33 protein-coding genes (1 of these 33 cut by a window edge) are annotated in these 57,426 nt (G+C 52.3%); 12 read left to right on the forward strand and 21 right to left on the reverse strand.

What is annotated here, in order from left to right:
* Positions 1-353: the 5' portion of a hypothetical protein gene (locus tag KK083_RS20045; protein ID WP_254166889.1), read on the reverse strand. It extends 25 nt beyond the left edge of the window; only the first 353 of its 378 coding nucleotides appear in the window; its start codon is at positions 351-353; its stop codon lies off the left edge, out of view.
* Between the two features lie 117 nt (positions 354-470).
* Here KK083_RS20045 and KK083_RS20050 point away from each other — a divergent pair, with 117 nt between their 5' ends.
* Entirely contained in the window at positions 471-1,916 is a 1,446-nt protein-coding gene (locus KK083_RS20050; RefSeq protein ID WP_254166898.1) for an APC family permease, read from the forward strand.
* Positions 1,917-2,094: 178 nt separating this feature from the next.
* On the opposite strand, the gene KK083_RS20055 is transcribed toward KK083_RS20050, so the two are convergent.
* Positions 2,095-2,892 carry an endonuclease/exonuclease/phosphatase family protein gene (locus KK083_RS20055; RefSeq protein ID WP_254166902.1) on the reverse strand — a complete coding sequence of 266 codons (798 nt, stop codon included), beginning with the start codon at positions 2,890-2,892 and terminating at the stop codon, positions 2,095-2,097.
* Positions 2,893-3,248: 356 nt separating this feature from the next.
* On the opposite strand from KK083_RS20055, the gene KK083_RS20060 reads away from it, so the two are divergent.
* Entirely contained in the window at positions 3,249-3,434 is a 186-nt protein-coding gene (locus KK083_RS20060) for a hypothetical protein (RefSeq protein ID WP_254166904.1), read from the forward strand.
* Positions 3,435-3,575: 141 nt separating this feature from the next.
* On the opposite strand, the gene KK083_RS20065 is transcribed toward KK083_RS20060, so the two are convergent.
* Together KK083_RS20065 and KK083_RS20070 are read right to left on the reverse strand one after the other, a co-directional pair.
* A complete protein-coding gene (locus tag KK083_RS20065) occupies positions 3,576-4,898 on the reverse strand; it encodes a sensor histidine kinase (RefSeq protein WP_254166906.1) in 1,323 nt (440 codons plus the stop codon).
* On the reverse strand, positions 4,888-6,261 hold the full coding sequence (locus tag KK083_RS20070) for a sigma-54-dependent transcriptional regulator (RefSeq protein WP_254166908.1): 1,374 nt from the start codon (positions 6,259-6,261) through the stop codon (positions 4,888-4,890). Before KK083_RS20070 ends, KK083_RS20065 begins: the two co-directional genes overlap by 11 nt.
* Before the next feature lie 337 nt (positions 6,262-6,598).
* Here KK083_RS20070 and KK083_RS20075 point away from each other — a divergent pair, with 337 nt between their 5' ends.
* From KK083_RS20075 to KK083_RS20105, 7 genes are all read left to right on the forward strand, one after another.
* Positions 6,599-8,959 carry an ABC transporter permease gene (locus KK083_RS20075; RefSeq protein ID WP_254166916.1) on the forward strand — a complete coding sequence of 787 codons (2,361 nt, stop codon included), beginning with the start codon at positions 6,599-6,601 and terminating at the stop codon, positions 8,957-8,959.
* A 277-nt stretch (positions 8,960-9,236) separates the two neighbouring features.
* Positions 9,237-11,606 (forward strand): ABC transporter permease, encoded by a 2,370-nt coding sequence (locus tag KK083_RS20080; protein WP_254166926.1) that lies wholly within the window; start codon positions 9,237-9,239, stop codon positions 11,604-11,606.
* A 254-nt stretch (positions 11,607-11,860) separates the two neighbouring features.
* Positions 11,861-14,227 carry an ABC transporter permease gene (locus KK083_RS20085; RefSeq protein ID WP_254166936.1) on the forward strand — a complete coding sequence of 789 codons (2,367 nt, stop codon included), beginning with the start codon at positions 11,861-11,863 and terminating at the stop codon, positions 14,225-14,227.
* A 208-nt stretch (positions 14,228-14,435) separates the two neighbouring features.
* Positions 14,436-16,802, forward strand: coding sequence for an ABC transporter permease (locus KK083_RS20090; RefSeq protein WP_254166944.1), 2,367 nt, complete (start codon positions 14,436-14,438; stop codon positions 16,800-16,802).
* A gap of 115 nt (positions 16,803-16,917) precedes the next feature.
* Entirely contained in the window at positions 16,918-19,284 is a 2,367-nt protein-coding gene (locus KK083_RS20095) for an ABC transporter permease (protein ID WP_254166949.1), read from the forward strand.
* A 239-nt stretch (positions 19,285-19,523) separates the two neighbouring features.
* Complete coding sequence (locus KK083_RS20100) at positions 19,524-20,087, forward strand: RDD family protein (RefSeq protein WP_254166951.1); 564 nt, start codon at positions 19,524-19,526, stop codon at positions 20,085-20,087.
* A 171-nt stretch (positions 20,088-20,258) separates the two neighbouring features.
* A complete protein-coding gene (locus KK083_RS20105; RefSeq protein ID WP_254166953.1) occupies positions 20,259-21,146 on the forward strand; it encodes a hypothetical protein in 888 nt (295 codons plus the stop codon).
* Here the strand turns inward: KK083_RS20105 and KK083_RS20110 are convergent.
* The 6 genes from KK083_RS20110 to KK083_RS20135 form a co-directional block, all read right to left on the reverse strand.
* Entirely contained in the window at positions 21,094-22,779 is a 1,686-nt protein-coding gene (locus KK083_RS20110; protein WP_254166955.1) for a tetratricopeptide repeat protein, read from the reverse strand. The two genes, KK083_RS20105 and KK083_RS20110, sit on opposite strands and share 53 nt — an antisense overlap.
* Positions 22,780-22,796: 17 nt before the next feature.
* Positions 22,797-25,271, reverse strand: a complete 2,475-nt coding sequence (locus tag KK083_RS20115; protein WP_254166957.1) for an Hsp70 family protein — start codon at positions 25,269-25,271, stop codon at positions 22,797-22,799.
* Between the two features lie 25 nt (positions 25,272-25,296).
* The gene (locus KK083_RS20120; RefSeq protein WP_254166959.1) at positions 25,297-25,617 is read right to left on the reverse strand and encodes a hypothetical protein; all 321 of its coding nucleotides are present in this window, start codon (positions 25,615-25,617) and stop codon (positions 25,297-25,299) included.
* 448 nt (positions 25,618-26,065) lie between these two features.
* Positions 26,066-26,998, reverse strand: a complete 933-nt coding sequence (locus tag KK083_RS20125; protein WP_254166961.1) for a T9SS type B sorting domain-containing protein — start codon at positions 26,996-26,998, stop codon at positions 26,066-26,068.
* A gap of 18 nt (positions 26,999-27,016) precedes the next feature.
* The gene (locus tag KK083_RS20130; protein WP_254166963.1) at positions 27,017-33,961 is read right to left on the reverse strand and encodes a leucine-rich repeat domain-containing protein; all 6,945 of its coding nucleotides are present in this window, start codon (positions 33,959-33,961) and stop codon (positions 27,017-27,019) included.
* A 53-nt stretch (positions 33,962-34,014) separates the two neighbouring features.
* The gene (locus KK083_RS20135) at positions 34,015-34,914 is read right to left on the reverse strand and encodes a PorP/SprF family type IX secretion system membrane protein (RefSeq protein ID WP_254166965.1); all 900 of its coding nucleotides are present in this window, start codon (positions 34,912-34,914) and stop codon (positions 34,015-34,017) included.
* Between the two features lie 171 nt (positions 34,915-35,085).
* Between KK083_RS20135 and KK083_RS20140 the strand changes: the two genes are divergently transcribed.
* On the forward strand, positions 35,086-35,658 hold the full coding sequence (locus KK083_RS20140; protein ID WP_254166967.1) for an RNA polymerase sigma factor: 573 nt from the start codon (positions 35,086-35,088) through the stop codon (positions 35,656-35,658).
* Positions 35,655-36,758, forward strand: a complete 1,104-nt coding sequence (locus tag KK083_RS20145) for a T9SS type B sorting domain-containing protein (protein WP_254166969.1) — start codon at positions 35,655-35,657, stop codon at positions 36,756-36,758. Before KK083_RS20140 ends, KK083_RS20145 begins: the two co-directional genes overlap by 4 nt.
* A 204-nt stretch (positions 36,759-36,962) precedes the next feature.
* On the opposite strand, the gene KK083_RS20150 is transcribed toward KK083_RS20145, so the two are convergent.
* The 11 genes from KK083_RS20150 to KK083_RS20200 form a co-directional block, all read right to left on the reverse strand.
* The gene (locus KK083_RS20150; RefSeq protein ID WP_254166971.1) at positions 36,963-37,790 is read right to left on the reverse strand and encodes an MBL fold metallo-hydrolase; all 828 of its coding nucleotides are present in this window, start codon (positions 37,788-37,790) and stop codon (positions 36,963-36,965) included.
* 316 nt (positions 37,791-38,106) lie between these two features.
* Positions 38,107-39,195, reverse strand: a complete 1,089-nt coding sequence (locus KK083_RS20155) for a glycoside hydrolase family 88/105 protein (RefSeq protein WP_254166973.1) — start codon at positions 39,193-39,195, stop codon at positions 38,107-38,109.
* Between the two features lie 37 nt (positions 39,196-39,232).
* Positions 39,233-41,257: a polysaccharide lyase family 8 super-sandwich domain-containing protein gene (locus KK083_RS20160; protein WP_254166981.1), complete on the reverse strand. Its 2,025-nt coding sequence runs from the start codon at positions 41,255-41,257 to the stop codon at positions 39,233-39,235.
* Between the two features lie 174 nt (positions 41,258-41,431).
* Entirely contained in the window at positions 41,432-43,033 is a 1,602-nt protein-coding gene (locus KK083_RS20165) for a glycoside hydrolase (protein ID WP_254166983.1), read from the reverse strand.
* A 133-nt stretch (positions 43,034-43,166) separates the two neighbouring features.
* Entirely contained in the window at positions 43,167-45,164 is a 1,998-nt protein-coding gene (locus KK083_RS20170) for a glycoside hydrolase family 2 protein (RefSeq protein ID WP_254166985.1), read from the reverse strand.
* Positions 45,164-45,871, reverse strand: coding sequence for an SGNH/GDSL hydrolase family protein (locus KK083_RS20175; protein ID WP_254166987.1), 708 nt, complete (start codon positions 45,869-45,871; stop codon positions 45,164-45,166). The genes KK083_RS20170 and KK083_RS20175 overlap by 1 nt, the downstream gene beginning before the upstream one ends.
* Positions 45,872-46,040: 169 nt before the next feature.
* Complete coding sequence (locus tag KK083_RS20180) at positions 46,041-47,690, reverse strand: glycoside hydrolase (RefSeq protein ID WP_254166989.1); 1,650 nt, start codon at positions 47,688-47,690, stop codon at positions 46,041-46,043.
* 71 nt (positions 47,691-47,761) lie between these two features.
* The gene (locus KK083_RS20185; protein WP_254166991.1) at positions 47,762-49,339 is read right to left on the reverse strand and encodes a RagB/SusD family nutrient uptake outer membrane protein; all 1,578 of its coding nucleotides are present in this window, start codon (positions 49,337-49,339) and stop codon (positions 47,762-47,764) included.
* 35 nt (positions 49,340-49,374) lie between these two features.
* Positions 49,375-52,488 carry a SusC/RagA family TonB-linked outer membrane protein gene (locus KK083_RS20190; RefSeq protein WP_254166993.1) on the reverse strand — a complete coding sequence of 1,038 codons (3,114 nt, stop codon included), beginning with the start codon at positions 52,486-52,488 and terminating at the stop codon, positions 49,375-49,377.
* Positions 52,489-52,545: 57 nt separating this feature from the next.
* Entirely contained in the window at positions 52,546-53,874 is a 1,329-nt protein-coding gene (locus KK083_RS20195; protein WP_254166995.1) for a sugar porter family MFS transporter, read from the reverse strand.
* A gap of 113 nt (positions 53,875-53,987) precedes the next feature.
* The gene (locus KK083_RS20200; RefSeq protein ID WP_254166997.1) at positions 53,988-54,866 is read right to left on the reverse strand and encodes an AraC family transcriptional regulator; all 879 of its coding nucleotides are present in this window, start codon (positions 54,864-54,866) and stop codon (positions 53,988-53,990) included.
* Positions 54,867-54,981: 115 nt separating this feature from the next.
* Between KK083_RS20200 and KK083_RS20205 the strand changes: the two genes are divergently transcribed.
* Positions 54,982-57,426, forward strand: a 2,445-nt coding sequence (locus tag KK083_RS20205; protein ID WP_254166999.1) for a DUF5107 domain-containing protein, incomplete at its 3' end; no start/stop codon positions are given.

Consider the following 57,426-nt stretch of genomic DNA (forward strand, 5'->3'; position numbering starts at 1 on the left):
TGTGCTATGGCGATGTAGAGCCAGCAAACCAGGAAGACAATCTCTGGGAAACCATCCGCGAGGTAGATATCGGAGATCACGTCGGTAAGGGCGTAGTAAAAATCGATGCAAATGAAGGCAGCTGCGGTGCCACTGCCAAGTAAGAACGCCGGTCTTCGGTCGGTGCGGATATACAGATACATGACAAGGGTCAGCGCCACCGGGATCAGCAACGCCCCGACGGTCTTCACCAGCCAGATGTCCGTTTTGTAACCCGTCACAGCCATGAAGCTCCTGATATCGACAATGGGCCACAACGCCGTGAGGAAAATGTAAGCGGCCTGGACGATCAGGAGATATTTCAACAATTTCATAGCACTTGTCCTTTTACGAGCAATACTGCTATTCCTGTACCAGTCCATTATCCTGATAAACGGTTTTTTAAACCATGGTAAAAAGTATATTTTTACCTTTTACAACTTAACCTATTAATGTCTCAGCAACCTAAATCTCAGGGAAAACTCATTCAGACTCTAGGATTGTTTTCTGCTTTCACCCTTACCGTAAGCTCCGTGATCGGATCGGGCGTTTATAAAAAGGTAGCGCCCATGTCTGCCGAACTGCTGTCTCCCGACCTGGTGCTCATTGCCTGGGTGGTGGCCGGGCTTATCACTTTATGTGGTACGCTCAGCAACGCAGAGGTAGCCGGTCTGCTGGCCGACTCGGGTGGTGAGTTTGTTTACTTCCGAAAGATCTACAACAAGTTCTTTGCTTTTCTCTTCGGATGGACCACCTTCACCGTGATCCGCTCTGCGGCCGTGGCCTCCATCGCCTATATTTTCGCACAGTCGTTCAACGCCCTTATACCGGTGCCTACCTTGTCTGAATCGTGGGCCCAGGTCACCTTGCTGGGGGTCTTCACACCCTTCGACAACTTTGGCGTAAAGTGCCTCACCGTGCTGCTGATCCTGGTGCTCTCCTACAATAATTACATCGGCATCAAGTTCGGCGAAGGCCTGAGCAAGGGCGTGCTCATCATCGTGGTAGCCAGCATCTTCCTCATCATCGTGCTCGGCCTCACTATCGGCGGCGGCAGCCTGGAAAATTTCAGTACCTCGAGCACCCACTATGTGTCACGCTCGATCACCGATCCTTCGTTCATCACCAGCTTCTTCGCAGCGCTGCTCGCAGCCTTCTGGGCCTACGAAGGATGGAGCGCCACAGGTTACATCGGCGGGGAGATCAAAAATCCGAAGCGCAACCTTCCGCTGGCCCTGGTACTGGGTGTTTCGTTTGTGATGGTGGTATATGTGCTCATCAACTTCACGTACCTGTATGTGCTGCCCATCGATGAGATCGTCAACTCTCAAAAATCGCAGAACACCATCGCCGCCATTACGGTGATCAGGCATTTCCTCGGCTCTGGCGGAGCGCTGTTCATCTCCATCCTCATCCTGCTTACCACCTTCGGCTGCACCAACACCACACTGCTCGGTCCGCCGCGCCTATACTACGCCATGGCCAAAGAAGGTATGTTCTTCAAGTCAGCATCATACATCCATCCCAAATACAATACGCCCTCCAATGCCATTGTGATCCAGGCGGTGTGGTCATCGCTGCTTGTATTTTCGGGAAGCTTCGATCAGCTCACAGACATGCTGATCTTCGCGGCCTTCATCTTCTACGGAGCCACCACCCTGGGCGTGTTCATCCTTCGCAAGAAGATGCCGGATGCCCACCGTCCCTACAAAGCGTGGGGCTACCCCGTTGTTCCCGTGATCTTTATTCTCTTCTGCCTGGCGCTGATCACTATTACGCTGATCGGCAAACCCCGTGAAGCGCTGATCGGCCTGGCGCTGATGGCCAGTGGGCTGCCGTTTTATTTTTATTGGAATAGAAATAGTCTACGGTCCACGGTCGACAGTCCACGGCAGTAGCGTGTCTGCAACCCTTTGAGCGTTTTTCGTGAGGCAGAATCTCTGCTTAAGATGTACCACGTGAATAGCGCTCAAGGGGTTGATCGTGCCTCGTGAAAGGCACGAGGTGCGATTTTACAAAGTACGACTAGCTGACATAACACTACACGTCTGTGGTCTGTGGACCGTCGACTGTGGACTATTCAAGTATCAGCTCCGCATATACCGGCAAATGATCGGAGGCGTAACGCTCGGGGATGACCTCGTGCTTTTTTACGTTGAATTTTTTCTGCGGATAGAAGGCGATGAAGTCGATCGCTTTTTGCGGGTTCTCTACCGGGATGGTGAAGTCGCAGGGATCGCAGGTACGTTTGAAATGGGTGTCCAGCACATCGATGACACCGGTTCCGGGGTGGGCATTGAAATCGCCCGCGATGATCAAAGGAAGTTTTGAGCTTTTAAGCGCTTCGGCGATGGCGTGGATCTGCAGCTCGCGGTTCACCGGATCACGTTGTGCGTCCAGGTGTGTGCAGGCGAAGACCATTTCTCTTTTGCCGGGTAGCGTGATAGTAGCGGTTCCCAACACACGGGGCTCGCCGCCAGTTCCCTCCTTGGTCGGCAACGCGTAACGTTTTTGATTGGTCATCGGGTAGCGCGATAATATGGCCACACCGTATTCACCTCCGCCGTAATCGATGGCTTTGATGAAATAAGGCGTGAGGCCAGTTTTGCGGCCTAGCTCTTCCGCCTGGTTGAAAGGTCCCGAGCGCCCGGTGTGCACATCTACTTCCTGCAGGGCAACGAGGTCAGGCTGACGTGAATTGATCACGCGGGCAATGGCATCCAGGTCGATGCTGTCTTTCTTTGACGGCGGCGCTGCGTGGTGAATGTTATAACAAAGGATTTTCAGTGTCAGTTTTTTGCTTTGCGCGATCAGGGGATATGCTGAAGCGAGAATAAGAACAAGCGCCACTAGCAGGCGAAGAAATAGTTTCATGATGAAGTTTTGTGTTTTTGAATTGCGGACGGAAGGTAGAAAAAAATAGTTGCCGGTTGGGTCATAGTGTTTATGAAGATAGATTTTGTGTGGTGAAAAAAGACCCGGTGCCGCTCCGAGGCCGCGGCGAGGGCCTCGTCATACGTCATTCGGACTCAACCCAACCCGCGCATTCCCTTGCCAGGCCAAAGGTTGGCTTATGTCCTCATGGCGTATGACTGAAAGAGCTCCGATCAGAATTAGGTGCTGACATTGGACTGCCGCAAATCAAAAAATGCCGGTTGTCAGAGGAATAATTTTTGCCCGATAAACAGAAGGAAATAGTTAGAGATAAGCAGCATTTAAAGATGAAAGTTATGAGCACAGATAGCAGCAGGCCAGAGAAGGAAGCGGGGGAACCGGGCAAGGGTAAAAAGACACCGGATCCGCAGCTTAACCGGGATATTAATAAACAGGTGCAGGAGGAGCGATTCCCGGAAGCGACTCTGAGCAAGAATCCGAGGAAGGATACCGAGTTTCAGGAAACGAAGACTCGGGAATAGTTGCCGGTTACCGGATAGCCGGTTTCGGGAGGTGTTGAAAATCACGTCCGATTTCTGTTCACTAGATCCACACACGAATAGGGATGGCCGAAGCCGCACCCGAACTGGCAACCGGCAACTGGCAACTGAACTCGAACGTTTTTATAGTATAATAACAAACTCCGTCCCCTTTCCTCTTTCGGTGTGAAACTGAATATCCGCGTGGTGCAGCTGAAGGATCTGTTTGGTGATGGCTAAGCCAATGCCGGAGCCGCTTTTGCGGGTGGTGAAAAACGGGATGAAGATCTTTTCGGCGGTGCGCTCGTCCATGCCCTCACCATTGTCGGCGATGTGAATACAAACATTTCCCTTGGCATGCCGGGAGGTGCGGACGAGGATGGCGGGATCCGGTTTGCCGGCGAGCGCGTCGATGGCATTCAAAACCAGGTTGATCAGCACATGCTCCATCAGCTCAGGGTCCGCCTCGATGGTGACTTCCACGTCCGACACACGAAAATGAATGGCCTCCGTTTCGAGCCTGTGCTGCATCAGCGTGTGCACCCTCCCTACAAGGTCCTTTACGCTCACCTGCTTCAACGACAGTTCCGGAATACCAGAGAGCTTGCGATATGATTGCGTAAAATTGTAAAGCCCTTCACTCCTGATCTTGATGGCGTCCAGTCCCTGGTGCAAGGCATCGTACTGCGGCGCATCGCGCATATTCTGATTAACCAGCCCATGCAACGTACCACTGAGCGAAATGATGGGCGCCACGGAGTTCATGATCTCGTGGCTGAGCACACGGATGAGCTTCTGCCAGGCTTCGATCTCGCGGGCATCGAGCTCGCTGCGGATGTTCTGCATGGAGATGAGCTTAAAATAACGCTCTCCCAGCTTGAACTCCGAAGCATGAAGGGAAACCTGGAGCAGCTCGTTGTTCACCCGCAGCTTCACCAGTTGTGTTTCACCGGTGCGGATCTCATGCAGGGTCCTGACAAACGATTCGTCGAACGATTCGAGCGACCGCAGGCTGAGGATCACATCTTTCTGCAGCAGGTCTTTCAGCGCCTGGTTGGCCAGGTGCACCCTGCCATCGGCGTCGATGCTGAGAATACCCACACGCAAATGTTCTACCAGCATCTCCAGGTACCGGTGCTGCACTTCCTTTTCGGCGCTGATGGCCTTGAAGGCGCCGGAAATATTATTGAGGGCTTCATACAGCTCGTTGAAGCTCCTGCCCTTGCCCGAAGCCTGGTAGTGTGTGGTGAAATCGCGCTGCAGTAAGCTGACCATAAACGTGCGGAAGTCGCGGTTGAACCGGTCGATGAACCAGATGAGCTCCGCCAGCAGGATGAGAACGCCGGCAGCGAGGTACACGCTTCTCAGGTACAACGCATGCACCAGGCACCACGCCAGCAATGACACGGCCAGCGTAAGGATCATCACCCGGACGATCACCAGGAACCGGAAGTTCTTAAATGCCATAGGTCTCCATTCTGCGGTACAACGCGCCCCGCGACAAGCCCAGCTCTTCGGCGGCGTGGCTGATGTTGCCGCTATGTTTGGCGATGGCCTTGCGGATAGCCCACGCTTCGAGCTTTTCAAGGTTGAGGTGATCGAACATGAAGTCGCCCGCCATCTGTTTCTGAAACGATCCGAAATCTTCGGCGGTAAGCTGCTCCCCTTCACACATGATCACGGCCCGCTCGAGTGCGTGCTGCAGCTCCCTGATGTTGCCGGGCCACCGGTATTGCTGCAGGTAAGTGATCACAGGCGCAGCAAGCTTCAGGTAAGGCTTCTGGTACTTCTGGCTGAACCGTGTAAGAAAATGAGCGGCGATCAGTGGTATATCCTCCGGCCTGTCGTACAACGGCGGCACGGTGATCTCCACCGTATTGATGCGGTACAAGAGGTCTTCCCTGAACTTTCCTTCCTTTACCATAGCCTGGAGGTTGCAGTTGGTGGCGCAGATAATGCGTACGTCGAGGTCTATGGGCTCATTGGTACCCAGGCGTATCACTTTTTTATGCTGCAACACCGTAAGCAATTTGGCCTGCAGCGGGAGCGAGAGATTGCCGATCTCATCGAGCAGCAGCGTACCTCCTGCCGCGGCTTCGAACCTGCCAACACGGTCTTCCTTAGCATCCGTGAATGCCCCCTTGCGATGGCCGAACAGCTCGCTTTCAAAAATGCTTTCACTGAGAGCGCCGACATCCACAGCCATAAAGATCCCTTCCGATCGTGTGGAGTGCCGGTGGATCTCGCGTGCGATCACCTCTTTGCCTGTGCCGTTCTGCCCGAGGATGAGTACAACGGCTTCCGTAGGCGCCACTTTCTCGATCGTTTTGCGGATGGCCGAGATCGCTTCTGACTTGCCGATCAACGGCTCATAACGCTGATCGAGGGCAGACACCAGTGACTTCTGCTGTGACTTCAGCTGTCGTACTTTCTGCTTCTCCTGGCTCACAAGATTTGCCGTCTTCACCGTAGCGAGCAGCTTCTCGTTCTGCCATGGCTTTACAATAAAATCCAGCGCGCCTTCCTTGATGGATTCAACCGCTACCTGGATATCGGCATAGGCGGTGATGAGCACGATCTGGGTATCGGGACTGAGGCTCAGGATCTTTTTGAGCCAGAAGAGGCCCTGGTTGCCCGTGGTATCGCCTTGCCGGAAGTTCATGTCCAGCACCACCACATCAAACTGATCCCGATCGAACAATGCCGGGATCCGCTCGGGGTTGTTAGTGGTTTTCACGGAGGCAAAATGCGGTTCCAGCAGCAGCTTGATCGACAGCAGCACAAACTCATCATCATCTACCAATAGAATGCGGCCTGAACTCTTGCTCATATCAATATTAAGCCCCTTCGGCTTTGGTGCTGGTAAAAATATTGAGAGGGCTATAAAAAACCATAAAAAGTGCCCAATATTGGACAGTTACTTTTCTGTCGGTGGGCAGTTGGGAATCGGTTTGCTTCAGAGGATGCGATTTTGAGATAGAATCGAGGTTTTCTGTTGTGGCATGGTAATGAAAAGGAACCAGGAGGGTTTTCAATTACAGGAGATTCAGGGCATTGGGAATTGGGCACTGGGGACCACCCGATCTGCATTGCTGATGCCCTAATTTCCTAACACCCAAAGCTTGATAGTCGTGAATAAAAGATAGACAAGAAATAAAAACAACACTATGTTCAGACACAACCTTATCCTTATCTATAGAAATTTCATGCGGTTCAGGTCGGCGTTCCTGATCAACCTGGTGGGACTTTCCACCGGACTCACTTGTACGCTGCTGATCTTTCTGTGGGTGGATGACGAGCTTCAGATGGACCAGTTCCATGCTAAAGGAAACCGGATCGTTCACCTGATGGAGCACCGGAAAAAAGCGGATGGCATCTGGACCTCCGAGACCACGGCAGGTCCACTGGCGGAAACCATCATCAAGGACATACCCGAGATCGAATATGCTCTGCCCTCATCATGGACCAACAACAGCACCTTCTCGGTGGGCGATCATAACGTGAAGGCCTCGGGCAAATCTGTGGGGCCGGATTTTTTCAAGATCTTTTCGTACGACCTCGTGCAGGGAAACAAAAACAGCGTGCTGGTGAACAAGAGCGCCATGGTGATCTCTGAGTCGCTGGCCGTGAAATTGTTCGGCACTACTGAAAATGTGGTTGGCAAAGCGGTGGAAGTCGACCACAAAAAACAGCATATCGTTACCGGCGTGTTCAGGGATGTCTCCAAACATTCGTCAGAACAATTCGAATATCTGCTCACCTTTGAGAGCTACGTGGAAGACAAGGAGTGGCTTCGTTACTGGGGGAACACCGCCGTCCGCACCATCGTGTTACTGAAACCAGGCGCAGACCTCAACCAGTTCAACGCCAAAATCGCGGATTATGTGAAAGTAAAGACCAATGGCGAGGTCACCTACCGCACCATGTTCGCCAAACCGATCCCTGAAAAATATCTCTATGGCCAGTACGAGAACGGTGTGCTGGTGGGTGGCAGGATCACTTATGTAAAGTTGTTCTCCGTGATCGCTGTCTTTATTCTGGTCATCGCCTGCATCAACTTCATGAACCTCTCCACGGCGAAAGCTTCACGAAGAATAAAAGAGGTCGGCATCAAAAAAGCCGTGGGTGCGGGACGCAGAATGCTCATCTTCCACTACCTGGGCGAAAGCTTGCTGCTCAGCTTCCTGTCACTGCTGATAGCCATTCTCATCACAGACCTTTTGCTTCCGCAGTTCAACGACATCACGGGCAAACAGCTTGCGCTGGATCTCAGCAGCAAACTTCTGTTCACCGGTATTGGCATCGCCACCCTCACGGGCATTCTGGCGGGAAGCTATCCTGCTTTATACCTCTCCGGCTTCAACCCTGCTGTAGTGCTGAAAGGCAAGCTCAACACTTCCCTGGGAGAGCTCTGGGCGCGCAAAGGCCTGGTGGTGTTCCAGTTTGTATTGTCTGTCATCTTTATCGTTTCAGTCTTCGTGGTATACAAGCAGATCGAATATGTGCAATCCAAATCGCTGGGATACGTCAAGGACAATATCATCTACTTTGAGCGCGAGGGAAAGCTCTGGAACAAAGATGGTCTTGAGTCTTTCTTACCGGCGCTTCGCAATATTCCCGGCGTGGTCAATGCTTCCGCCACCACCCACGATATGACCGGCCACAACAGCGGCACCTGGGGTGTTGAATGGCCAGGGCGAGATCCTAATGACAGAACAGAATTTGAAAACTTCGCCGTAGATTATGGCATGATCGAAACGCTCGGCATAAAAATGGCTGCCGGACGTTCCTTCTCTCCACAGTTCACCGACACTGCACGCATCATCTTTAACGAGGCGGCTATCGCTTTTATGGGCATGACCGATCCTATCGGGAAAACAGTAAAGTTATGGGGCAAAAACGTGGAGATCATCGGCGTTGTAAAAGACTTCCATTATGAATCGCTGCACGAAAACTACAAGCCCGTGTTCTTCCGGTTTGCGCCCAGCTATGCCTACCTTATCATGGCAAAGCTCGAGGCGGGAAAAGAAACAGAAACGCTGGACAGGATCCGCGAGTTTTATGAAAAGTACAACGAGGGTTTTATTTTCGATTACCGATTCCTGGACGAAGACTACCAATCGCAATACATCGCCGAGCAACGTGTTGCCACGCTTTCAAAATATTTTGCAGGACTCGCCGTGCTGATCTCATGCCTGGGATTGTTCGGGCTGGCCGCTTTCACTGCTGAACGGCGCCTCAAAGAGATCGGCATCAGAAAAGTGCTGGGCTCCAGCGCCTTCGGCATCGTCACCCTGCTCTCCGCAGACTTCACCAAAGTAGTGCTTGTATCGATCGTGATTGCGCTGCCGGTAAGTTACTGGCTCGCCACCACCTGGCTGGGCAACTTTGCCTTCAGGATCACGCTTGAATGGTGGTACTTCGCTGCTGCCGGCGCCATTGCCATGCTCATTGCCTGGATCACGGTGGGGACGCAGGCAGTGAAGGCGGCGGGGGTTAATCCGACGAAATGTTTGAAAGATGAATAAAAAGAAGTCAGAAGTCAGGAGCCAGGAGTCAGAAGGAGGAGTAACCCACCTTCGCTGTCCTGCGCTGATGCCATCGCAAGCTATGGAGGGTGAAAGAAGTAAGTAGTAAGGAGTAAGGAGCGGTATAGTCTGAGATCCGTCATTCGGAACGAGGGAGGTGTGGTGGCATGAGGGAGTGAAGAATCCCGTAGTAACGAAGTGCACAAGTCGTGCAGCTCACTAACCGGCCCCGAATACAGAGAAAAAAAAACAAATTGGGAATTAAAAAAGTAACAGCATGATCAAGCATAATCTCCTTCTTCTGTACAGAAATTTTAGGCGTTTCAGGGGAACGTTCTTCATTAACCTGATCGGGTTGTCGACGGGGTTAACGTGTGCGCTGCTGATCTGGCTGTGGGTGAGTGATGAGCTGGGTGTGGATAAATTCCATGAGAACGACAGCCAGCTCTTCCAGGTGATGATCAACCAGAACAGGCCCGATGGCATCGTTACCACGGGTGAAGGTCCGGCGTTGCTGGCGGAAGCATTGCAGCAGGAAATGCCGGAGATCGAATATGCGGTGGGCGCCTCTCCTATTGACAACTATTTTACCCTTTCGGGCGATCCTGAAAAACACATCACTGCCCTCGGGCAGTTCGCCGATAAAGACTTCTTCACCATCTTCTCCTATCCCCTGCTTCAGGGCGATAAGAAAAAAGCGCTTACGGATAAACATGCCATTGTCATCTCCGAAACAACCGCGATGGCATTGTTCGGCACTACGCAAAACATCATCGGCCGATCCGTGGAATGGCAGGCGCCTCACGTCAAAAGACAGGTAACCGTCACGGGGATCTTCAAGGACCTTCCTGTCAATTCCTCCAACCAGTTCGACTTCATGCTGGCTTACGAATCGTACAAGGAGCTTCTCGGAGGCGGCCTGCACTGGGGCAACCTCAACGCCATCACGTACGTTCAGCTCCAGCCCGGCACCGACCTGGCGCAATTCAACAACAAGATCGAAGGGCTGGTCAAGCGCAAAGCGAAAGATTCGAACCTCACCATCTTTCTGAAGCCTTATTCCGAGAATTACCTGTATGGCAACTACGACAACGGTAAAGTGGCTGGAGGCAGGATCGCCTACGTGAGACTCTTTTCCCTGATCGCCATCTTCATCGTGATCATTGCCTGCATTAACTTCATGAACCTTGCCACGGCCAAAGCATCACGCAGGATCAGGGAAGTAGGCATCAAAAAAGCCATCGGCGCCGCACGACAGACGCTCATCCTGCAATACCTCGCCGAGTCCATGTTAATGACCTTCGTATCGCTGGCGCTCGCCATCTTCATGGTAGACCTCCTGCTGCCACAATTCAATGCCATCACCGGAAAACAGCTCACCTTCAGTCCCAACATCAGCCTGGTGCTGTCACTGGTGGGCATCACACTGTTCACAGGCCTCCTGGCGGGCAGCTACCCGGCCCTGTATCTTTCGCGCTTCAGCCCGGCCGTTGTGCTGAAAGGAAAACTTCACAACCAGGTGGGTGAGCAATGGGCGCGCAAAGGACTGGTGGTATTCCAGTTTGCCCTGTCGGTCATATTCATCGTATCCGTACTGGTGATCAACCGGCAGATCTCCTATGTGCAAACCAAAAACCTCGGATACAACAAAGACAACATTCTTTATTTCAACACAGAGGGCCGGGTTACCGAACAGCTCGAAACGTTTTTGACGGAAGTGAGAAACGTACCCGGTGTTGTCAATGCTTCGAGCATGTGGGGAAACCTGAGCGGCCTCACCGGCTTCACCACAGGATCATTCGATTGGGAAGGCCGGAACGACGATGAGATCGTACAGTTCGAGCACCTCGGCGTAAACTATGATATACTCGAAATGCTGGGAATAGAGATGGTGGAAGGAAGAACCTTTTCCAGGAATCATGCCAACGAAACTAAAAAGGTTATTCTGAACGAAGCCGCCATCGAAGTGATGGGATTGAAAGATCCCGTAGGCAAGATCTTCAACCTTTGGGGAAACGACCTCGAGATCATCGGCATCGCCAGGAACTTCCATTTCAAATCGCTTCATGAAAATGTAAAACCCTTCTTCGTGCGCCTGACGCCGAACGAGTTCAGCCGGGTGCTTGTCAAAATAGAAGGCGGCAAGGAAAAAGAAACCATCGCCAGGCTTCAAAAACTTTACAAGGCCTTTAATCCCGGTTTCGCTTTCGATCATGGATTCCTGGACGACGAATACCAGGCACAATACATCACTGAAAAAAGAGTGGCATCGCTCTCTGAATATTTCGCAGCGCTGGCCATCCTGATCTCGTGCCTGGGACTATTCGGGCTGGCCGCCTTTACCGCAGAACGCCGCCTGAAAGAGATCGGCATCCGCAAAGTGCTCGGCGCCAGCACCACGGGCATCGTGCTGCTCCTGTCCAGGGACTTCACAAAAATTGTTGTCACTGCCATTGTCATCGCATTGCCTGTCAGCTACTTCATCACCACCCAATGGCTGAACGACTTTGCTTTCAGGATCACGCTGGCGTGGTGGTACTTCGCTGGCGCCGGTGCCATTGCCATGGTCATTGCGTGGATTACGGTGGGGACGCAGTCTTTGAAAGCTGCGAGGGTGAATCCGACGCAGTGTTTGAAGGATGAGTAAAAAGAAGTCAGAAGTCAGGAGCCAGGAGTCAGAAGGAGGAGTAACCCACCTTCGCTGTCCTGCGCTGATGCCATCGCAAGCTATGGAGGGTGAAAGAAGTAAGTAGTAAGGAGGCACGTACGCTGAGACCGTCATTCTGAACGGAGGATGTGTGGGGCATGAGGGAGTGAAGAATCCCGTAGTGACGAAGTGCGCAAGTCGTGCAGCTCACTAACCGGACCAGAAAAAAAATAGAGAATTAAAAAAGTAATCCCATGATAAAACATAATCTCCTTCTTCTCTACAGGAACTTCCGACGTTTCAAGGGGACCTTCTTTATCAACCTCGTTGGGTTATCGATGGGATTGACTTGTGCGCTGCTGATCTGGTTGTGGGTGAGTGATGAGTTGGGCGTCGATAAATTTCATGAGAAGGACGAAAGGCTTTTCCAGGTGATGGAGAATTTCTATCATGATACGGGGATCGAAACAGGTGCGGGTACACCAGGGCCGCTGGCCAGGGCGCTGATGGAAGAAATGCCGGAGATTGAATATGCGGTTGCCGTTGTACCCGCTGGAATGGGCCAGCAACAGGGTGTGATCTCCGTTGCGGACAAACGGATCAAGATCAGCGCGCAGTATGCCGGCAGGGATTTTTTCAACGTGTTCTCTTACCGCCTCCTCGAAGGAGATCACAACAAGGTGCTGGCCGATCAAAAAGGTGTGGCCATCTCCACAGCGCTGGCGTTGAAGTTATTCAATACCACATACGATGTGGCCGGCAAAACAATCGGCTGGAACCAGGGAGAAAAAACAGCGCTGTTCTATGTCTCCGGGCTTTTCGAAACTCCTCCCGCCAATTCCTCCAATCAGTTCGATATTGTTTTCAACTACGACCTGTTCCTCCAGGACAAGCCCTGGCTCGAAACATGGACGAGCACCGATCCGAGAACTTATGTGGTGTTGAGAGAAGGCGCCTCCGCCAGCCAGCTCAATACCAAGATCAGAGGCTTTTTAAAATCGAAGGACAAAAACATCAGGGAAACGCTCTTCGTACAACGCTATTCAGACCGGTACCTGTACGGAAAATACGAGAACGGTGCTCCCGCCGGCGGCAGAATAGCATACGTGAAGCTCTTCTCCATCATTGCCGTCTTCATCCTGCTCATCGCCTGCATCAACTTCATGAACCTGTCTACTGCTAAAGCATCACGACGGATCAAAGAAGTGGGCATCAAAAAGGCCGTGGGCGCCGGGCGTAAAACACTGATCATCCAGTACCTGAGCGAATCCATGACCATGGCTTTCCTCTCCCTGGCCATCGCTGTACTTGCTACCGATCTGCTGCTGACACCGTTCGGCTCACTCACCGGAAAACAGCTTGTGCTCCGTTTTGATACCAGCCTTGTGCTCACAGCCATAGGCATCACGTTGGTCACCGGTGTGCTGGCGGGAAGTTATCCTGCATTGTACCTCTCCGGCTTCAAACCTGCGCTGGTGCTGAAAGGCAGGATGAACAAAAGCACCGGCGAGGGCTGGGCACGCAAAGGTCTTGTGGTATTCCAGTTCGCGATCTCCGTGATCCTCATCGTGTCGGTGATCGTGGCCTACCGCCAGATGGAATACATCCAGACCAAGAACCTGGGTTACAGCAGGGATCACGTGATCTACTTCGATACAGAGAAAGTGAGCGATGCGCTCATGGCAGAGATCAAGACCCTGCCCGGCGTGATCAATGCCGCCAGGTTCTATCACGACCTCACCGGCAATCACGGCGGTACTTACGCCCTTGACTGGGAAGGGAAAAAACCTGACGACCGCATCGACTTCGGTAACCTGGAAGTGGGCTATGACCTCATCGAAACCATGGGTTTTGACCTGGTGGAAGGGAGATCTTTCTCCCGCGACTTCGGCTCAGACGAACAGATCATCTTCAATGAAGCTGCCATCCAGGCGATGGGCCTGAAAGATCCGATCGGCAAAACGGTCACCATCTGGAACTTCCGCCGGCAGATCGTGGGCGTGGTCAAAAATTTCCATTTCGAATCGTTCTACGAAGAAGTAAAGCCGTGCTTCTTTTTCCTGGTGCCGATGATCGACAACACACCCAGCCGCATCATGGTGAAGATCCAGGCCGGCTCGGAAAAAACCACACTCGAACACCTTCAGAAATTCCACCAGCGCCACAATGCAGGCCTGCCTTTCGATTTCAGGTTCATGGACGACGACTACCAGAAGCTCTATGCTGCCGAGCAAAGGGTATCGGCGCTGTCGCAATACTTCGCCGGCATCGCCATCGTCATCTCCTGTCTGGGACTGTTTGCGCTGGCTGCGTTCACCGCCGAAAGAAGGTTGAAAGAGATCGGTGTCCGCAAAGTGCTTGGGTCAAGCGTAACGGGTATTGTATTACTTTTATCACGTGACTTTTCGAAGATCGTTTTCACCGCCATCCTGATCGCATTGCCCGTAAGCTACCTGATCGCCACCCGGTGGCTGGGCGGCTTTGCTTTCAGGGTCGCGCTGGAGTGGTGGTACTTCGCCGGTGCCGGTGCCGTAGCCATGATCATTGCATGGGTTACGGTGGGTACGCAAGCTTTTAAAGCTGCGAAGGTGAATCCGGTATTGTGTTTGAAAGAGGAATAGTGTAAGCAAGGAGTCAGAAGTCAGGAGCCAGGAGTCAGAAGGAGGAGTAAGGAGTAAGAAGTAAGTAGTAAGGAGGCAGTAAGGTTCCGGATCCTTCCACCATCGTTCCGGATAACGGTTTTCGAAGGGGCAGTGCGTGGACTGTCGACCGTGGACTGTGGACTAAGATACCAGTGAATAAAGGACAAAAAAGAAAACAAAACATCCAATGATCAAACATCATCTTCTCATCATCTATCGTAGCTTCAGGAAGTTCAGGGGGACTTTTTTGGTCAATGTAGCGGGGCTTTCGGTGGGGTTGGCTGCGACCTTGCTGATCTGTCTTTGGGTGATGGATGAGCTGAGCGTGGATAAGTTCCATGAGCATAACGACAGGTTGTTCCAGGTGATGATGAACATTGAACGGCCGGAAGGCATCGAGACCAATCCTTCAACGCCTGAGCCCACGGCCAAAACATTGCTGGAGGAGTTCGCGGAAATTGAAAACGCTGTGAGCGTCATTCAGGTGCCGCCACGCATCAAGGGCCTGCTCTCCTGGGAAAACAAATCCATCAAGGCCCGTCAACAATTTGCAGGAAAGGAATTCTTCGAGATATTTTCCTACAAGCTGCTGCATGGGTCGGGAACGCAGGTATTGCGTGATAAGAATCAATTGCTCCTTTCTGACGAAATGGCCATCAGGCTGTTTGGCTCCGCAGAAGCTGCCCTGGGCAAAACAGTGGAATGGAACGGGGGCCAGTATACCGGAAGCTACTCCGTGTCCGGGATCTTCGAACGTGCGCCGGAAAATTCAACAGTCCAGTTCGATGTGCTGTTCTGCCTCGACCTGTTCACAGAAAAAAATCCCAGCTACCTTGGATGGAGCAACTGTGCCTCCATTGCCTATGTGATATTGAAAGAAGAAACGTCTGTGACCGTTATCAATGAAAAGCTCAAAGGCCTGATGAAGGCCAAAGCCCCCGCGTGGAACAGCACGATCTTTCTCCGCCCCTACGCCGATCAATATCTCTACAACACATATGAGAATGGCGTGCGCACGGGCGGAAGGATCGCCTACGTGAAGCTGTTCAGCCTCATTGCGTGCTTCATCCTTATTATTGCCTGTGTGAACTTCATGAACCTCACCACTGCCAAGACAGCGCAGCGACTCAAAGAGATCGGTGTGAGGAAAGTGATGGGGGCCAGGCGCAGGACACTCGCATTCCAATACCTTGGAGAGTCGCTGCTGGTGTCATTCCTCTCGCTGGCAGTAGCGGTGCTCATTGTGGACCTCGTGCTCCCGGAATTCAACAGCATCACCGGTAAAAATCTCGCACTGGCTTTTGACATCCGCATCATCCTGTTGTTCTGTTCCATTGCTCTTTTCACCGGGATCATCTCCGGCAGCTACCCTGCACTCTACCTCTCAAGTTTTAACCCGGCCATGGTGCTCAGGGGAAAAATGCACCGCGCCCTGGGCGAACTGTGGACACGCAAGGGACTTGTCGTTTTCCAGTTTGCCGTGTCCATCATCCTGATCGTAGCCGTTGTGGTGGTGTACCGGCAGCTGGGATTCATTCAATCGAAGAACCTCGGCTACAACCGCGACAACGTCATCTATTTTCCAAACGAAGGTCCGCTGCGCAAAAATCTCGAATCATTTCTCACCGAAGTAAAGCGGATACCTGGCGTTGTCAACGCTTCCGATCTCTCATTTGACCTCACCGGCGAGCATGCCGGCACCTACAGCATCCGTTGGGAAGGCAAACGTCCGGAAGACAGCGTCAGCTTTGCAAACCTGGCGGGTGACTACGACGTGGCCGGGATCCTGGAGCTTCAATTGAAGGAAGGCCGCTTCTTTTCACAGGAGACGGGCAACGAAAGCGCCAACATCATCATCAACGAAGCCGCCGCCAGAATTATCGGGTTCACGGAGCCTGTAGGCAAAGCCGTGCGGATCTGGGAAAAAGAAAAACAGATCATCGGCGTTGTCAAGGATTTTCATTTTGAATCACTCTATGAAAACGTGAAGCCCTGCTTTATCCAATGCATGCCCAACCAGCGAAATGTGCTGGTGAAGATCAGGGCTGGCGTGGTCCCCGAAACCCTTTCGCAGGTTGAAAAATTATACAAAACATACAACGCCGGCTTTCCTTTCGAATATCGTTTCTTCGACGATGACTATCAGCGACTCTACACGGCCGAAAAACGGGTAGCCACCCTGGCAGCATACTTCGCCGCCATCGCCGTTATGATCTCGTGCCTGGGCTTATTCGCACTGGCAGCCTTCACGGCAGAAAAACGGCGCAAAGAGATCGGCATCCGCAAAGTGCTTGGCTCCAGTGAATGGGGTGTTGTGCTGCTGCTCTCCGCCGACTTCACCGGCACCGTTCTCGTCTCCGTTATGATCGCGCTCCCCCTGAGCTATTTCATTACATCACACTGGCTCGATAGCTTTGCGTTTCGCATCGGTATGGAATGGTGGTACTTTGTAAGCGCAGGTGCCATTGCCCTGCTCGTGGCCTGGTTTACGGTGGCAGCACAGGCAGTGAGGGCAGCGAGGGTGAATCCGGTGAAGTGTTTGAAGGAAGAATAGAAAGGTACGAGGTACGAAGAACGAAGTACGTGTGCCGTGATCGGAGGAAATCGTACCTCGTATTTCGTACTTCGTACTTAAAACTGATAGGTGAACGAAATTAAAAAAGAAGATCATGTTTCAACATAATCTACTAACGATCTGGCGCAGCTTCAACCGGTTCAGGTCGGTGTTTGTGATCAACCTGGTGGGATTGTCATCGGGGCTGGCGTGTGTGCTGCTCATTTATTTGTGGGTGAAGGATGAGATGAGTGTGGATAAGTTCCACGAGCATGACAAACGCCTCTTCCAGGTGATGGTGAACGAGCAGCGCAATGGCAGCGTGAAGACCACGGGACAAACGCCACTCTTCGCAGGCGCCGCGATGGCCGACGAGTTACCGGAGATCGAATATGCTGTTGTGACCACTCCTCCCGCCTTCTTTCCTGCCTTCACTTTGTCGCAGGAGGGCACGCAGGCCAGGGGTACAGGCAAATACGCTGGCAAGGACTTCTTTAACATTTTTTCGTACGACCTCATTGATGGTGACAAAGACCATGTGCTAGCGGATAAACATTCCGTTGTGCTTTCGGAAACAATGGCCCGTAAGCTGTTCGGTACCACCGAAAACCTTTCGGGGAAGGTGCTGGAATACCGCATCTTCGACATCAAAAAGCAGGTAGCTGTATCCGGTATTTTCAGGGATGTACCTGCCAATGCCTCCGAACATTTCGACATGGTCTTCCCCTTCGAAGCGTTTGAAGACATGATGGGCATGACACAGGCTCCAGTGAACTGGGATGCCCCCGCTCCTTTTTATTTGTACATCGCCCTGAAGGGCGATGCAATTGATGAAGCTGTCAATAGCAAGCTTGCGAACTTTATTAAACGAAAAAGCAACACCTCCCCTTTCACCCTATTCCTGGTAAGATATTCAGACCAGTACCTGTACGGACGATATGATAACGGTATACCTGCAGGCGGAAGGATCGAGTACATCCAGCTGGTCTCAGTCATAGCGCTCTTCATTCTTGTCATTGCCTGTGTGAACTTCATGAACCTGTTCACGGCTAAAGCATCGGCCAGGATCAAGGCGGTGGGTATTAAAAAAGCTGTGGGTGCCAGTCGCAAAACGCTGGTGGTGCAATACCTCGCCGAAGCGCTGCTCATGAGTGCGGTGTCGCTGGTCATTGCCATTCTCGTGACAGACCTCCTGCTGCCGGCTTTCAACAACGTGACCGGCAAGTCCATTGCGCTCACGTTCGACTTCGAAACGATCGCGGCCATGGTCACCATAACACTGGCCACGGGTATCATGGCAGGCCTCTACCCTTCTCTGCATCTCTCAGGCTACAACGCTGTAGCAGGACTGAAGGGGAAGATCACCGACGCAACGCATGAGGTATGGGTAAGAAAGGGGTTGGTGATCTTCCAGTTCGCCATCTCGGTGGTGCTGATCGCATCAGTGCTGGTGGTGCACCGCCAGGTAGAATACGTGTTACAGAAAGACCTGGGTTACAACAAAGAGAACCTGCTCTATTTTGAAGCCGATGGAAAAGTGGCCGAGAACCCGGAAGCTTTTCTGGCGGAAGTGCGAAAGATACCCGGTGTTGCCAGTGCCTCGAGCATGCTCGGCGATCTCACCGGTCGTGGAAATGGCCTGCCCGGCAGCATCCTTTGGGAAGGCCGCCAGGTGGTCATCCACAGCGCGGCCGTGAACTACAACATGCTGGAGACCCTGGGCGTCAGGTTGAAACAAGGTCGATTCTTTTCAGACCTGCTCGATCACGGAGACGATACGCTGAAGTGTATCCTCAATGAAGCCGCCGTGGAAACATTATCACTGGAAGATCCTGTGGGTAAAAAAGTAGGCGGTCTTGAAGTGATCGGCGTGGTGGGTGATTTTCATTTTCAATCCCTCCACGAAAGTGTAAAGCCATTCTCCTTCAGGCTCGAGCCACATTATGCGCTGGGCATCTGGCTGAGGATCGATCCGGGAACAACGGCATCGACCCTGGAAAGGATCCGGCACTGCTACCAGCGGTTCAATCCCGGCCTGCCTTTGGACTTCACTTTCCTGGATCAGGCTTACCAGGCGCAATACGCTGCCGAACAGAAAGTGCGCACGCTGTCACAATATTTTGCAGCCCTGGCCATCATCATCTCCTGCCTGGGCCTTTTTGGTCTGGCAGCCTTCACCACAGACCGCAGAAAGAAGGAGATCGGCATACGGAAAGTGATGGGCTCCTCCACGGCGGGCATTGTGACGCTGCTCTCAGGAGATTTTATCAGGCTCGTCATCGCAGCCATGGTGATCGCGTTCCCGGTAGCATACTTTATCTCCGCCCAATGGCTCGGCAGCTTTGCCTATAAGATAACGATGCAATGGTGGTACTTCGCCGGGGCCGGCATTATTGCCTTGCTCATTGCAGGAATGACGGTGGGGGCGCAGGCAATCAGGGCAGCACGCGCGAATCCTACACAGTGTTTGAAAGAGGAGTAATCCGCCTTCCCTGTCTCCGCACTGGGGCCATCGCGAGCTACGGCGGTTAAAAGAAGCCAGGAGTCAGAAGTCAGGAGCCAGAAGGAGGAGCAAGAAGTAAGGAGTAAGTAGTAAGGAGCGCTTCACTTCGTAGCGGAATATGCATGAAAGAAAAAATGTTATTTAACAAGTAACACGTGTAAGGACGCTAGAGTATTATTCAGTCCATTGGTGGGGGAAAAGAATTATATTTGGCACCTATGGAAGAAATACTGGATGAGCCCCTCATTGAGATAAACAAAAATACTGTAAAGTACGGAGGTTTCTGGAAACGATTCGTAGCCGTGCTGATCGATGGCGTGATCCTTACTCCAGTCACGCTTGGTGTCACCTACTTTAATACCATTGATTGGAAAAATCCCGCGATATTCATTGCAGTCTCCCTGGCTGGCATGGCTTACAAGCCGGTCATGGAAAGCCTGTATGGCGCAACCCTGGGTAAGATGGCATTAAAGCTCAAGGTGGTGAACGGCAACTTTGAAATGGCAGGTATTGGAACGATCCTGCTACGGAACAGCCTAAGCCTGGTGCCTTCCATCGTGACTTTAGCTATGACGCTGCCTGTGTATTTCCATGCTGAATTCGCATCGGTGTCCGGATTCATGGAATATACAAGCTTTATAGAAGGCCATACATCCGCTCAGGTTGTCAACATGTTCAGTGGATTGATCACAATCGTTGATGGGATCGTGATGATGGCCGACAACAGAAGTCGATCGCTGCACGACAAGATCGCAGACACGTTGGTAATAGACCGATCTTAGTTAGGTACGAGGTACGAAATACGAGGTACGATTGGGGCACTATGTACCTCGTTCCCGATGGCTATAGGGATTGTACTTTGTACCCAGGCAAGTAATAGATTTGCTATTGTTGCAGAAATTTTGTCGATGACTCTGCTAAATTTGAGGTTTGAATCTGATCTCAAATTACCCATGGCTTACAAGTCTCCGTTCCATTTTCTGCCCGCTGATACGGCAACCACGCCGGTGGATCCCATGGTGATCCAGCGGGCCAAGAAGAAGCTGCTGGCGGAGTTTGAGATCGATGACAAAGGGGTGGCCGGGTTCTCAAAAAATGACCTGCTGCAATGGTTTGATAACCTGAAACCCGAAGAGCTTCGATTCCACAAGTACATCTATGATAACAAGACGCTGCTGGAGTTCCTCGAGCACGGCAAGGTAACGCCTGGCGACTGGCATGCAGGATTGCCGGATGATGCCAGCCTGCAGCATTTTGTGCTCAGCCGCGTGCAGCAACAATACGATCACCTTTTCGCGGAAGCGTTCCGGGCCGCTGATCATAAACGTATCAAAGAGCTCTCACGGTTCTCGTTGCCCGACATCGAAAAAAAGGGGCGTTATTATTACACCGGCACGCTGAACCTGCTCACCTCCTACTATCACCAGCTGCTGCAGCTCACCAAAGATTGGGATAAAGCCCGCGAACCCCAGGTCAGGGAGTTCATGAGCCTTCCCTTCCTGTTCATCATTCCAACGCTTCCGCCCTATTTTCAGGCGATGCGCGATGAGTTTGCCGTTACCATCATTCGCTTTGCAGCCGAGCTGTGCGATGACAAATTCAAACAACGCGAATTTGCACAGGAGCTCGCCAACATCAGCAGAACGTTAGCACCTTCGGCCTCCGCGCTGAGCACGATAGAAAGTGTTGAAAAGGAAAAGATCTTCAACGAAAAAAGCGAAAGCAGCACCGCTTCTTCGTCCTCCTCTGAAGGCAGCAGCAAGAAGGGTTGTATAGCCTGGGTGGTCGCTATCTTTCTGCTGCTGAATCTTCTGCGGATACTGGCGTCAGCGCTGGGGTAACCTCAACTCTTTTGAAAGCTGTATGATTTTTCCTGATATATTCGATCAGGTCTTCCTTTGACGGTGTGGTGCCGTCTCCTTCGAAGTTAACCACCTTCGTTTTCTTGAGCGAGAAAATACTGCGCACCATCATGAACAGCAACAGCCCGCAGGCCCACAGCACATGCGCGTTGTCAAGCACCAGCCACGCTGCAACAGAGCCTATGAACAGCAGCGCTATCAGCAACCTGAGGTATGCCCTGCTCCGCGCACTTCTGGGAATAAACCGCCTTGCCCCTGACGGAAAGAACACCGGGATGTCGGAGATCTGACTCATCATGAACGGCAACTGCATGACGAACAGCCCTGTGAGCTCAGGGATCACAAGGATCTTATAACTCATGGACACACCCGACCATTTCAGGATCAGGAAAATGAGCGGGTACGCCACAATGAACAACAACCCATACAACAGGGTAGTGCCCGCCACCAGTTTGGCCAGCAGCTTCTTTCCTGGAAAATCCCTGCGCAGCACATGGTAGAGTGAATGATATGGAACCTGCTCCAGGGGTATGGTGGTCATCTCCGTCTTCTGTGCTTCTTCCTTTTTGCGCTTAGGCTTGGGGATGGCAAAGCCCGAGAGGGACCTGCCATCAGAAAATTTATCCAGAAGCACCACGAAATAGGCCGTGGCGAAAAAAGCCGCGCCCAAGGCAACGAACGACTTCATATAATGCCATATAAAACACGCTACCACCATGATGGTCATGGCGATCATGCCGCGTACCGCCATGCGGATATCCTTCTTCTGCAGGAACTTGCGGAACTCGGGTGGAAAGAACAGCGGCGCATTTGTGCTCACGGACAACGCATTCTTCTGCCCTGTTACCGCCAGCAGCAGGGAAACGATCAGCACGGTGAAGGCTTTATAGGTGGCATCGTCACGGAAGAAATAAGCAACGGCCATCACCAGGCCCGCAATAATGCCAAGCCCGATAACGGTATTGTTACGCTCGGCAAACATGACACCGCGCACCATGCGAAAGACGCCGGCCTGGGTTTTGATCGCATCGAGCGACTCGAGTCTTGCTTTGGTCTTGAACGGGTCAATGGTCAGGGCCTGCTCCATCAGCACTTCAGGATCTTCATCGGTCACGGTATCATTCTCCGGTGTCACGACAACGGTCTCCTGCCGGATGCGCTGCATCTTCTGGATCACAGCGTGTGCCTCCTGCAAGCGGAACAACCGGATCAGGGCCAGGGCCTTCACCTGCAGGGTTGGCAGGTGCCCGCCCCGGAAAGCAAGACCCTGGTCGGCCACGAGGTTCGCTTCTTCCAGCTGCCCCTTCCGCAGATAGATGCCCGAGAGCAGTGTATAATATTCAATGGAAAATGTGTTGATGGCAAAAGCTTCGATCACCAATGGCTCTGCATGCCGATGATCCTGCAGCTTGTACAGCACCAGCGCTTTCAGGAAAAGGCTGTCGGCATTCGCCGGGTCTATCGCCAACGCTGCATCACAAAGCGATAAAGCTTCCGTGAGGTTACCAGCGCCGGTGAGCATCCTGATCTTTTCGTGGTGCTCTCCGATGGCGCGCTGCTTTTCTTCTGTTGAGCGTTCGTCCTGTGCTGCAACGCTTTCTTTTAATTCCATAGTGTCAATAATTTCGATCAGACGATACCTGTACCTTTGATATCTACCCGTTTCTGCTCCTGCGGCGGAAGCAGGCTGTAGAGCTGGTTGATGATCACCTTCAGCTCTTCATAGTTCTTCCGCTCCAGCGCCTGGTCTCCTTTCTCCTTCAGCTTGCGCGCTTTCTCCGGATCGGTATACTCATCATCGAGGCTGGCGTAATGATAATAGATCCGGATGATGTGCTCCGGCGTACGCCACCGGATGTGCGAGGCAATTTTCTCGATCTGTTTGGTCACCGACTCGATCATGAGCGCGCTGTCAGAGGCCATCAGCTTCTTCTCGTTGCTCACCAGGTTGGCAAACTCCTTCTTCTCTGCCTCGGTCCCATGTTCGTCCAGCAGGCGCTGCGACCATTTACGGGTAAGGAAGTACTCCGTTTTCGCCCGCAGCTTCTTTTTATCTTTCGTGAGCTCATCGAACCGCGACGAGACCATTTTCTTCTTGTCTTCCAGCTGGTATTTGGTGTCGGTCACATCATCTTCAGGAAGCCTGTCTATTTCGCGGGTCAAGGTTACCGCTGTGATACGGAGATCATTCAGCTGCTGCGAGAGCTCGTAATCTTCACGCTCAACGGCGCCCCTCGTTTCTTCATCCAGCGCACGCTGCAGCATAACCAGGTCATCGCGGAGCTTGCCCAGGCTCACGTGCCTGACGGAAGGATTGAAGAGGTTGGTAAATTCCTGGTCGCTCATCATCAGGTAAGTGGTGATGCGCAGGTCGCGCGATTCGGACATCTCCAGCACGATCTCGATGTCAGAGCCCTTGACCAGGTCTACGGTGAGCTCTTTTCCTTTCACCTCGATGATACCGATGGAGAGGTTCGACAACGGTGAGGCGGTGTGGTTTCCCTCCAGCACGTTGATGATCACGCCATCGTCCGAGCCCTTGCGGATGGTTTTTGAGATCTCCTTGGTGAGGGTCTTCTTCAGCGGCAGCAACGAATTTTTCGAAAACACGATCTCCAGCTTCGTGGCGTTGTTCTCGGGATCATCGACTTCGATGCAGATGTCGTGCGGCAATGGTTGTCCCATAATGCCGTACTTGCCGTTCACGATGTTGATGGTATTGTCCTGGAACACCAGTGAATTCTGTGAGTCGAAGATCTTCAGCTCGAAGTTGTTGTTCATGTTGGCGGCCAGGGGCAGGTATTCCGTGAACCTTTCGGTGACCTCGCGCAGGCCTGTATCGAATCCGCCATCGGTGCGAATGATCCTATAATACAAGCCTTTCCAGTCGCCCTCTACCTGCGCCAGGAAGTACTCTTCCTTATCCTGCGTTACCTTTGAATAACCGGACTTCACTTTCAGGTTGCGGTGAACGTCGATGGCCGGTGCCTGCTGTACAACAGACCTTTTTTTGGTGCCCGCAAAATACGCGGCCCCCACTGCTACTGCTGTAGTAGGATCGACCGTGGTCGAGATGGGGATGCCCAGCTCGAGCTCCACCAGCTGCCGCACCAGCGGGATGTAGGTGGAACCGCCAACCATAAGGATACACGCCAGCTGCTGCGAGGTGAGCCCGTTCCGTTCAAGGATCGCCCTGATCATGGCCACGGTCTCCAGGATCTTCTCCCGGATACACATTTCGAACTGGTCGCGGGTAATGGGGAAAAATATATCGAGCAGCTGGCCCTCGGGCGTCTCTATCTCGAATTCAATGTCGGTGCTCGTCTGCGAAGAGAGGTTCACTTTCGCTTCTTCCGCTTTCTTCAGCAGGATATAGTAGAGGTTGTTGTACCGGCCCGAGCTGCTGCGCAATTCTTTTTCAAGGTCGCCAAAGCTGGCCCGCGTCTTCAGGTAGGGAACAATGATCTTTTCAATGATGAGGTTATCGAAGTCCACACCGCCCAGGAAGTTGTCGCCCTGGTGATCGAGGATGCGCATCTCGCCGTGTTCGGTCTTCACCAGCGCCACATCGAAGGTGCCGCCTCCCAGGTCGTAGACAAGCCACTGCTGGTCAACCTGCTCCTGTGACGTTTTGTTCACGTAGGCCAGGCTGGCAGCGATCGGTTCCTGCAGCAGGAACACTTCCGTGAATCCCGCGTCGTGCCCGGCCTGCCGTGTGGCGTTTGACTGTACGGTGTCGAACGAAGCCGGGATGGTGACCACCGCGGCATCGAGGGCCTCGCCTGTGTAAATGAAATTCTTTAGTTCCTTCAAGACCAGGGCTGAGAGCTCCACCGGTGTTTTGGTATCGGTGATGGATTCAACCCAGAACGACTCGCTGGTACCCATTTTGCGTTTGAACGATCCGAAGACGTTGCGCGGATCCTTCTCCATATACTCCCTCGCCTTGTCGCCTACGATGATCCTTCCTCCGCGGAAAGCCACCACGGATGGCAGCGTCTCCTTGTGGCCGATGGGATTTTTGAATACTTCCACAACACCCTGATCGTATCGGGCGATCACCGAGTTGGTTGTGCCAAGGTCTATTCCGAAATTGACGGTCATGATTTCCGGTCTGGTTTATATTGCGTCAGCGTGATCGGGTGATCACCACACCTTTCTGAACGATCTGGGGCTGACCCTCCTGGAGGTAACGCACGATAGGTTTGATCACTTCGTTGATATAGAGATTCTCGGCCGATGCGCCGGCGATGCTGGCCTCGCAGTCTGTACGCGTTTCGCTGTAAGACTCTCCCAGGGGATTATGGATCTGATAACCCATCTCCTCAAAATAACTCTTGATGCGCTCCACATTGCGCTGTGCACTTTCCGCACCATTCAGGGCTGCCAGCTTTTTTTCGATCTCAAAAAACTGGTTGATGATCTTCAGGTGGTGTTTGATGTTTTCCATGACCTCCAAAGAAGCGCTTAAGATAATAATTCTTTCAGCTTTGTGGGGCTCTTTTTATAGGGAATACAGTACACTGGTTGGAAACGGAGTTGAAGTTAGGAGCTAAAGCAAGGAGCCAGAAGTCAGGAACCAGGAGTCAGAAGAAGGAGTAAGAATTAAGAAGTAAGTAGTAAGGAGGAGGGTGCGGCACGCTAACTGAATAAGGTATTGAGGGACAGGATATTAGGAAGACAGTACCAAGTTTAGACCGGGTATCCTGAGAGGCGGATGTGCGGTAGGATCGTGCGAACGAAGGATACTGTGATGACGAAATGCACGCCTTCGAAATAAGTACGCAGTAACCGTCACGGGATCCTTCGCTCCCGCAGGCTTACACACGGGCATCGCTCAGGATAACGGTCTTCGAAGGAGTCGTGCTGTGGACCGTGGACTGTCGACCGTGGACTCTTCACCTCACCACAGTGATCATGATCTCCTTTTGGCCTTCGCAGATAATGATGTAGGTACCCATGGGCAGAAGCTGGCCTGCGTCGTTGGTGGCATTCCACGAAGAAGGTGTCGGCAGCTGGGTCATCAGCACGCCGGAGCGGTCATAGATCTTCGCTGTTCCCGGGTAAGGAATGTAAAAGTCTTCGGCTACGCCATCTTTGTTGGGGCTGATCACGGGAAAGTTGCAATTGTAATCTCTTGCCACAAGCAGCGCATCAGGCCACTGCAGCGCGCAGCCTCCGGTGCGGATGGTCAACTGGTACTCGGCTTCGGGAAGTTCTGTGATCTCGTGTGTTGACGAAGGGAACTGGTCGCCCGAAAGCAGATCGGTAGCGATGATGCGCTTAACGGAAACGGGCCCCTGTCCTGTTGTGCCTAATAAAATTTTTCCGCCGGCAATGCAGGTTGAATTAGTAACCTGTACGGTAAAGTTCTCGATCTTCAGCGGGTTCACACCTGTCAGCGCACTGAGCTCGCTGATGCCATTGTCTGCATACCGGTCTGTATTCGTTACCACACCCCCGGAAACATACGAGGCCGTGACCTGTTCCACCACACAATCAGACGCATGCTTCCAGATCCTGAACTTAAAAACCTCGTTGCTCTTCAGTCCGTCATTCGTACCATCCGCACCATAAGCGGTAATGAAGGTATTCCCGCCATTCCATGTTGTAAGTCCGGCGCAAGCCAGTGTATCTCCCGATTGATAAAAGATCCCGATGACGTCGCCGGGTACCAGCAGCTCACCATCCACCGATGGATTTACCGTTGCCTTGATAAACACGGTGTGGTTGCTACCGGTAGCGGTGACCTGCCATGAACCGGGCCACGGCGACTGTGTCCATGCCTCCAGCGATGAAAGCAAAAGTATGATGAAACTTATATACTTCATGGACCTCATTTGTTCCTGTTACTTTACGATCACCAGTTTATCGCTTGTGATCCTGTTATCGGCGCTGACCTTGTAAATATACTGACCAGAACTGAAGGCACCCAGGTCTACGGTCTGGTGGTGCTCACCGGCTGGCAACGTATCATTAAAAAGCGTACCCCGTTCACGCCCCATCATATCGTAGAGCACAATGCGCACAGCACCGGCACGTGTGGTATGAATGCTGAACTGCACATTTTCGCTGGCCGGGTTCGGGAATACTTTTACGGGTGCGCCGAACTCTTCCGATTGGCCCACGTGCGCCATGTTTGCCACCAGCAGTGTGTTGGGAATGAGCTTTCCTTCCGCCCCGCCGGCATAGCTCAGCGCTACAGGAAGTTCCTGCCCGTTTTCAGCACGCCATAACCTGACGGTGAAACGGTTATCCGCAGCAGGATTTGCCGGCTCCCACAACGTAACCGCCATGGGTGCGCCGTGATAGGCTACGGTGCCGATCAGCTCACCGGTGCTGCTGAACACGCCCAGCTCATCGCCACGGGAAAGTGTGCTACCGAAGATCTCATCAGGGATCACCAGCACAGCATTGTTGACGGTAGCGGGTTTAACTATTCCGTAATGAACACCTGCGATGACCGTGCTATCGCTCCTCAGCCTGCCGGTGACACTTGTGCTGATGCGCGCAGGATAGCTGAACGCCGGAACACTGTTCTGCAAGAGGATCTTATACGCCAGCCCCGGTTTCATATAGCCGATCTGGTCTATCGGAGGATTGATCACGTGAGCGGGAATGTAATTGTATGCTTGCGGTGCACCGCCGTTGTAAACGATCGTCTGCGCATAGCTGTAGTTCGTGCCCAAAGCTTGCAGTCCTTCGCTTACAGGGATCTCAACATCGCCATAATAAGGAAGAAACGACGGATAAGCATACTTCACCAGCGAGATCGGCGTGACCGGATCAACGGGCCTTCCACATATTTCGAAGGACTGCACGGCAGCGGAATAAATAAGATAACCTTCCGCAATATTCCAGGTGCCCGAAGTGATGCCGAACTCAGGCGCATACAGGATCCTGCCGGAAGCATCTTTCACGATCACGCCCGCGCGGTTAGCGAAGATGGATGCCATGGAAATATCATTCGCCATCACGTAGCTTGAGATCAGGTTCCAGCCATTGTACAGGCTGATGCGCTGGCAAACCGGAGCCGCGGTCAGCGACAACATTTTGCTGAATCCGTTGGTCCTGAAATTACCCTGGTCGGTGTAAGGAACCTGCGCATCATAAGTTGCCGACATCGTATACGATTTTTGCTCGCTGGCTTTCCAGACCATCACGGTCATCTCCTCCCCTGCATTAAACCCGTTCTTCGGCGCCTGGTCTGACTTTGCCCATACGGTAATGGCGGTGCCTGCGCCATTCCACTGAACACTTCCGCTCAGCTTCAACCCCGCATTATCATCCTTGAAGAAGATGCCGATGTAATCGCCTGGCTGAATCGCAGTGCCATAAAGATCCACGGCAAGGCTAGCAGGGATCACCACGATATGGTTACCCGCTCCGCCAGCCACAGGTGTCCACGGCGGCACCAATGTATTTACTTTCAGGGTAACCTTCTGCCAGGTGATGGCCAGCTTGGGCAGGTCGGGGTTGGTGATCACGCAGGTGTAAACACCGGCATGCTCGGCCTGCACGCTGTTAATGGTTAGCGTGTTGGTTGATGTTGTCGCTATCTGCATACCGTCCCGATACCACGTGTAAATGTTGTTGGTAACGGCATCGTCAATGTTGATATCGAGGGTGAAGGATTCTCCTTTGTCTTTCGTGATCACCTGGTCAACTCCCGCAACAGTTTGCGGCGCATAAGAAAGTGTATCAAACGTTTTTCCCTTGATTGCGGGCAGCAGGTCTTCCATGGTGAGACGGTTGCCGGCCAGGATAAGGAGGTTCGTAAACGCCGGTGATCCCAACCTTGTGTTAGAGAGGTCTGGCAGCGATTGAAGGTTGTTATTATCGGCGATCAGTGCCTGCAGCCTCGTCGAGGAAAAGCCTTCCAGGGCAGTAAGCTTGTTGTCATTGCAAAGCAGCGCGAACAGCTTGGTAAGGCTTGAGAGACCGGGGAGCTCAGTCAGTTCATTGCCTGCAACATTCAGGTAGCCCAGGTTTGGAAAAGCACTCAGTGACGGAATGGCTACGAGGTTATTACTATCACATTGAATGTTCGAAAAATCGGCCAGGGGAAAATTTGCAGGCCACGTCGAGAACTGCGGGTTGTGACCGAAGTTGATCGATCCCAGCCGCTCAACGCCTGAAAGATCGGGGAACGTGCTCAGGTTAGTTCCCGCGAAATCCACGCTGCTCAGCATGGGAAGACCATTCAGGTCAGGAAGCGCTGTAATGGGATTGAAGCCTATGCTGAAAGAGATGAGATTCTGATAGGCAGAAAGATCCGGCACGCTGGTGATATGGTTCTTCCGGAAATCGATCACCTTCATGTTGGTGTTGGCGGTTGCATCCGGGAAAGTCGAAAAATTGTTCTGATAGAAATGAAGTTCCTGAAGGTATGGGCTGGCAGACATATCCGGTAAAGCCGAGATCTTGTTCTCATCGAAGGTCAGCCTGTACACCTTGGTAAGGGCTGGCAGCATCGAGATATCGGTGATCTGGTTCCTGTGCAGATAAACCGTTTCGGTATTGGTAAAATATTCGATACCGGAAATGTCTTTGATACCTTTCTCTGCGCACGTAATATCCCTGATGGTTGCGGCCTCGGCCAGGATCACCTGGTCCTGACTGTTGAAGACCCAGGGATAGGTCTCTTTCAAACATGCTCTGAAGTTATCGTCAGCGATCCACCCGAACGCGCCATCAATGGTCAATGTGGTGATACCTGATTCAAGCGTGAGGTCGGGTGCGCCGGGGTTGGTGACCGTGACACGGTAGGCACCGGCATCGGAGGCGGTCACGTGAGCAATTGTGAAAACATTAGTGCTGGTGGTACCGATCTTCACATCGTCTTTATACCAGGTATATATATTAGAGGTCACGTTGTCATCGATGTTAAGATCGATGGTGAAGGATGCTCCTGCCTGCAGGGTTTGGCTTGCATCGGCGCTTATTTTCTCCTGGGGCGCATACATCAGGTAACCGTAACCCGGAAGCGTCACCACGGGCAGCAGATCTTCGAACGTAAACTGATTACCGTTCGTGCCAAGATGAGAACCCACTACCCTTCCGATCTGCGTGCGGCTCAGGTCAGGCAGCGAGGTCAGCTTGTTATCGAAGCAGTATATCGTTGCCAGCTGCGTATTGTTGCTCAGGTCAGGCAGGCTTGTGATGGGGTTTGCGCGGCAATCCAGGAATTCCAGCAAAAGGCATTGGGAAAGGTCGGGTAACTGTGTAAGGTTGTTCTCTCCGCATTGCAGATATTTTAACTGGGTATTTTTAGAAAAATCCGGAAGTTCGGTGAGGTTGTTTTCGTAGCAATCGAATGATTGCAGGTTCGTAAACGCACCCAGATCCGGAATGAAGGTCAGGTTATTAAAAGAACAATTGATGCTGATCAGCCTTGTATTAGCGCTGAGGTCCGGAAAAGCTCCGAATTGTGGATTGGACTGAAACCATATGTCAAAGAGGTTGACGTTGTTTGAAAGATCCGGAAAGGCAGGAAGCTCGGTATTTGAGATCTCCAGCGCATTCAGTGACGTGTTTGCAGACAGGTCACCCAGGCTTCGCAGTGGATTGTTCCCAACAGAAAGGATCCTTAATCCAGGAAGGCCAGAGAGCGCTGGAATGCTTGTGATCTGATTGGTCATCATCGATACGCTTTCCAGGGCCGGATTGTGTGTCAGGTCAGGAAATGTGGTGAGCTTGTTGGAACCAAGTTCCAGGTATTGCAGCAATGGATTGCCCGAAAGGTTTGGGGCCGTGGTGAGCTGATTACCCAGGCACGATAACCGGTTAAGTTTGCTGAGACCGGTGATATCGGCGATCTGCTGAAGCTTGTTGCTATTGAACGTGAGCGATTCCGCACCTTCAAAGTAGCCGATGCCTTCAATGCTCTCAATGCCTTTTCCGCTACAATCGATCACCTTGATCTTTTTGGCTTCTGAAAGGATGAGCCGTCCATCGATGTCAAAGATCTGCGGATAGGTGGCTCTTAAGCACGCCCTGAAATTATCATCGGGGATCTTTTGCAATGCCGGGTCAATATTAACGGTTATGATACCAGATTCCAGCACAAGGTCAGGGGCGCCCGGATTTCTAACTGTTGCCTTGTAACTCCCCGCATCGGATGCTTTCACTATATTAATGGTAAAGACGTTGCTATTTGTAGTGGCGATCGCAACATCATTCTTATACCATGTGTAAATATTGGAGGCAACATTGTCATCAATATCAAGGTCAATGGTAAAAGGAGCTCCGGTGGCCAGGGTCCTGCTTGCATCGGCACCTATCTTTGCCTGAGGCGCATATTCAAGAAAATAATAACTTGGCAGTCCGGCCATTGATACAAGATCCTTAAAGGTAAGGTGGTTATTACCGGTAATAAGGCTGGAGTTCGCCGCCTTTCCGAGCTTTGTGCGACTGAGATCCGGCAGCGATGTGAGCTTGTTATCTTGGCAATAAACCGTAGCGAGATTGGTGTTGTTGCTCAGGTCGGGCAGGCTTGTAAGCTTATTGCCGCTGCAGTCAAGGGTTTCCAGCAGTAAACATTTTGAGAGATCAGGCAATTGTATAAGATCATTATCATCGCAGTGAAGGCCTTTCAAATTCGGATTCAGGGAAAGGTCCGGAAGTGCGCTGAGGTTATTACCATAGCAGGAAAAATACTGCAGGTCAGGAAAGATGCTGAGATCGGGTATGACCGTGAGGTTGTTTAAAGAGCATTCTATGGCGGTTAGTTTTTTATTGGCGCTGAGATCCGGAAAAACGTTGAATTGCGGATTGCCTCCAAAAGAGAGCATGGAAAGATAGGTGTTGCGTGAAAGATCAGGGAAGGCAGTAAGTTTTGTACTTGAAATCTCCAACGACCAGAGCCACGTGTTGACCGACAAGTCGGGCAGGCTTAGCAGCGGGTTTCCCCCTACATGAAGGTTTGATAGCTGGGCACAGGCTGAGAGGTCCGGGACGCTTGTGATCTCATTGGACCCCAATTGTATATCTCCGACGTTCGGGTTGTGTGTAAGATCAGGAAATACCGTGATCTTGTTGTTACCCAGGTCTAAAACTTGCAGCAAAGGGTTGCCTGAAAGGTCGGGGCTGGCTGTGAGTTGATTATTCTCAAACGACAGCGTACGGAGCTTGCCAAGGCCGTTGATACTTGCGACCTGCTGAAGTTTATTGGAATCGAAGTTGAGCGTCTCCGCAATTTCAAAATAACCGATGCCTTCGATGCTTTCAATACCTCTTTCACTACAGTTGATCACCTTGATCTTTTTTGCCTCTGAAAGGATCAGTTCGCCATTGCTGTTAAAGATCTGCGGGTAAGTCTCCCTCAGGCACGCTCTGAAATTTGCGTCGGGGATCATTTGCAGTGCAGCGTCAACATAAACGGTTGTGATGCCCGACTCCAGCACCAGGCCAGGCACGCCCGGGTTTGTAACGGTAGCCCTGTAGTTTCCTTCATCGGATGCCGTCACCATATTGATGGTGAAAACGTTACTGTTTGTAGTCCCGATCAGAACATTATCCTTATACCATGTATAAACATTGGAAGTGATGGCGTCATCGATATCAAGATCAATGGTAGCCTGGGTTCCGGGCAGAAACGTGCGGCTTGAGTTTCCGCTGAACTTCTTCTGCGGCGCATAGTTCAGAGTTGCAAAGGTAGGAAGGCTTGCTGCTGTAATAAGGTCCTCAAAAGTAAGCTGGTTGCTGAATGTTTCCAGCACCGAGCCTGACGCCGTGCCTATGCGCGTTTTAGTCAGATCCGGAAGAGAAGTCAGGTTATTGCCAGAGCATTTAAGTATCAGCAGGTTGCTGCTGTTACTCAGGTCAGGAAGCGTTGTGAGCTTGTTATCTTCACAATAGAGCCATTCAAGCCGTGGGCATTTTGATAAGTCGGGTAATTGTACAATGTCATTGTCATGGCAACGTAATATCCTCAACTCCGGATTCTTTGAAAGGTCCGGGAGTGAAGTCAGGTTATTGCCATTGCAGATCAAAAACTGCAGCTCCGTCAACGCACTGAGGTCGGGTATCGAGGTGAGATTGTTGAGCTCGCACGCTATGAATGTCAATTTGAGATTACTGCTGAGATCAGGAAAACCCGGCAATTGCGGATTGCTTCCGAAACTTACCGTCTCGAGATTAATGTTTTGTGAGAGATCCGGGAAGACGGGAAGCCCAGTGCCGTGTATATTCAGATGCACGAGCGCTGTATTGGCCGACAGGTCAGGCAGGGATTGAAGCGGATTTGATGAAACGTCCAACTCTGTGAGCATGGTGTGAGCAGACAGGTCAGGCAGATTCTGGATGCTATTGTTATGGAATTGCAAAACCCGAAGCTTCAGGTTATGGGAAATGTCAGGAAAATCGGAGAGCAGGTTGGTGGAGAGTGTCACGTCTGTAAGCTCGGTGTTGAAAGAGAGATCGGGAAGGGAAAAGATCTTATTACCCGAGCATCCGAGGCTCTGCAACCTGGTAAGGGTTGTGAGATCCGGTAAAAACTCAATTTGGTTATTCGCACAATCTAAAAAATCCACATTTACAAAATATCCAATACCTTCAAGGCTCTGGATATTTTTTCCCTGGCATTCGATCCGCGTGATCGTCTTGGCCTGCTCAATGATCAGCTCGCCGCTGGCATTGAAGATCTGCGGATAGGTTGCCTTCAAACAATTCCGGAAGTTCATATCCGGGATCATATAGGTCTGCGAAATGGCCTGCCAAGGGCAGAACAGGCATAGTAAAAACAGGATCGTGATAAAATAGTACTGTTTCACGGAAGTCGGTATAGGTCTCATGGGGCCTTTATTTGTATCTTCCCTTTCTACAATCCTATCGTTTAAAAGTAACCTCATCGCCCGCTTTTCTTTTGTTTTGACTGATGATCATAATTCAGCGTCAGCTCAAAGGTTTGCCTGTTGCTGGCCACCCCTCCTGTGGGGAAAGCATACGAGAACATGCACCTGAGCGCGCCCTTCCCTGCTTTCAGTTTCTCCAGCCCGAACAGGCATACCATCTCTTTGTTATACCTGTAATTGACACCCGCGGAGACGATCTCATTGATAATGCCCTGAGTTGCCACATCAATGTTGACGGGGTGCCCGGGTGCATAACGGATCATCGTTCTGGGATGAACGGTAAGCGCTTCCGAGACATGATATGTGTAGCCGCCGGTGATATTGTAATGACGAAGCAGCACCGTGGTCTCCTGTATGGGTGTGAGCCTGCTGTTAAAGACCTGGGCTGCCGATGCGCCGACATAATAACGATGATGATACAACCAGAGTCCCAGGGTTCCATCCGGTGCCATCGCGCTTCCGGCAACGCTGGCGCTGGAGCCGGAAACAAGATAACTGAAGAAGCCCCCGGCAACACCCGCACCCAGTGACAGCTTTTTGGTAAGCCGGGTATGCCACCCGTAGTTCACATAGAATTTGGAACGTTTCAGGTATTCGCCCTCCTTGTCGCGCACAAAGCTGAGACCCAGCACCTGGAAGTTGTTCTTTTTCTTTCGTGGTCCGAGGCGCAACGAACCGGAAGCGTAGGTGGTGCTGATATTCTTCCAGATCCCGCTGTGTCCCTGCCTGCCCAGCTCGATCTCGATGTTACTTTTCGAGCCGCAGCTTGCGGGATTGACGATGGAATAGGCGTTGAAAAATTGTGCGAATTGTTCGGGGATACTTTCCGCGGTCTGTGCACCAGCGTTGGCCAGCGATAGAACGATCAGCACCAGACAGGAAAAGTATTTCATTTATACTTCGGAGGGTTTTAACATACGGGCTAGCGGGTAAGTGGTGCTGAAGCCGGCCGAAGATATAACTAAATGCAAGAAGAATAAAAGAGATTTTTTTATTTTGAAAAAACGATCACAAAGGGGTTACATTTAACCGCGCTCAGTTGTAGAGGCATAATATTATCATGCGTGGCGTATACTGATAAAGAAGTACTTGAAGCGATCCGGGCGGGGAACGATGACGAAGTATTAAAATACTTGTACAAACATGTGCTGCCCCGGATCAAAAAATATGTTGTGAGTAACAGCGGAAGTGAAGACGATGCCAAGGATATCTTCCAGGATGCCGTGCTGATCTTTTACCGGCATGTGAAGGAAGGAAAGTTCAGGGATGGCAACGAGATCGCGGGTTTTATCTTCAGTGTGGGCAGGAACCTATGGATCAACCTGGTGAGGAAACGAAACCGCGACGTGGCGCTGACAGACGAAGCCACACACATCGAAACGGACGAAAGCAGCTCGACACAACTGATCGCCCGCGAACGCGAGGAGTTTGTTTCGAAAATGTTCTCCATGCTGGGAGAAACGTGCCGAACGCTGCTGACCTATTCCATTTATCACCGGTTGTCGATGAAAGAGATCAAGGAGAAAATGGGATTCACCTCCGAAAATGTAGCCAAGACCAAACATTACAAGTGCAAGCAGCGACTGATTGGAATTGTCAAGGATAATGCTTCAATTAAAGACATGTTGCAGGAATGAGACCCGAGTACGAACAATTTGAACAGATAGAGCGATACCTCAACGGGCAGCTGTCTGCCCCTGAGCTGTCAGCTTTCGAAAGCAGGTTGCAGGCCGACCCTCTTTTCAGCCAAGAGGTGAAACAGCATCGTGCCGTTCATGACCTGATCATCGACCAGGGACTCCTGGAGCTGAAAGCAAAAATGAAAGCTTACGATGCCGGATATGCAGACAACCCCGGTGCGTGGCAGATCGTGTCAACAATTGCGTTGGTGGTATCACTCTCTGCAGTGGGCTTCCTCAATCCAGGCAAACTGCAAACAGAACCAGTGAACGGTCCTGCGATTGTCATTACAACACCTGATGATCATAAGACGGAACCTGTGGTGACTTCCCGACCCGGCACGCTGAAAACATCCGCTGTCACAAGACCTCTTTTTGAACCCGCGCCCGAAAACCGCATCGATACCATCACCCTGAAGCTCGATACAGTCAGCACCACACCACCACTGCGCATCGCTTCGCGGGATACGATCCTGGCACCCCGCATCCTGCCCCGTCTCAGCGCACCATCAACACCCTCAAGGGTGACCATGCCCCGGCTGGTGCCCTGCGCACTGACCACGGCTGCGTTGAAGATCAACGTTACTGAAAGTTGCAACACGCTTGCTACGGGTGTGATCACCATCGACAAGGCATCGGCCACCGAAGGAACACCGCCCCTCGAGTTTTCCATAGACGGCAAAAACTACCGGCAGGCTTATACCTTTACGGATCTTTACCCAGGCATCTATTACCTGACGGCCAGGGATGCCCATGGCTGTGTCTCGAACGAAGCCCAGGAGATCACGGTAGGTGAAAAAGACTGCCGTGAACATGAATACTCATTTTATCCCGACAAGGGCGAAGTTTGGAAACTCCCCGTCACTGCTACAACATCCGGAAAGATCGAGATCTATAACCGTAACGGCTCGCTGGTCTACACAAGCTTGATCACCAACGGTCATCCATCTCAATGGGATGGCACCATCAACGGACAGGCATTGCCGATGGGGAGTTACAGCTTTGTGTTGGTGACTGAGGGCAGGATTATGAGTGGGTATGTAACGCTGTTTAGGTAAAAAAGGAGTAAGGAGTAAGAATTAAGGAGTAAGGAGTAAGGAGTAAGAATTAAGGAGTAAGGAGTAAGGAGTAAGAATTAAGGAGTAAGGAGTAAAGGCTAGGAGTCAGAAGCCAGGAGTCAGAAGGAGCAGGCACGGACTCAAGAGATTGTGCTTCGATCGAGGTTAATAGTACATCAATAGCCCGGTGCTTCAGCTCCGGGGCTATTGAAATAGAGAGAGCTGCAATCTATGATCAACGATCGGAGATCTTGTATCGGGGAGGTTGCGGATGTGGTAGACCCGTGATTCTTTGTCGCGGGAGGCAATGATGATCGATGTTTTGCCGGCGATGCGGTTGAACAGGTCACGTACAAGGCGGGGATGATTGTTGTCGCGCGAGAGGTGTGACAGCAACAGGTGGCTCATGAACGCGGGCTTATGTTCCCTGAACAATTGCAGCGCCTGCGTGTTAGACAGGTGTCCTTTTTCACTGCGGATGCGCTCCTTCAGGGGATATGGATATCCTCCGTTCGCTAGCATCTCCTCATCATAGTTTGCTTCCAGAAACGCGGCATGGCACTGCCCGAAATAATTGGTGACGTGCTCACAGGCGGAACCGATGTCGGTGAAGATGCCCACCTTCACGGTATTGCCAGCCACAATGAAGCTGTGCGGATCGCAGGCGTCGTGTTGTTTAGGGAACGCGGTCACGGCGAGGTTGCTACCGATCTTCACAGGCTCATGCGCCCGGAAGGAGAACGTCAGGTGTTCTTTCAGCTCAAGGTTTACCAGCGCGCGCGTGGCGGTTGTGATATAAACCGGGATCTGGTGTTTCCTTGAAAGCGCTGGTACGCCATGGATGTGGTCCCCATGCTCGTGGGATACAAAGATGCCTTTTACTTTTTTAAGGGATAATCCGAGGCGCTTCATCCGTTTTTCGGTCTCCCGGCAGGAGATGCCGCCGTCAACCAGGATGGCCTCATCATGGTTACCGACGTAGTAACAATTACCATTGCTGCCCGAATTCAATGAAGCGATGAACAAAGACATAGTGAGGCGAAGGTATTGTATTTCTTTGTCAATCCATGTCAAAAAATTGAAGCAAACGAGCGGCGGGAGAAGGAGCTAGGAGTCAGAAGCCAGGAGCCAGGAGCCAGGAGTCAGGAGAGGAAGGGTTAGGTTCAAGACCTCTGCTTCGGGTGCAGAAGGCCTGAAAATCCCAAAATTCAATAGCCACGGGTGAAGCCCGTGGCTATTGAATTTTGGGATTTTCACGTGCCATAGGTAATCCTGGCTTCGCACGTTTTGGCACGTAACGTACGCTCCCGGATCAAGATGATTCCAAACAAACGCTACGAACCAACACTCACTTCATCTTCACCATCTCACTGCCTGCGAGCAGAAAAGCACCAGAGCCATATTCCTGGTAATTATCAGCAGTGACTTTTTCGGGGGAGCCACCGATGGGTTGCACCCATTGGAGCCTGCCTTCGGGGGTTACGAGATCGTTCAGGCCTTTCCAGGCGGATTTCACTACGGGGAGGTATTCTTTTTTGTCCAGGATGCCATTGTTGACGCCCCAGGCCATCGCGTAGCAGAAGAACGAAGAGCCACTGGTTTCGGGGTGTGGTACCTCCTGCTCATCCAGCAGGCTGGGTCTCCACAGACCGTCTTTGCTTTGCGCCTTTTTCAGCGATGCAGCCATCTCCCTGAACAGGTTCACATATTTGTCATAGTACGGATCGGACTTCGGAAGATACTGGAGCACACGCACCGTGCCAGCGATCACCCATCCGTTGCCTCTTGCCCAGAACGTCTTTTTGCCACTAGGTGTTTTTTTGTTGAAGAAGTTCCTGTCGCGGTAAAAGAGGTGGTCTTCTTTGTCATAGAGAAAATCATGGGTATCCCAGAACATGGTGTGCAGATAGGTGAGGTAACGGTTATCACCTGTAGCCGCGGCAAGCCTGGCCAGCACCGGAGGCGCCATAAACAGCGCATCGCACCACCACCAGTCGTCACGGCCTTTTCTGGGATTCGCGATCAGCGAGTCGAAGGTACTTTTGATGTCAGCGATCATGGCGGGATCCTTTTTGAGCTCGTAAATCTCCAGGTAGGTTTGCCCTTTGGCATGATCATCGGCGTGGCGCAGACGTTGTGCCAGCTTCCAGTCGAAGGACTGAGACCAGGCGGTGGCGGCGTCCAGGTACTTCTGGTTCTGCGTGGTTCTGCACGTTGCCATTACCCCGGTATAGAATGCGGCGCGCGCCCAGTCGTTCTCGTTGCGCACGTTGATCTCTACGGGATTTGCCAGTTGCCAGTCAGCAACTTTTTCCATCACACCGGTGATGTAGGGCTTCGTGTATATTTTATTGTTCTTCTTTTGGCCCAGGGTAACGCCGGAGGTAACTGCCAGCAGCGCCAGGCTCAGGTAAAAGACAGATGAAGATTTCCGCATAGTGGTATAAAGATAAAATTTGGTATTCAATTCAAAGCTACTTCCGGGGCGATTCAACGATCCCTGCTTCCGCGGAGGTGCCATCGGCGGGTACATCGATGTTTCTAACCGTATTGTTCCATTTCACCCGCACGGCTCCCCCTTGGTGAAGCGGATCGCTGACATACATTTTGTTGCTGCTCACCATCACGAGACAGGGCCTGTCCACCTCGAGGGTAAAGCTATGGAATGGCAGGGTGTGCGCGTTGAAGAAGGAAGCCATCATCGTGCCGTCATCAAAAAGCACCGCCTGACAATCTTTACTGTTGCGCAGTACACTCCAGCCCGGCTTCGCTGCGAGCTTTGCTGCCTGTTCCGGCACAGGACAATACGCAATCGCATATCCGGCTGACAGCCCATTGTTTCCCTCATGATGCAACACTGGCATGAAGATCTTTTCGCTGAAGTTTTTATCAGGTTGCGAAACGTTGATGGTTTTCCAGTTGGCGGTCACCGACTGAAGGCGAAGCTCAACCGATGCCTTGTAAAAATGGATCGGCATATAAACGAAGCCTGCATGGTGGATCCATTTTACATCCTTCAACTTGTGTGTGCCGGCAGCCAACACATTTCCTTTTTTATTCACGGTTACATCACCCTGCCACCGGCTCTGATCCATGGCGGTGTAAATATCATCAGTGAGGCCTGTGCCCGTGATGTCGCTCACAAGACAAACCACGGCGTCGTTGTGGCAAGCCCAGAATTTCCGGGCCGACAATTTCTTTTGCTGCGCCTGATCTGTCAGCGCGTAATCCATAGCCGTGAGTCCACTCACACCGTTGCTTACACTGCCTGCAAAAGCGTGTTGTGTTATTTTAGCGGCAGCTTTAAAGGTAGTGACTCCCGGCAGCGCCGTCCAGTCCCACGCCGGCATCAGGTCGAAATATTCCTGGCCGTTCCTGATGAGGTAAGCATCTCCGCTGTTGAGCAGCTTGCCTTTGAGGTTCTCCCCGTTGAAAGATTCGGTTGGCAACGTTCGCGTGGAAATTGTTTTCACAAAGAAGCTGAACCCCGACCGGTGAAATACGGAGAAGTCCGAGTATGGATAATAACGGAATCCTTCCAGCGTTTCTCCGCCATTTTGTATGGACATCATTTTTTTGAAGGCCGCGGCTCTCGAAGGCTGAAGCTCCATCAGGAACGGGATCAGCGGCCTGAGGTCGGGACTTCTCAGCTCACCCACCCGCGACGAAGAGCGGTCCATGGTACCCGGCACCGTGTTGATGCCCCGCGCCATCCACTGCCAGCCCTCGAGCACAAAGCTGGTCATGATATCGGCTTTATCTTCCGGTAATGCCAGCGGTGTTCCTCTCAACTGCCAGGCCACACGCACTGTTTCCCACAGGAATGCCTTGCCATACTGGAACATCTGCAGGCGTTTGCTGTGCTGGTGAAAGCTGTTATCGGCCTGGATCCCTTCTCCGTCGGAGACAGCGATCTCGTTCACCATCAGCTCGCGGCATCGGTTCACCAGCGCGTTGTCTCCGGCGAGCAAGCCATAATGAAGACCGAGGTCTGCGCTCCACATCAGGTTCGCCCCTGCCCCTCTACCCTGCACACGGTGCTGTGCCAATACTTCCAGCGCCTGCCGGAATCGCTCCGGTGAAAGCTCGTGCCGCAGCAGGATCAAAATGTCTCTCGCGTAACGGGGCACGCCGATCTGGTTGTGCCACCAGTTGCTGTTCTGATATCGCTTTACCAGCCAATGGTCCAGGGCAACGAAGGTCTTCTGCAGTACAACATCGTCATGATAATACGGTGATTCCGGGTAAGCCCACGCCAGCGACATTTCACCGATGCGTTTCAGGTGCCGGGCAACTTTCCAGTCGGCAGGCTCCTTATCCAGGTAATTCACATCAGGCCACTGCCCCTGCGCATCCAGCGAGTCCATCCACTGCTTCACCTCGCCTGCTTTCGGATGTTGCGCCGTTCGGAAAAGGTATTCGCGGTAGCGGTTCAATACCGTATCCACCTGGGCGGAACAGGTGATTGACAGCAAGCATATAATTATAACAAGTTGCATTCTCATCGTTTAGCAATTTAATACAGGCTTTGAACTTACGGATTCTTTTTCAGCTAGCGCTCTTTGTTACCCGGGGATCCTTCGCTCTCCCGCCATCCCAACGCACATTCCTTGCACAGGATGACGTTCTCAATTCGTAGCCGCTCCTTACTCCTTACTCCTGGCTCCTTACTCCTATTTTAACCTCCCCACCAACGTTACCACCGACCTGGGCCCGATGGTGATGCTGCCTGCATCGGACTTACCCGGCGCAAGGTCTTTTTCGGCTGACGTGGTGTAGGTCTTAAACGTATTGTTCTTTACACGTAATGCTTTGCCTGGGATGAGCTGCCGTTCTTCGCTGGCGTAGTTGATGGCCACGATCACCAGCTCGCCCGTACTTTTATTCGTATAGGCGGATACCATCAGGTTGGTGGCGATCTTTTCCAGCGATGGGTTCTCATCATAGGTGACGTTCACCCGTTTCATGCCGGGTCGTACAAACCGCGAATAATTTCCCAAGGCCCAGAGGATCTTCGTTTCGCGGAAGAATCCGTCGCGCTGCAGAATCTTGCTATCAGGATCTTCCTGACCGCGTACACCATTATCTCCGTTGTCGATGTGAATGAGCCCGTCCTTGAAATCGGCTTCCGATAACGCGGTCCAGTACTGCCACGAGCTGGCGTTGGTCAGCACCAGGTCGTGATGGATCACACGGGCGTAATATAAGGCTGTGTTGATGCCGAGGTCGCGCCTTCCGCCACCGCCCACGTCGTCGTTCTTTTCCAGGATGCAGAACTCGGTCTGCCAGTATTCCAATGCAGGATCAACGGCACGGAGGGTGTCGCGCAGGGCGAGCCTGTAGTCGATCAGGCGCTGCACCGGCCAGGTGGTAAAATAGCTGTGGCCAGTGATGGCGCGGTGAACGTTGGGCAGCGACGCGATGTTGAGTGGAGAATTTTTGCCGAAGAAGGTCCGCACCTGCGCATCGTTACCGTGGTCGTTCATGGACTTATAAAGATACTGGATATCACCGGCCTCGCCCAGCAGCACCTCCGTTGAAAGCTTGCGGCGGCTCAACTGCTCCGAGAGCAGCTTCGTCAGCGCATGCATGTCCTTGTTCGTTGCCGGAGTTCCCTCCTGCGTGGGTTTCTCCCAAAGCCATTGCGGCTCATTCACGGGGCTCAGGTAATCGAAACGGATCCCCTCCTCCTTCTGAAAATGCTCCGTAACATCCGTGAGGAAGCTGGCATAGGCCGGAAGCTTCTCCGGTAGAATGTTGAGATCGTACTTGCCGGAGCTGTTGAAGGCTTTTCCGTTCAGCGTCATGTGCACGGGCGCCGAGATGGTGAACGCGAGGAATTTCTCCACGCCTCGTTTTTTGGCAGCCTGCAGGAACCACCGCTGGCCGGCCTGCTTGCTCCAGTCGTACGTGCCGTCACTGTTCTGAAAACACTCCGCCCTGCGCCACTCATCCCTGATCTCGCTTTGCGCTCCCTGTTCTGTGCTTCCAGACCCGATGTAAAAACGCCAGAGCGAAAGACCGATACCTTTGGCATTACCAAACTTGTCTGTTTCCCTGCTGAACAACAGGTCTGCGATCTGCTCGCGTTTCTCCTCCGGCCAGTACTGTCCGACAAACTGGCAACGCCACGCATCCGAAGCTCCAAAGCCGTAGATGCGCTGCTGCTCCTGGTCGGGGTGAATGGTGATCTTTACTTCGCGTTGCGCATAGGCAGCGATGTGAAGGGTGACTAAGATACTGAGGGTTATTGTTGATATAGTGTACTGTTTCATCTGATTCTTTTGTTTTTGTTCTCCTCTTTCTTCGCCCTTGCTTTCTTCGATCAACACCCCTTCTTCAGTAAACAACCCTTTGAGGGTTCGGAACCCTCAAAGGGGTAATCGAAGGGAGGAAGGGTTGAGAAGGTCATTTTGACGATAATGGGTAACCAGTCACCGCATGTCCCGTAGGGGAAACAATGGCGAAATCAAACCGGGGTTGAATGTTATCCAATACTATGGTTAGGCTATCTCCTGGTTTCATCAAGGGCAACTTCATTTCCGTTGATTGACCTTCCTTAGTCAGCCACACCACTTTATATTCCCGCAAGGTGTAAGATGGAAGGTTGTTCCTGTTCGCCAGCGTTACTTCGATCCTGTCATCCTTAAGCTTTTTTACATTCCGGATCTCCACGGGCGATGCCAGCTGTTTGTAGACATAGTACGATGGTTTTCTGTTGAAATAAAGATCGGTGATGCCGTGGATGCGTGCTTTGAAACGCCCGCTGCCGTCTTCACCGCGGTGGGTCCGGTAATCGTTCAGGCAGAAGTAGATACAGCCTGCAATGTAATCGCGTTTGGCCCATTCACGGTAGTGATAGATCATGTCGTCGATGCGCCGCAGGTCACCACCCGAAAAACGTGGCTCACACAAGCCGGCTTCTGTGATCAGCAGTGGCCGGTTGCCGAGGAAACCTTCGATCTCCTTGAAATAAGCGGGCAGCTCGTCCGACGCCTTACCATACCACGTGCCCACATAGTCGTTCCAGGTGGGAAGGTCGGCGATAAAAGACTCGTCGTTCTCGCGGCGTTTAAAAGTTTCGTTGGATACCACCACAGCAAGCCTGGTGCTGTCCAGCGCTTTGGTAAAATCTCTCAAGGTGACGTATTGCCCGCGGTCTGTGCTGAACACTTCATTGCTGATACCCCAGGCGAAGATGGAAGCATGATTGAAGTCACGCTCCGTCATTTCGGCAAGCTGCATCCTGGCGGTCTCCATCACGGCGGGTGTAAGCTTGTAAGGTTGCTGCCACCACGGGATCTCCGCCTGCACGAGGATGCCTGCTTCGTCGTACCTGTCGAGCATGTATTCATCCACCTGCCAGTGAAAACGTGTGATCACCGTGTTCAGGTCTTTCAGCATATGCACAACCGAGTCCATCACCCACCGCGGTTCGGCACTGCCATGGTCAGGGTGACTTGAAGGCATGTATTCGATTCCCGGAAGGCGCACGGGTTCGTTATTCACCAGCAGCTTCTGCCCTTCCAGCACCACCTTCCTGAAACCGAATGATGCCGTGTGGCGATCCGTTTCTTTTCCCTTGCTTTTTGCCGTTACCTGTACCTGGTAGAGGAACGGGTCGTTAAAATGCCAGAGATGGACTTTTGCAATATCGAACAAAGTTACAAAAGCATCGCCCTGCCGCGTCAGTGTAACGTCTTTGGACAGCACTGTTTTATTACCGCGCTTTTCACGGATCGCGATGCTGAAACCCGCCTTCTTCACGTCTTCTTCCCACAACCGTATTTTCAGGATGACGCGCGCAGAAGTGTCTGCAAAATTGATCGTGGGTATTGCGTGTGCGTACCGGATGGAAGGTTTACCCGAAACGATCACCGACACATTGCGGATGATGCCACCATCGTTGCACCAGTCGAAAGAATCCTTGTATGGCAGCGCGGTCTCCGAGAATGAATTGTCTACGGAAACAGTCACGGTGTTGTCGGCGCCGAAAGTCAGCAGGTGCGAAATATCGACGTAGAAAGTTGTATAACCCGAGTTGAGATGCTCGCCGGCTTTTTTGCCATTCACGTAGATCACAGCATCGCGGTATACGGCAGCAAACTTCAGCCGGACATTCCTGTCTTTCCAGGTCGAAGGCACCGCAAGCTTACGTTCATACCACGCCAGCCCCCGGTAATTTTCGTGAGCCTTCATCACGTTCCAGGTATGGGGTACAGTGACATCCGTGGCGTTGGCTGGAAGCGTGGTATTCCACCCCGAAGCAAGGCCGGTGCGCTGAGGGTCTGTTACAAATCGCCAGGTGCCATCAAGGGAAACAAGCTCGCGGGGATCATCCTGCGCAACAGCACAAAGCCCGGCGACACACAAGCAGAAAAAAATGATCGAACGCAGGACTGTCATCACTTAAAATATTTCATGATCTCCGCAGCAATTAGCGCATGGCCGTCGCGGTTCGGGTGGTTGCTCTGCGCCATGTAACGTTGGAGGTCTTCACCCTGGGCGGCGCGTTGCTGGAAGCTTGCATAGGTGTCGGCCAGGCCGATGTTGTATTGCTTCGCAAAAGCGGTGATCTGTTGGGTGAACTGCGCAAGCAAGTTGTCAGGATCTTTCATGTTGACCCGCCCGAAGTCTGGCGAAGGCGTGAGCAAGATCACCTTGATGTTCTTTTTCAACGCCTTCCGGATCATTTTTTCCGTGGCCTCTCCTGCTTTGGCAAGACCCGGGCTCCAGTCGTTGAGGGCGTAGTCGATGAAGATTATATCAGGACGATGCACCAGCACTTCATCGTTGAACCGTTTTTCGCCTTGCACGGAGTTCTCTCCACCTATCGCCGTTACGATCACGTTGATCACGGCCGTGGGATAGATCTCTTTCAACGCCGCCAGCACCTGCTGCGGGTACGCGTCGAGTGTTCTCACATCCGGCGTTCTGAAATATCCCGAAGGCACCGAGTGCCCATGAAAGACAAGGTTGATGGTACGATTGGCCGGCCACTGTTTTTTCAACGTTGCCTTGATATCCTGCAGGTAGGTTTCGTGATCAGCCTGGGCGAAAGCCCTGGGGGCTACGGAGGAGAGCAGGAGTAAAAATATGATGTATTGTTTCATAATAGATCAAATAGGTTGCCGGTTACCAGTTGCCGGTTTGGGTCAGGGTAGACTTCAACTTGCGGGTGCTGATCGCAGGACTCGGAGCTCGCCCCAACACAAACCGATACACACAGTATGAAGACAACGACGCTACTCCTGTTAATTTCCATCAATCCCGTTAATCCTGCTAATCCTGATAGGTGGTTTCAAGAGTCACTACTGAACGCGCGGGGATCAAAATATTATCGGTGACCAGCACCGTTTTTTTCAGGCTGCGTTCTGCATCGGTGATGTAGGCATTCACTGTTTTGCGCTTGATCGCATCATTACGCAGCTTCAGCTTTTTCTCCTGGCGTTCGAAATTCACCACAACGATCACCAGCTTTTTCTTGTTCTCATCCTTGTAAGCCGAGATCATCATGGTATTGGCTGCCGTCACCGCATCGCTGTAACCGCTGATGGATGCCGAAACTCTTTTCATACCAGGACGGATAAAACGTGAATAGTTACCCATGGCCCAAAGCTGTTTTGAGTCGAGCACAATACCGTCTGTTTTGCAGTTGTCCACATTCATAGCACCGGAAGGATCGTTGATATACACCAGCGCATCGCTGTAGTTATAGGGGCTCATGGACAGCCACCATTGCCACGACGTTATATTGGCAATGGCCAGGTCGTGATGGATCACCTTGGCCACATACAATCCGTAGTCGATCGTTGTATTCCGGGGAGAGCCGTTGTACTGTCCGCAGATATCGCCCAGGATGCCGAACTCTGTTTGCCAGAGCTGCAACGAAGGGTCTACCTGGTTCACCTTGTTCAGCAGCTGCTGCCGCGTGGTAACAATGGTATTGTCAGGGCATGTGGTCCAGTAGCTGTGGCCGGAGATGATGCGTGCAACGTTAGGCTTGTCAGCGATGTAGTTGGCATTAGCAGGCCAGAAGAACTGCGTGATCTGATCGCCACGGCCGTCGGTATTATTTCCGTAAAGGTACACCCACGAGCCGGCCTCTCCCACCACGATCTGTGTGGAAGAGCTGTTGGCGGCAAATCGCTGGGAAAGTAATTTCGTCAATGAAGCGATCTCACCATTTTCGGCCTGGGTGCCTTCCTGGCTCGCCTGGTCATTGGCGCCCCACGCCCACTGGGGCTCGTTGATGGGACTTAGGTAATTGAATTTAAAGTGGTCTGACACAGCCACCATAAAATCCGCATACGCGTCAAACTTGTCGGCAAAGATGTTCAGCTTCGTTCCGGTAGTACCGTTGAACGCTTTGCCGTTGATGGTCATGTGCACGGGCGCGGAGAGTGAAAATCCCAGCGTATAAGGAACACCGCGTTGTTTGGCGGCATTCAGGAACCACTGCTGGCCTTCCTGCTTCGACCAGTCATAAGAACCATCGGGTTTCTGGAAACACTCCTCCCGTCTCCAGTCTGTGGTGATGTTGCTGGCGGCACCCTGCTCGAAGCTTCCGGAGCCGATGTTGAACCGCCACAACGTTAAGCCTATGCCAATGGGCGCGCCGTCGGCAAGGGTGTCTGTGCTGAACAAAAGGTCGGCGATCTTGTTCTTCTTGCTCACGTCGGCCCACTTGCCGATGAACTTGGCCGTCCAGCAATCTGACGCGCCGAAGCTGTGGATGGTCTGGCGGGTATCGCTGAGGTTGACCGTGATGTTACCATTTTCGACCTGTTGTTTACAGGTGTCCACGCCGAGGAACATACAGGGGTCCGGCTCTTCATCTGGTGCTACCGGATCATTCCCATCGCATGCCGCAAGTAGGAACACTGCCGCGAAAAAAAGCAGGGCGAGCCCGCTACGATTATAGATCTTCATCTTACGTAAAATAAACTCACCCCCGGCCCCTCTCTACGCATAGAGAGGGGTGGAGTGGTACCCTAACCCATTTAGAAGTAATTTGGATTCTGTTCTACTGCACCTTCGGAAGCAACGATCTGGCTGGTCGGAATTGGCCAGAGCAGGTGCTTGCTCGGATCGAAGTTGATGCCTTTATTCTGCAGCTCGCGTGTGTTGCCAAGCTCCCATGAGTCTGTGCTGGTCTGCGTGTTGTATTTCACGAAGCTTCCGTTCGGTCCGAAGACGCTGTTGATCACGGGCTCGCCATTCTCGTCTTTCCAACGGCGCAGGTCATACAGGCGGTCGCCTTCAAAGGCAAGCTCGAGCCTCCTGTCTTTGCGCACAGCGTTGATCAGATTCCAGCCTGTGAGGCTCATGTCCGTAGTCAGGTTCACGCGGTCCCTTACCCTTTTCAGTGATGCAAGCGCCTCTGTGCTCTTGTTCTGCATGGCGCAGGCCTCGGCGTGCATCAGCAGCACATCGGCAAAGCGCAGGATCTTGTTGTTGAGGGCTACGCGTCCGTTGGCCGGTCTTTGCGCTACGGGCACATAATGTTTCCTGCTGTAACGTCCTGATTTGGTCTGGGAGCGTGTACCTGCATTGTAGGCGGGTTTGGCAGGATCGCCGGCCACCGGAAGACCATGCCTGTTGATGGTCCACTGTAACCGGATGCTGTCACCTTCAGCCTTGTAAGCTTTTTCCAGGTGGCTCGAAATGGAATACCATCTCCAGCCGCCGTCGGGTGAAGACTGGATCATTTTCTGAAAATCGTTGTACGGAAGATCAGGGCTGGCTGACGATGCGTACTGGGTCTCGAATATCGACTCCTGTCCGTTCTTGTAGTTGTAGCCCCACAATGTTCCGAAAGAAGGCTCCAGGTTATAGTCACCCATATCGATCACCTGCTTGGCAGCGATCTCGGCATTCTGCCACTCTTCCGCGTACAGGTAAGCTTTGGCGAGCAACGTGAGGGCTGTACCCTTCGAGGCCCTGAACCTGTCGGCAGCAGCATACTCCGATCTTCTTGGCAGAATCTCTGCACATTCCTTCAGGTCGTTGATGATCAGGTCATACACCTGACGCGCGGTAGACCGGGGCAAGTGAACATCAGGGGTATGGATCTTCAGCACGATGGGCACACCGCCCCAGTTGCGCACCAGGTCGAAATAACACCATGCCCTCAGGAATTTTTGCTCGGCGATGAAAAGCTTTTTGCTGTTCGCATCGATCGGCGCGTTGGTGATACCTTCGATCACGCTGTTGAACCGGCCGATGCTCTTGTACAGCATGATCCAGTGCGCTTCGTTACGCACGTTGCCCGCATCGATGTTATAATGGCCCACCACGAGATACTCAGCGGTAGCCCCTTCCGTATTGCCCAGCCAGCCGTTGTCGCTGGAGGCTTCACCTGACAGGAAACGCCAGTTCAGCGTCTCCCACCATGTTGAATAATCGATGTAACGGTACGACACCTGGGTGGTGGTATTACATTCTTCCACGGTGTTATAGTATTGTGACTGCTCCACTTCCGATGTGTAGCGCACCTGGTCGAGAAAGTCGTTGCATCCGCCTGCGATCATCAGCAAACATACGCTGGCGAAGCTCAGTATTTTATGGATTGGTTTCATACAAGAATATCGTTGTTTATTCATTGGTCATTGTCTTAAAGTCCGAGGCTCAGGCCGAACAGGTAGGTCTTCGGCAGCAGCGCCTGGTAGTTATCCACACCGTTATAGCCGATGCCGGAATACCATGGCACATCCGGGTTGATACCCGAGTAACCGGTGATGGTAAAGGCATTCTGCATGGAGGCATACACCCTCAGGTTCTTGAGGCCCTTCACGATTCCTTTAGGCAGTGTGTAGCCCAACTGAATGAGGCGGCAGCGGGTGAAGTCGCTCTTTTCCAGGAAGAAGGTAGACATCTTGCTGAAGTTGCCGTTCAGGTCTGTGGTCTTCAGGATGGGGAACTCGTTGGTGCTGCCCTCTCCGTTCCAGTACTGGTCTGCCCAACCCTCTTCGAAGTTATACTTCCAGCGGGCCGCGTTCATGTTCATGCGTGCAACGTTGAAGACCGTCTGGCCAAAAGAACCGTAGAACTCCATGCGGAAATCGAAGTTGCCATAGTTCAGGCCCAGCGTGAGACCTGAAGTGAGGTCCGGATAAGGAGAGCCGATGTCGGTCAGGTCGTCGTTGTCAACGTCGCCGTCATTGTCAGCATCACGATACTTCAAGTCACCAGCCATCGCGGCAGGCTGGTAACGGATCCCGTCGTTGTTCACGTAAGCCGCAGCTTCTTCGTTGGTCTGGAACACGCCGTCAACAATGAAACCATACCAAGCGCCGGGCTCATGTCCCTTTGTGATGCGCGAACGGAAAGTGGAAATACCGTCATTGCTTTCGCCATAGCGGAGCGGGTCAACGTTACCCACATATTTGGCGATCGACTTATAGTGGCTGAGCGTAAGATCGGCCGTGAACCTGAGCCTTGATCCGATGTTTGTCTTGTAGCCGACAGACATGTCCCATCCGGTGGTGCGCAGTCTCGCTACGTTGGTGTTCTGATATGACGTGTAACCGTTCGGATATCCGAGGGTGTGGTCGATGAGCACACTCACCAGCAGGTTATTGGGTGTCTTAACATAGTGATCGAAAGACAGGTTCAGCTTATCCTGAAGCAATGAGGCGTCGATACCGATGGTGTAGTCTTCCTGAACTTCCCATTTGATCTCAGGGTTCGAGATCCACGTAGGTGTGTATCCGGAGATCGGCGCACCGGTGGCATCAACATACGTTGTGCGGTTCACTACTGTCAGGTACGATCCGGGCGATCCCGGCAGGTTTCCACCAGCCTGTCCCCAGCTGGCTCTCAGCTTCAGGTAGTTCACCGTGTTGGTATAAGCCGAGAAGAACGATTCTTCCGAGATAGTCCATGCTGCCGATACGGTTGGGAAATATCCCCAGCGGTATTTAGGATTCACCATCGACGATCCGTCAGCGCGCATACTACCGCTCAGGTAATACTTGTTCCGGAAGTTATAACGAAGCGATCCGAAATACGACGACATCTTTCCGAAAGGTCCAGCACCAGGCTGATACGATCCACTACCCGTGTTTGTCGGGCCGGCGGCAGGTATATATTGGTACGGCTCGGCATCGAATGGTATGCCCCTGCGCTCTGCACTGGTTCCTTTGGTGGCATAGCTATCCATGCTTTGCCCCAGCATTGCATCGATATTATGATCATCACCTATGGCCGCCGTATACGCGAGCGTGTTGGTGATCTTCCAGCGGGTATCCGAAGAAGAGCTTGAGCTCACGATCGACTCCAGTGTACGGGCATCGGTGGCGAGAAATACTTTAGGTGAATAAGCATTGCGCTGCGTTACATTGCCAGTTGCATCGAGCGATGATTTGAACACGAGGTTTTTGACAGGCTCGATCTGGAGGAAGGTCTGGAATTGTCCTCCGAAATATTCGTTCTCGGAAAAGTTCTTGCGCAATTCATACTCAGGATTGGTAGCCAGGTTATAAGGCGAACGGTTAGGCAAACTGTAGTACGGATTGAACGCGGTCTTGTCATAGCCAACGGGAAGCATCTGGTAAACTGAATCCTCGCTCTTGAACGGCGCCGTGGTAGGGTCCATCGCCAATGCATTCCACGTGAGGTTCATCGGTGCATAGGGATATTTTTCATAGCGGGGGGCGAGCGTAAAACCCAACTTGACTTTATCGCTGATCTTGACATCGCCATTGAAACGCGCCGTCAGCTTGTTCCACTCGCCACCACGCGCGCCCATGTTGGAGGTCTCCTTGTAGTAGCCGAGACTTCCGTAGAGCGTGAGCCCTTCTCTGTTGGCGGATGCGCTGATCATGTAGTTCTGACGCACACCAGGACTTTTGAACGTGCTCTTCCAGTAGTCATAGCTCTTCAGGTTGTCAGGATTGGCAAAAGGAAGCGGGATGCCGCTGTTGGTTGCGATCTGGTTCTGTACACGGGCATACTCCTGCGCGCCAGCAGGGTGAAGCTCAGGCATATAATCAAGACCTATGGAAGATTCGACATTGATCTGCGGTTCGCCCCTTCCTCTTTTTGTCGTGATCAGGATCACACCCTGGCCCGCACGTGATCCGTAGATAGCGGCAGCAGAAGCGTCTTTCAACACGTCAACACGGTCGATGTCCAGCGGGTTGATGGTGTTCATAAAATTGTAACCGATCTCCATACCATCCACAATGATCAGCGGGTTCGTGTTGCCCGTGAGGCTGCTCATACCCCTCACTACGATGCGGGGCTGCGCGCCAACACCACCACCGGCGTTGAAGATCTGAACGCCGGGAATTTTACCCTGCAGCGCAGTGGCCGCGGTGCCTGTAACAAAAGGTTTCAGCTCTTCAGACGATACAGACGAGATCGCGGTGGTCACGTCTCTTTTGGCCGAGGTCTGGTACCCGAGTACCACGATCTCTCCCAGCTGCGAGATCTCTACTTCCAGCGATTCGGCAATGTACGTTCTGTTGGCCACCGACACTTCTTTGGTCTTGTAACCGATGAATGACATGATCAGGACCGCATCCGGTTGTGCTTCCAGCGAGAACTCGCCGTTGGCATCCGTGGTCGTTCCCGTGTTCCGGCCCTTCACCAGGATGCTGACGCCCGGCAATGGCTCGGTACCTTCCGTTACCTTACCACTGATAGTGGAAGACTGCGCTATGCCGTCTTCGGCTATCAGGACAATTAAGAATGTCCATAAAAAAAGGAGGAGAAATTTTTTCATAAGCGCGTGTTTAAGATTGAGTTATTAAGGGGTTTAGTTGATTGTATATTGGGCTCTCTAATGTCTTATGATCTCTGTTTCGAACTGCTCCAGCGTTTTGCCCTTGGTCTCGGGCGCAAACCGCAGCAGAATAAAGAAGTACAACAGGCAGATTCCCGAGAAGAGGAAAAAGGTTTGCGGCGCATTCAGCCACTCGATGAGCACGGGAAAACCGTACGCCAGCGCGAAGCACGCAACCCACAGCATACACGTAGATACTGACACGGCCACACCCCTGATGCGCGTGGGGAAGATCTCCGAGATCAGCACCCACGTTACCGGCGCCAGCGTAGTGGCATAGGTAGCGATGAATGCCAGCACAAAGAACGTGAGCCAGTATCCTTCGAACAGATTGAAATAGTAACAGATGCCGACCAGGAAAAGCCACACCGCCATCAGTGAAGAACCGCCGAGCATCAGCTTCTTCCTTCCAAGCCTGTCTACCAGCTGCATGGCCACCAGCGTGAACACCAGGTTGATGGCGCCGATCATGATCTGCTGGAAGAGCTGATCTTTCACATCCATGCCTGCCTTTTCAAAAATGATGGGTGCATAAAAGAACACAGCGTTGGCACCGGAGATCTGCTGGAACACTGCCATGGTGATGCCCAGCAGCACAACGAACGTAACCCCGTGCTGAATAAGGTCAGACAACTTACCTCTCACTTCACCCCGCACACCGGCCTGGATGGAACGGATGTCATCGTTCACACGCGATCCTCCATTCACTTTCTTCAATACTTCTTTCGCTTTCTCCACATACCCTTTGCTCACCAGCCAGCGCGGACTTTCAGGTACCAGGAAAATGCAGAAGAAGAACAACGCTGAAGGAATGGCGCCCGAGGTGAACATCCAGCGCCAGTTGTTCTCCGCGTCAGCGAGCAGGTAATTGATGAAGTACGCCAGCAGGATGCCGATAACGATGGTGAGCTGGTTGATGGAAACCATACGCCCGCGGATATTCGCAGGACTGATCTCTGCTATATACAGAGGCGACAGCATGGACGCTGCACCCACGCCAATACCTGCAATGATGCGCCAGAAAATAAGCATGTTGTAGCTGCCGGCCCAACCCATCAGCACTGAAGAGATGGTGAAGATGCCCGCGGCAACAATGAGCAACGGCTTGCGTCCGAAGCGGTCAGTGGCATACCCTGTAAACAAGGTGCCGATGATACATCCTATATATAAGGAGCTGCCCGTCCAGCCGAGCTGGGCTTCTGTGAGCTCATAATAAGGTTGAATAAAAGGGATCGTTCCGGAGAACACAGCAATGTCGAAACCGAAAAGCAGTCCGCCGAAAGCTGCGATCAGGCTGATGAAGATGATATAAGAATTTGTGCGCATGGGTCCGGAAACGTTTGTTACAAAAGTGTCATCGAAATCGATGGCAATAAATGGAGAAATGGATTTAAAAGATGGACTTTCTTACGATGGCCAGCAGGGCGCGGCGCTGTCGTTTATTGTTTCTTGTTCCGGTACTCTACCGGTGAAAGGCCCATGATCTTGGTGAACATGCGCGAAAAATAGTAGGGATCTTCGATGCCGAGTTTAGAGGATATCTCGTTGACCCTCAAGGTAGTGAATTGCAGATACTGGCATGCGTGCTGGATCTTCAGGTGATTGAAGTACACGATGGGCGAATACCCCGTTTTTTTCCTGAAGATGCTGGAATAGTGCGATACGGATAGATTAACTTCTGATGCCAGCTGCTCCAGGCTCACCATGCTCTCCAGGTGCTGCTGCATGTACGTGATGGAGATATCGACCACGTCTTTGTCAGGTTTGTGCAGCGCGGAAGTGAATTTTTCAACGAAGCTGAGCGACGTGAGGAAGTAGGCGAAGCTGGTGCTGCTGTAAACCAGGTTATCAAGACTGTACCCTGATTCAAAATTACTGTACATGGCGTCAAACAGCTTGATCCGCTCATCGAGGAAACCGGCATGGTTCACAAAGCTCTTGTATTGCCTCGATAGCAGCGAAGCGAAATACGACGCCTGAACTCCTTTGAAGTGGGCCCAGTAAATGGTCCAGGGAGTTTCTTCATCCGCCCAATATGTGTGGGGCATGTCCGCCGGAATGATGAGGTACTCGTTGGGGTCAACCTTGAAGGTGCCGCCCGGAACTTTGAGCCAGCCCTTTCCTTCGAGGCAGTAGATGAGCACATTCTGGGCGATGCCCGTGGGACGCTCACGGTAGTGGTACTGCGCCCGCGGATAGAAACCGATATCAGTGATGTACAATGAGTTTACTGGTGGCGTGTAGGCACACACTTCCAGGATCTTCTTGGGCAGTACAATAGCCCTTTGCCCCTCGAAACCTTCCCTTTTTCGTATCATTTCAACAACCCGATCAATTTACCCGCACAATAAGATTGTCCATCAAATGCAATATTTAATCCATTATGGATGCTTCAAGAAGCCGATATTTTTGTTGAAAAACAATCGTTTTAGGATGGAAAGTAATCGTATTGTAAAGGTTTGGGAAGAAGACGTGATAATCCCCACTTATGGGATAGGGGAACCAGAAAAAAATCCAATCTTCCTGGAGAAGCGGGTTTACCAGGGCAGCAGCGGCGTGGTGTACCCCCACCCTGTGATCGAGAAGATCCTGGACGAAAAAACTGACAAGACCTACCATGCCCTATATCTTGAAAATGACTATTTGAAGATCATGATCCTGCCCGAGCTGGGTGGCCGGGTGCAGATGGCTTACGATAAAGTAAAGCAAAGACACTTTATTTATTATAACCAGGTGATCAAACCCGCGCTGGTGGGCCTCGCCGGACCGTGGATCTCGGGCGGCATTGAATTCAACTGGCCGCAGCATCACCGGCCCAGCACCTTCGATCCTGTTGACTTCAGCATCGAAGAGCATGCTGACGGAAGCAAGACCGTGTGGGTGAGCGAGGTGGAACGCATGTTCAACACCAAAGGTATGGCGGGCTTTCGCCTGTATCCCGACAAGGCTTACCTCGAGATCAACGCGAGGTTGTACAACCGCACACCCTTCCCTCAGACCTTTCTCTGGTGGGCCAACCCGGCCGTGAAAGTGAACGATCACTATCAGTCTATCTTCCCTCCTGACGTGCACGCGGTGTTCGACCACGGCAAACGTGATGTATCTGAGTTCCCCATCGCCAGGGGCACCTATTATAAAGTGGACTATTCCGCCGGGGTCGATATCTCCCGGTACAAAAATATCCCTGTGCCTACCTCCTACATGGCCATCCGCTCGAACTATGATTTTATGGGCGGCTATGAGCACGACAGCAAAGGTGGTCTGCTGCACATCGCCAACCACCATGTATCGCCGGGAAAGAAACAGTGGACCTGGGGCAATGGCGAGTTCGGCCAGGCCTGGGACAGGAACCTCACGGACGAGGATGGTCCTTACATTGAATTGATGACCGGCGTGTTCACCGATAACCAGCCCGACTTCTCGTGGATCCAACCTTTCGAGGAACGCACCTTCACACAATACTTCATGCCGTATGCCGAGCTGGGCGCGGTGAAGAATGCCACCCGCGAGGCGATGGTGAACTTTGAAAAAGATGGCAACAACGTGAGCATCAAGCTCTATACCACGGCTGCATACCCTGACGCAACGGCCACGCTGCTGTGCAACGGGCAGACGGTGTGGAGCCAGCAGATCGCCATATCACCTGAGCAACCTTTCACCCACACCTTTATGCTGAAAGAGAATGCCGAGCTTCACAAGTTTACTTTCAGGCTGCACAGCGGCGACGGAAAACAACTGGTGGCCTATACTCCTGAAATGGCCGTGGACAAAACCGTACCGCAGCCGGCCGTGGCAGCCAAACACCCCGAGGCCATCACCAGCATCGAACAGCTGTACCTCACCGGGCTGCACATAGAGCAGTACCGCCACGCCACCTACAGCGCCACAGACTATTATCGCGAGGCGCTGAAACGGGAGCCCACCGATGTGCGCTGCAACAACGCCATGGGACTCTGGTATCTGAAGCGGGGACAGTTTGCCAAAGCGGAGCCGTACTTCAGGCAGGCCATAAAAACACTGACGGAAAGGAACCCGAACCCTTATGACGGTGAATCTTATTATAACCTGGGATGGGCACTGAAGCTCCAGGGCAAAACCAACGAAGCCTTCGACGCTTTGTACAAGGCGGCCTGGAATGCCGCATGGCAGGATGCCGCGTACCTGAACCTGGCCCGCATCGCCACCGGCAAGGGCGCCTATGAAGAAGCGCTTGACCTGGTGAACAAGGCGCTCGTAAGGAACTACCACAGCCATGTAGCCCGCCATCTGAAAGGTACGCTGCTGAGAAAACTCGGAAGGTCTGAAGAAGCCGACGCGCTCATTGAGGAGTCGCTGGCCATAGACCGTTTCAATTTCGGCTGTCTCTACGAGCGATACCTGCTAAGAAGCGCCGCGGGTAAAGATGTCGCCACCCTGCACCAGTTGAAAAAGCTGATGCGCGACCAGGTGCACACCTACATCGCTTACGCTTTCGATTATGCGAACGCAGGCTTGTATGAAGAAGCCTCTGACCTGCTGAGCCTTTTCACAGACGGGAAGAAGGATGTATACCCGATGGTGTACTACTCCCTGGCCTATTTTGCGCATCAGCTGAACAAACACGACAGGGCGCTGGAGTTTTGCAAGCTTGCTTCCGCGATGAGACCGGATTTCTGTTTCCCCAACCGGATAGAAGACGTCAACGTGCTGCAGACCGCCATTGCCATTTATCCGGCGGATGCCCGCGCGCCCTTCTACCTCGGCAACTACTGGTACGCACATCGCCAGTACGACGAAGCGCTGGTGTCCTGGGAGCTGAGCCGGTCACTCGATGCAAAGTTCGCCACCGTTCATCGCAACCTGGCGCTGGCGTATCACAACAAACAGCAGCATGCCGGC

Origin of the sequence: Chryseosolibacter histidinae, from assembly GCF_018598225.1 — a bacterium.
Classification (GTDB): Bacteria; Bacteroidota; Bacteroidia; order Cytophagales; family Cyclobacteriaceae; genus Chryseosolibacter; species Chryseosolibacter histidini.

Bases quoted from the DNA above. Each gene is read 5' to 3' on its own strand.
- KK083_RS20145 (WP_254166969.1), top strand. From the start codon at position 35,655: ATGAGACCCGAGTACGAACAATTTGAACAGATAGAGCGATACCTCAAC.
- KK083_RS20105 (WP_254166953.1), top strand. From the start codon at position 20,259: ATGGCTTACAAGTCTCCGTTCCATTTTCTGCCCGCTGATACGGCAACC.
- KK083_RS20170 (WP_254166985.1), bottom strand. From the start codon at position 45,164: ATGACAGTCCTGCGTTCGATCATTTTTTTCTGCTTGTGTGTCGCCGGG.
- KK083_RS20075 (WP_254166916.1), top strand. From the start codon at position 6,599: ATGTTCAGACACAACCTTATCCTTATCTATAGAAATTTCATGCGGTTC.
- KK083_RS20055 (WP_254166902.1), bottom strand. From the start codon at position 2,892: ATGAAACTATTTCTTCGCCTGCTAGTGGCGCTTGTTCTTATTCTCGCT.
- KK083_RS20180 (WP_254166989.1), bottom strand. From the start codon at position 47,690: ATGAAGATCTATAATCGTAGCGGGCTCGCCCTGCTTTTTTTCGCGGCA.
- KK083_RS20160 (WP_254166981.1), bottom strand. From the start codon at position 41,257: ATGCAACTTGTTATAATTATATGCTTGCTGTCAATCACCTGTTCCGCC.
- KK083_RS20195 (WP_254166995.1), bottom strand. From the start codon at position 53,874: ATGCGCACAAATTCTTATATCATCTTCATCAGCCTGATCGCAGCTTTC.
- KK083_RS20060 (WP_254166904.1), top strand. From the start codon at position 3,249: ATGAGCACAGATAGCAGCAGGCCAGAGAAGGAAGCGGGGGAACCGGGC.
- KK083_RS20050 (WP_254166898.1), top strand. From the start codon at position 471: ATGTCTCAGCAACCTAAATCTCAGGGAAAACTCATTCAGACTCTAGGA.
- KK083_RS20130 (WP_254166963.1), bottom strand. From the start codon at position 33,961: ATGAGACCTATACCGACTTCCGTGAAACAGTACTATTTTATCACGATC.
- KK083_RS20125 (WP_254166961.1), bottom strand. From the start codon at position 26,998: ATGAAGTATATAAGTTTCATCATACTTTTGCTTTCATCGCTGGAGGCA.
- KK083_RS20175 (WP_254166987.1), bottom strand. From the start codon at position 45,871: ATGAAACAATACATCATATTTTTACTCCTGCTCTCCTCCGTAGCCCCC.
- KK083_RS20070 (WP_254166908.1), bottom strand. From the start codon at position 6,261: ATGAGCAAGAGTTCAGGCCGCATTCTATTGGTAGATGATGATGAGTTT.
- KK083_RS20080 (WP_254166926.1), top strand. From the start codon at position 9,237: ATGATCAAGCATAATCTCCTTCTTCTGTACAGAAATTTTAGGCGTTTC.
- KK083_RS20065 (WP_254166906.1), bottom strand. From the start codon at position 4,898: ATGGCATTTAAGAACTTCCGGTTCCTGGTGATCGTCCGGGTGATGATC.
- KK083_RS20100 (WP_254166951.1), top strand. From the start codon at position 19,524: ATGGAAGAAATACTGGATGAGCCCCTCATTGAGATAAACAAAAATACT.
- KK083_RS20155 (WP_254166973.1), bottom strand. From the start codon at position 39,195: ATGCGGAAATCTTCATCTGTCTTTTACCTGAGCCTGGCGCTGCTGGCA.
- KK083_RS20120 (WP_254166959.1), bottom strand. From the start codon at position 25,617: ATGGAAAACATCAAACACCACCTGAAGATCATCAACCAGTTTTTTGAG.
- KK083_RS20150 (WP_254166971.1), bottom strand. From the start codon at position 37,790: ATGTCTTTGTTCATCGCTTCATTGAATTCGGGCAGCAATGGTAATTGT.
- KK083_RS20115 (WP_254166957.1), bottom strand. From the start codon at position 25,271: ATGACCGTCAATTTCGGAATAGACCTTGGCACAACCAACTCGGTGATC.
- KK083_RS20110 (WP_254166955.1), bottom strand. From the start codon at position 22,779: ATGGAATTAAAAGAAAGCGTTGCAGCACAGGACGAACGCTCAACAGAA.
- KK083_RS20090 (WP_254166944.1), top strand. From the start codon at position 14,436: ATGATCAAACATCATCTTCTCATCATCTATCGTAGCTTCAGGAAGTTC.
- KK083_RS20190 (WP_254166993.1), bottom strand. From the start codon at position 52,488: ATGAAAAAATTTCTCCTCCTTTTTTTATGGACATTCTTAATTGTCCTG.
- KK083_RS20095 (WP_254166949.1), top strand. From the start codon at position 16,918: ATGTTTCAACATAATCTACTAACGATCTGGCGCAGCTTCAACCGGTTC.
- KK083_RS20165 (WP_254166983.1), bottom strand. From the start codon at position 43,033: ATGAAACAGTACACTATATCAACAATAACCCTCAGTATCTTAGTCACC.
- KK083_RS20200 (WP_254166997.1), bottom strand. From the start codon at position 54,866: ATGATACGAAAAAGGGAAGGTTTCGAGGGGCAAAGGGCTATTGTACTG.
- KK083_RS20135 (WP_254166965.1), bottom strand. From the start codon at position 34,914: ATGAAATACTTTTCCTGTCTGGTGCTGATCGTTCTATCGCTGGCCAAC.
- KK083_RS20085 (WP_254166936.1), top strand. From the start codon at position 11,861: ATGATAAAACATAATCTCCTTCTTCTCTACAGGAACTTCCGACGTTTC.
- KK083_RS20185 (WP_254166991.1), bottom strand. From the start codon at position 49,339: ATGAAACCAATCCATAAAATACTGAGCTTCGCCAGCGTATGTTTGCTG.